The 57,671-nt window shown below is 32.8% G+C and carries 46 protein-coding genes (2 of these 46 cut by a window edge); 26 read left to right on the top strand and 20 right to left on the bottom strand.

Going from position 1 to position 57,671, the window contains the following annotated elements; all coding sequences use genetic code 11:
• Positions 1 to 414, top strand: the 3' end of a protein-coding gene (locus AABL81_RS05490; RefSeq protein ID WP_341340525.1) for an iron-containing alcohol dehydrogenase. Its footprint begins 744 nt before the window's first position; only the last 414 of its 1,158 coding nucleotides appear in the window; the start codon falls outside the window, past its left edge; it ends in the stop codon at positions 412 to 414.
• A gap of 89 nt (positions 415 to 503) precedes the next feature.
• On the opposite strand, the gene AABL81_RS05485 is transcribed toward AABL81_RS05490, so the two are convergent.
• The 7 genes from AABL81_RS05485 to AABL81_RS05455 are packed head-to-tail and all read right to left on the bottom strand — an operon-like array spanning position 504 to position 7,570.
• A complete protein-coding gene (locus tag AABL81_RS05485) occupies positions 504 to 1,298 on the bottom strand; it encodes a TrmH family RNA methyltransferase (protein WP_158211384.1) in 795 nt (264 codons plus the stop codon).
• A 4-nt stretch (positions 1,299 to 1,302) separates the two neighbouring features.
• Positions 1,303 to 2,637 carry a DUF58 domain-containing protein gene (locus AABL81_RS05480; protein ID WP_158211239.1) on the bottom strand — a complete coding sequence of 445 codons (1,335 nt, stop codon included), beginning with the start codon at positions 2,635 to 2,637 and terminating at the stop codon, positions 1,303 to 1,305.
• A gap of 12 nt (positions 2,638 to 2,649) precedes the next feature.
• The gene (locus tag AABL81_RS05475) at positions 2,650 to 3,648 is read right to left on the bottom strand and encodes an AAA family ATPase (RefSeq protein WP_341340524.1); all 999 of its coding nucleotides are present in this window, start codon (positions 3,646 to 3,648) and stop codon (positions 2,650 to 2,652) included.
• Between the two features lie 9 nt (positions 3,649 to 3,657).
• Positions 3,658 to 4,866, bottom strand: a complete 1,209-nt coding sequence (locus AABL81_RS05470) for a hypothetical protein (protein ID WP_341340523.1) — start codon at positions 4,864 to 4,866, stop codon at positions 3,658 to 3,660.
• Complete coding sequence (locus AABL81_RS05465) at positions 4,863 to 5,669, bottom strand: DUF4129 domain-containing protein (RefSeq protein WP_341340522.1); 807 nt, start codon at positions 5,667 to 5,669, stop codon at positions 4,863 to 4,865. Before AABL81_RS05465 ends, AABL81_RS05470 begins: the two co-directional genes overlap by 4 nt.
• Positions 5,669 to 6,589 carry a hypothetical protein gene (locus AABL81_RS05460; RefSeq protein WP_341340521.1) on the bottom strand — a complete coding sequence of 307 codons (921 nt, stop codon included), beginning with the start codon at positions 6,587 to 6,589 and terminating at the stop codon, positions 5,669 to 5,671. The genes AABL81_RS05465 and AABL81_RS05460 overlap by 1 nt, the downstream gene beginning before the upstream one ends.
• 12 nt (positions 6,590 to 6,601) lie before the next feature.
• Positions 6,602 to 7,570: a stage II sporulation protein M gene (locus AABL81_RS05455; RefSeq protein ID WP_341340520.1), complete on the bottom strand. Its 969-nt coding sequence runs from the start codon at positions 7,568 to 7,570 to the stop codon at positions 6,602 to 6,604.
• Positions 7,571 to 7,592: 22 nt separating this feature from the next.
• On the opposite strand from AABL81_RS05455, the gene AABL81_RS05450 reads away from it, so the two are divergent.
• On the top strand, positions 7,593 to 8,333 hold the full coding sequence (locus tag AABL81_RS05450) for an RDD family protein (protein WP_158211233.1): 741 nt from the start codon (positions 7,593 to 7,595) through the stop codon (positions 8,331 to 8,333).
• A gap of 21 nt (positions 8,334 to 8,354) precedes the next feature.
• Positions 8,355 to 8,963 carry a trimeric intracellular cation channel family protein gene (locus tag AABL81_RS05445; RefSeq protein ID WP_158211232.1) on the top strand — a complete coding sequence of 203 codons (609 nt, stop codon included), beginning with the start codon at positions 8,355 to 8,357 and terminating at the stop codon, positions 8,961 to 8,963.
• Here AABL81_RS05445 and AABL81_RS05440 read toward each other — a convergent pair.
• The 5 genes from AABL81_RS05440 to AABL81_RS05420 all read right to left on the bottom strand — a co-directional run bounded on the left by AABL81_RS05440 (position 8,960) and on the right by AABL81_RS05420 (position 13,252).
• Positions 8,960 to 10,636 carry a hypothetical protein gene (locus tag AABL81_RS05440; protein ID WP_341340519.1) on the bottom strand — a complete coding sequence of 559 codons (1,677 nt, stop codon included), beginning with the start codon at positions 10,634 to 10,636 and terminating at the stop codon, positions 8,960 to 8,962. The two genes, AABL81_RS05445 and AABL81_RS05440, sit on opposite strands and share 4 nt — an antisense overlap.
• A gap of 212 nt (positions 10,637 to 10,848) precedes the next feature.
• On the bottom strand, positions 10,849 to 11,373 hold the full coding sequence (locus tag AABL81_RS05435; RefSeq protein ID WP_341340518.1) for a mechanosensitive ion channel domain-containing protein: 525 nt from the start codon (positions 11,371 to 11,373) through the stop codon (positions 10,849 to 10,851).
• Positions 11,374 to 11,375: 2 nt separating this feature from the next.
• Positions 11,376 to 11,963 carry a Maf family nucleotide pyrophosphatase gene (locus AABL81_RS05430; RefSeq protein WP_158211229.1) on the bottom strand — a complete coding sequence of 196 codons (588 nt, stop codon included), beginning with the start codon at positions 11,961 to 11,963 and terminating at the stop codon, positions 11,376 to 11,378.
• A gap of 12 nt (positions 11,964 to 11,975) precedes the next feature.
• Positions 11,976 to 12,503 (bottom strand): KdsC family phosphatase, encoded by a 528-nt coding sequence (locus AABL81_RS05425; RefSeq protein ID WP_158211228.1) that lies wholly within the window; start codon positions 12,501 to 12,503, stop codon positions 11,976 to 11,978.
• Entirely contained in the window at positions 12,503 to 13,252 is a 750-nt protein-coding gene (locus AABL81_RS05420; protein ID WP_158211227.1) for a Rossmann-like and DUF2520 domain-containing protein, read from the bottom strand. The genes AABL81_RS05425 and AABL81_RS05420 overlap by 1 nt, the downstream gene beginning before the upstream one ends.
• Positions 13,253 to 13,310: 58 nt before the next feature.
• On the opposite strand from AABL81_RS05420, the gene AABL81_RS05415 reads away from it, so the two are divergent.
• The gene (locus AABL81_RS05415; RefSeq protein ID WP_341340517.1) at positions 13,311 to 13,700 is read left to right on the top strand and encodes a group III truncated hemoglobin; all 390 of its coding nucleotides are present in this window, start codon (positions 13,311 to 13,313) and stop codon (positions 13,698 to 13,700) included.
• A gap of 50 nt (positions 13,701 to 13,750) precedes the next feature.
• On the opposite strand, the gene AABL81_RS05410 is transcribed toward AABL81_RS05415, so the two are convergent.
• Entirely contained in the window at positions 13,751 to 15,160 is a 1,410-nt protein-coding gene (locus AABL81_RS05410; RefSeq protein WP_158211225.1) for a hypothetical protein, read from the bottom strand.
• 178 nt (positions 15,161 to 15,338) lie between these two features.
• Here AABL81_RS05410 and AABL81_RS05405 point away from each other — a divergent pair, with 178 nt between their 5' ends.
• Both AABL81_RS05405 and AABL81_RS05400 read left to right on the top strand, forming a co-directional pair.
• A complete protein-coding gene (locus tag AABL81_RS05405) occupies positions 15,339 to 16,952 on the top strand; it encodes an ABC-F family ATP-binding cassette domain-containing protein (RefSeq protein ID WP_158211224.1) in 1,614 nt (537 codons plus the stop codon).
• A 377-nt stretch (positions 16,953 to 17,329) separates the two neighbouring features.
• The gene (locus tag AABL81_RS05400) at positions 17,330 to 17,785 is read left to right on the top strand and encodes an META domain-containing protein (protein WP_341340516.1); all 456 of its coding nucleotides are present in this window, start codon (positions 17,330 to 17,332) and stop codon (positions 17,783 to 17,785) included.
• A gap of 467 nt (positions 17,786 to 18,252) precedes the next feature.
• Here AABL81_RS05400 and AABL81_RS05395 read toward each other — a convergent pair whose 3' ends face one another.
• Positions 18,253 to 18,810 carry a GNAT family N-acetyltransferase gene (locus AABL81_RS05395; RefSeq protein ID WP_341340515.1) on the bottom strand — a complete coding sequence of 186 codons (558 nt, stop codon included), beginning with the start codon at positions 18,808 to 18,810 and terminating at the stop codon, positions 18,253 to 18,255.
• Between the two features lie 139 nt (positions 18,811 to 18,949).
• On the opposite strand from AABL81_RS05395, the gene AABL81_RS05390 reads away from it, so the two are divergent.
• The 4 genes from AABL81_RS05390 to AABL81_RS05375 all read left to right on the top strand — a co-directional run bounded on the left by AABL81_RS05390 (position 18,950) and on the right by AABL81_RS05375 (position 22,315).
• A complete protein-coding gene (locus tag AABL81_RS05390; RefSeq protein WP_158211222.1) occupies positions 18,950 to 19,627 on the top strand; it encodes a response regulator transcription factor in 678 nt (225 codons plus the stop codon).
• A gap of 1 nt (position 19,628) precedes the next feature.
• Positions 19,629 to 20,906, top strand: coding sequence for a PorY family sensor histidine kinase (locus AABL81_RS05385; RefSeq protein WP_158211382.1), 1,278 nt, complete (start codon positions 19,629 to 19,631; stop codon positions 20,904 to 20,906).
• A gap of 66 nt (positions 20,907 to 20,972) precedes the next feature.
• A complete protein-coding gene (locus AABL81_RS05380; RefSeq protein ID WP_158211221.1) occupies positions 20,973 to 21,422 on the top strand; it encodes a PepSY-like domain-containing protein in 450 nt (149 codons plus the stop codon).
• 11 nt (positions 21,423 to 21,433) lie between these two features.
• Positions 21,434 to 22,315, top strand: a complete 882-nt coding sequence (locus tag AABL81_RS05375; protein WP_341340514.1) for a PepSY-like domain-containing protein — start codon at positions 21,434 to 21,436, stop codon at positions 22,313 to 22,315.
• Positions 22,316 to 22,373: 58 nt separating this feature from the next.
• Here AABL81_RS05375 and AABL81_RS05370 read toward each other — a convergent pair whose 3' ends face one another.
• A complete protein-coding gene (locus AABL81_RS05370) occupies positions 22,374 to 23,849 on the bottom strand; it encodes a LuxR C-terminal-related transcriptional regulator (protein WP_341340513.1) in 1,476 nt (491 codons plus the stop codon).
• A gap of 870 nt (positions 23,850 to 24,719) precedes the next feature.
• On the opposite strand from AABL81_RS05370, the gene AABL81_RS05365 reads away from it, so the two are divergent.
• The 6 genes from AABL81_RS05365 (at position 24,720) to rfbA (ending at position 31,217) form a co-directional block, all read left to right on the top strand.
• Positions 24,720 to 25,154, top strand: a complete 435-nt coding sequence (locus AABL81_RS05365; RefSeq protein WP_158211218.1) for an adenylyltransferase/cytidyltransferase family protein — start codon at positions 24,720 to 24,722, stop codon at positions 25,152 to 25,154.
• A 226-nt stretch (positions 25,155 to 25,380) separates the two neighbouring features.
• Positions 25,381 to 26,778, top strand: a complete 1,398-nt coding sequence (locus AABL81_RS05360) for a UDP-glucose 6-dehydrogenase (RefSeq protein WP_341340512.1) — start codon at positions 25,381 to 25,383, stop codon at positions 26,776 to 26,778.
• A 20-nt stretch (positions 26,779 to 26,798) separates the two neighbouring features.
• Positions 26,799 to 27,917, top strand: a complete 1,119-nt coding sequence (gene wecB / locus AABL81_RS05355) for a non-hydrolyzing UDP-N-acetylglucosamine 2-epimerase (protein WP_341340511.1) — start codon at positions 26,799 to 26,801, stop codon at positions 27,915 to 27,917.
• A 58-nt stretch (positions 27,918 to 27,975) separates the two neighbouring features.
• Positions 27,976 to 29,187 (top strand): UDP-N-acetyl-D-mannosamine dehydrogenase, encoded by a 1,212-nt coding sequence (wecC, locus tag AABL81_RS05350; RefSeq protein WP_341340510.1) that lies wholly within the window; start codon positions 27,976 to 27,978, stop codon positions 29,185 to 29,187.
• A 3-nt stretch (positions 29,188 to 29,190) separates the two neighbouring features.
• Entirely contained in the window at positions 29,191 to 30,237 is a 1,047-nt protein-coding gene (gene rfbB / locus AABL81_RS05345) for a dTDP-glucose 4,6-dehydratase (RefSeq protein WP_341340509.1), read from the top strand.
• Between the two features lie 101 nt (positions 30,238 to 30,338).
• Positions 30,339 to 31,217, top strand: a complete 879-nt coding sequence (gene rfbA, locus AABL81_RS05340; RefSeq protein ID WP_158211213.1) for a glucose-1-phosphate thymidylyltransferase RfbA — start codon at positions 30,339 to 30,341, stop codon at positions 31,215 to 31,217.
• Positions 31,218 to 31,344: 127 nt separating this feature from the next.
• Here rfbA and AABL81_RS05335 read toward each other — a convergent pair whose 3' ends face one another.
• Positions 31,345 to 31,599: a hypothetical protein gene (locus tag AABL81_RS05335; protein WP_158211212.1), complete on the bottom strand. Its 255-nt coding sequence runs from the start codon at positions 31,597 to 31,599 to the stop codon at positions 31,345 to 31,347.
• 911 nt (positions 31,600 to 32,510) lie between these two features.
• Between AABL81_RS05335 and AABL81_RS05330 the strand changes: the two genes are divergently transcribed.
• The 10 genes from AABL81_RS05330 (at position 32,511) to AABL81_RS05285 (ending at position 53,361) form a co-directional block, all read left to right on the top strand.
• On the top strand, positions 32,511 to 34,064 hold the full coding sequence (locus AABL81_RS05330) for a hypothetical protein (RefSeq protein WP_341340508.1): 1,554 nt from the start codon (positions 32,511 to 32,513) through the stop codon (positions 34,062 to 34,064).
• A 126-nt stretch (positions 34,065 to 34,190) separates the two neighbouring features.
• Positions 34,191 to 42,554 (top strand): beta strand repeat-containing protein, encoded by an 8,364-nt coding sequence (locus AABL81_RS05325; RefSeq protein WP_341340507.1) that lies wholly within the window; start codon positions 34,191 to 34,193, stop codon positions 42,552 to 42,554.
• Between the two features lie 412 nt (positions 42,555 to 42,966).
• Positions 42,967 to 44,520, top strand: coding sequence for a hypothetical protein (locus AABL81_RS05320; protein ID WP_341340506.1), 1,554 nt, complete (start codon positions 42,967 to 42,969; stop codon positions 44,518 to 44,520).
• A 134-nt stretch (positions 44,521 to 44,654) separates the two neighbouring features.
• Positions 44,655 to 44,945, top strand: coding sequence for a hypothetical protein (locus AABL81_RS05315; protein ID WP_341340505.1), 291 nt, complete (start codon positions 44,655 to 44,657; stop codon positions 44,943 to 44,945).
• Positions 44,946 to 45,066: 121 nt separating this feature from the next.
• Positions 45,067 to 47,052 carry an alpha-ketoacid dehydrogenase subunit alpha/beta gene (locus tag AABL81_RS05310; protein ID WP_341340504.1) on the top strand — a complete coding sequence of 662 codons (1,986 nt, stop codon included), beginning with the start codon at positions 45,067 to 45,069 and terminating at the stop codon, positions 47,050 to 47,052.
• Positions 47,053 to 47,083: 31 nt separating this feature from the next.
• Positions 47,084 to 48,034 (top strand): phosphoribosylaminoimidazolesuccinocarboxamide synthase, encoded by a 951-nt coding sequence (locus AABL81_RS05305; protein WP_158211207.1) that lies wholly within the window; start codon positions 47,084 to 47,086, stop codon positions 48,032 to 48,034.
• Positions 48,035 to 48,047: 13 nt separating this feature from the next.
• Positions 48,048 to 48,683, top strand: coding sequence for a nitroreductase family protein (locus tag AABL81_RS05300; protein WP_341340503.1), 636 nt, complete (start codon positions 48,048 to 48,050; stop codon positions 48,681 to 48,683).
• A 250-nt stretch (positions 48,684 to 48,933) separates the two neighbouring features.
• Positions 48,934 to 51,339: an alpha-ketoacid dehydrogenase subunit alpha/beta gene (locus AABL81_RS05295; protein WP_341340502.1), complete on the top strand. Its 2,406-nt coding sequence runs from the start codon at positions 48,934 to 48,936 to the stop codon at positions 51,337 to 51,339.
• 240 nt (positions 51,340 to 51,579) lie between these two features.
• Positions 51,580 to 52,845, top strand: a complete 1,266-nt coding sequence (locus tag AABL81_RS05290; RefSeq protein ID WP_158211204.1) for an aminotransferase class I/II-fold pyridoxal phosphate-dependent enzyme — start codon at positions 51,580 to 51,582, stop codon at positions 52,843 to 52,845.
• A gap of 147 nt (positions 52,846 to 52,992) precedes the next feature.
• Positions 52,993 to 53,361 (top strand): hypothetical protein, encoded by a 369-nt coding sequence (locus AABL81_RS05285; protein WP_158211203.1) that lies wholly within the window; start codon positions 52,993 to 52,995, stop codon positions 53,359 to 53,361.
• 52 nt (positions 53,362 to 53,413) lie between these two features.
• On the opposite strand, the gene punC is transcribed toward AABL81_RS05285, so the two are convergent.
• From punC to AABL81_RS05265, 4 genes are all read right to left on the bottom strand, one after another.
• Positions 53,414 to 54,583, bottom strand: a complete 1,170-nt coding sequence (punC, locus tag AABL81_RS05280; RefSeq protein ID WP_341340501.1) for a purine nucleoside transporter PunC — start codon at positions 54,581 to 54,583, stop codon at positions 53,414 to 53,416.
• Positions 54,584 to 54,846: 263 nt separating this feature from the next.
• A complete protein-coding gene (locus AABL81_RS05275) occupies positions 54,847 to 56,370 on the bottom strand; it encodes an AbgT family transporter (RefSeq protein ID WP_158211202.1) in 1,524 nt (507 codons plus the stop codon).
• A gap of 180 nt (positions 56,371 to 56,550) precedes the next feature.
• A complete protein-coding gene (locus tag AABL81_RS05270) occupies positions 56,551 to 57,213 on the bottom strand; it encodes a CatA-like O-acetyltransferase (RefSeq protein WP_341340500.1) in 663 nt (220 codons plus the stop codon).
• Between the two features lie 3 nt (positions 57,214 to 57,216).
• Positions 57,217 to 57,671 carry the 3' portion of an enhanced serine sensitivity protein SseB gene (locus AABL81_RS05265; RefSeq protein ID WP_341340499.1) on the bottom strand. It continues 328 nt past the right edge of the window, so only the last 455 of its 783 coding nucleotides appear in the window; its start codon lies beyond the right edge, outside the window; it ends in the stop codon at positions 57,217 to 57,219.

Below are 57,671 nucleotides of genomic sequence, written 5' to 3'. Positions count from 1 at the left end.
GGTCTTGCTTTTAACAATGCTTGGTTGGGAATTGTTCACTCTTTATCTCATCAAGTAGGTGCGTTATATGGCATTCCCCACGGTGCTTCTAACGCAATCTTCTTACCAAACGTAATTCGTTATAACGCAAAAGTTACTAATCGTTTTAAAGACCTTGCTAAGGTTCTTGAAAAGGAAACAGCAGAAGACTTAGCTCAAGCGGTTGAAACGTTAAGAGCTGAGGTTAATAACCAAGCGGCGATTAAAGACTTCGGAATTTCACGTGAGGATTGGGATAAAAACTTAGACTTCATTGCTAACAATGCTTTCTTAGACCCTTGTACTGGTTTCAACCCAAGAAAACCAACTGTTCAAGAGTTAAAAGATATCTACAATGCTTGTTATGATGGTCTTGTTTTTGTAGAAAACAACTAATCAAAGTATTTAAAAGTTTAGAGAACAATAGTTCTTAAATCACGAAAGCCTGTCGATTGACAGGCTTTTTTGTTATAGGATGATTTCGCTTATTTAAAATCGCGTTGTCTTTTTGCTTCAAAAAGTAGGATAGAGGCAGCAACGGATACGTTCATAGAATCAATAACACCACTCATTGGAATGATGATGTTTTTTGTACTGGCATCTCTCCATTGTTGCGTAAGTCCTGTCGCTTCTGTACCTACTACAAAAGCTGTCGCTTCTGTGTAATTTCTTGTGTGGTAAGAAGTAGAATCTTGTAAAGTAGCACAATAGATATTGATATTGCGCTCTTTTAAAAAGGCAATTGCTTCTTCTGTTGTAGCCATTGCAATCTGATTGGTAAATACACAACCAACACTTGAACGGATGATGTTCGGGTTGTATAAATCACTACGTGGGTTAGCAATGATAACAGCATCAATATTAGCAGCATCTGCTGTTCGTAGTATAGCTCCAATATTCCCTGGCTTTTCAGGTGCTTCTGCAATTAGTATAATCGGATTTTCAGAAAGCTTCAAGTCTGCTAAAGAAAGTGTTTTCGTTTGCGCTATTGCAATCACTCCCTCTGTTGTATCTCTATAGGCTAACTTCTGGTAGACGTCTTTTGATATTTCTATCAACTCAGTTTCTGCTGTAATAAAAGGTTTTAAGCTTTGCTCACTAATGATGTCAGCATAGAAAAGTAACGTCTTCATTACATAGCCACCTTTAGTTGCTAATTCGATTTCTCTAACCCCCTCGATGATGAAAGAGTTGCTTTGTTTTCTATTTCTTGCTTTTTCTTGTAGTTGAACAATACTTTTAATAAAAGGATTTTGAGGACTGTCTATTTTTTTTATCATCATTTTATAAGGTACCTTTTGCTTTGATTTGCAGGTATTTATTTATGGTATTTATGGATAATTCTTCTGGTGCGGTTAGTATGGATTGTATTCCATATTTTGTCAATTCATTGACGATTAATCGCTTTTCAAAGTTAAATTTTTCTGCAATTACTTTGTCAAAAATATCATCAATGTTTTTTGCCTTTTTATTTGTCAGTTTTGTCAACTCTGTATTTTCAAAAAACACAACTAATAAGACGTGGTTTTTGGCAATAGCTCTTAGGTAAGGCAGTTGTCTTTTTAAACTATTCATCGACTCAAAGTTGGTGTATAATATAATCAGACTTCGATGGGTAATTTTGTGCTTTATTTGTGCGTATAACTTTCCGAAATCACTTTCAACAAAGTTTGTTGTTACGCGATACAGTTGCTCCATTATTTTGTGCAACTGCGTTTTTTTACTATCCGCAGGGAGTTGGTTTTTAATGTCCTCCGAAAAAGTCATTAAACCTACTTTATCGTTCTTTTTTAGAATTACGTTAGACAGGGCTAAAGTTGAATTAATAGCATAGTCTAAGAGCGATAGCCCGTTAAAAGGCATTTGCATAACGCGCCCTCTATCAATGATACAGTAAACTGTTTCTGTGTTTTCATCTTGGTATTGGTTTACCATCAACTCGTTTTTCTTAGCGGTTGCTTTCCAGTTGATAGTGCGTATATCGTCTCCTAAAACATATTCTTTAATTTGCTCGAACTCTGTAGTGTTGCCAATTTTCCTGATTTTCTTCATTCCAAAGGCGTATTTGTTTTTCGAAAACGCCATCAAGTCGTATTTTTTCATTTGGATAAATGAAGGGTAACTTGGCAATGTAGCTTGGTCGCAAAAAACATAGCGTTTAGCTACTAATCCCAAAGCAGAAGAAACATAGATATTTAGTTTTCCAAATAGGTACTCTCCGCGTTCTTTAGGTGAAAGAGTATAGGAAATAGTCTTGTGTTCTTTAGCCAGTAAGGTTCTCTTGATTTCAAAGTCCCTTTTTTGAAATTGAAAAGGTATCTCGTCTATTATTTCACAGTGAAAAGTAATAGGAGATTGATTTTCAATCGAAATATAGATAGGGTTATCATCTCCATTAGACAGTTTTTCTGGCAAAATACGCACAGCATTGACTTTGTTTTTCTTAGAAAACAATAAGGTTATATCTACTAATATCGCAGCAAAAAACAATAGGAATAGTCCCCAAACAACTAAGTATAGCACAGGAAAAATAAACGCAAGTGCAAATAAGACCATAATACTACCAAGGCCTATATACACGCGTTTCTGAAGATAAAGTTGTTTGAAAAATTTAAACATAATGTCTTACAATTATCTTGGGATATCTATTGATTCTACGATTTGATTTATAATGTCATTTGCCGTAACACCTTCCATTTCTCTTTCCGGAGAAACAATAATACGGTGTTGCAACACAGGGATAGCTGCTTCTTTGATGTCTTCAGGTGTAACAAAATCTCTGTTGTTGATAGCAGCAAAACCTTTAGCCGCATTTAAAATAGCAATTGAGGCACGAGGAGATGCTCCTAAGTATAACAAGGAGTTTGTTCTGGTATTAGCAACAATCTTAGCAATGTATTCTATGATGTTTTTCTCTACAATAATCTCTTTAATCAACTTTTGAAAAGCAATGATTTCAGTAGGAGTTAGTACTTTTTGTATTTGGTCTAACTTCTTCTTGTCTTGTAATTCGTGTTCTTTTTGAATAATAGCAATTTCCTCTTCTAAAGAAGGGTAGTCAATGCTAATTTTAAACAAGAAACGGTCTAATTGTGCTTCTGGTAAGCGGTATGTTCCCTCTTGCTCAATTGGGTTTTGTGTTGCAATTACTAAAAACGGAGCATCCATTGTATATGTTTTGCTGTCGATAGTAATTTGGCGTTCCTCCATTACCTCAAACAAGGCAGCTTGTGTTTTAGCCGGAGCACGGTTAATCTCATCAATCAATACTAAGTTAGAAAAGATAGGTCCTTTTTTAAACTCAAATGCCGATTGTTGCATATTGAAAATAGACGTACCTAAAATATCTGAAGGCATTAAATCAGGCGTAAACTGAATACGGCTAAAGTCCATATCAATAGCTTGTGCCAGTAGTTTAGCAGAAAGTGTTTTTGCAACTCCAGGCACCCCTTCTAATAAGATGTGGCCATTGGCAAGGAGAGCCACTATGATTTGGTCTATCGTCTTTTCTTGTCCGATAATTACTTTGTGTATTTCACTTCTAATAGCCTTTACTTTTTCTTGTAATAAGCTCAAGTCTAAACGTGATTCAAAGTGTAAGTTTTCTGATGAAATTGGCGTGTTTTCCATAGTATATTTTTAATCAATGATTTTCTCTATTATTTTATTTAACGCAACTAATTGTGCTTCTGAAGCGCTGTTAGGAGTTGCTTTGAACTGTTCTACAAAAGAAACAAACTGTTTGATGTCTTGTTTGTCCTTACCTGTTTTAGCGTGTAAATCAAGGATAAACTGTTCGTTTAACTTAGTTGTATCAATCCAATATTTACGTCTTATTTTTTCTAAAGTGTAAATAATTGACTTATTGATGAGGTCTTCATAATCTTTGTTTTGCAAGTATAGATTAGAAACTGTTTTTGTAAAGTCAACTGTTGTATTTGACAAAGGTTTGATAATCGGGATGACACGTTGTTTTCGCTTTGCTGTAAATAAGATAAAAACAACAAGTGAAATCAAGAAGAAATACCACATCCACTTCAAAGCAGGATTGTTTAGAATAAAACGCAACATTGAATTGGATATATACTTTTCGTCGCCAGCAATTTTAGTTACTGAGAAAAATAAATCTCCCCTTGGTATATACGATAAAACACCAGCGATGTAAATATGATTATTACTTTTTAGCATATTGTAATTCGTAAACATAGCAGGTTCAGTTCCTAAAATAAGAGACCCTTTGCCTATAGGTATGCGAATTAAGTTAGGAAATTTGTCTCCTTTTATTTTAGAATACCCAAGTACTTCAGCAGTTTCTTTTAGTTCTTCAGACAGGTCAAAGTATCTAAAAGTAGGGTTGTCAAGTATAAAAGAGTAAGAAGTAAGGTTCTTATTTGTCAGTGAAACCGAAAGGTTTATGTCTTCTGTTAAGGTATAGTTTTCATATCTTTTTTTCATAGACATTGTTTCAAGACCTCTTATTCCATCAATATACTTTTGAAAGATTAAGACTGTATTACCGTAAGCAACATAATCCGCTATATCACTCATCGAATGCTCGCTGATGTACTCATAGCCTTTAATAGATATAACAGACGCTGAAGTTATTGAATCCGTTGCCTTTTCAGCAAAGAAGTTATACATATTATCAGTAATGCGGGTAACAGCTGTACGATTGTCTAAGAGCTTGTCTATTTCGTTGTCCAATACATATAGACCATAAGGAATCTTATCAACATTGCTGTAAGATTCAGTCCAATTGATAGGTGGTTTTCTGCTGGATTCTATGAAGTAAATAAAACCAAGAATCACGAAGAAAAAGAATATAAATCTATTTATAGAGTTTTTCACGATACATTGGTTTTTAAGATTGTTTCATAAGAACGCTTGGCTTGGAAGAACTCAGCTTCTGTAATTTCGTGTTCTCCGTACCAGATATTATTATAGATATAAGAAAGGTATTGGAAATTCTCTCTTGTTTTTTCATCTTTTATTTCTGCAACATAATCAGAGTTTGTCTTTTCTATATGCCATTCAATTTGTTTACTCTCCTGTAATGACTGTAACAGCCATAGGTAGTAATAGCGAATTGCTAATCTGTATTGCGATTCGTTTATTGTTTTAGAAAGTAAGGTAGGGAAGTGTACCGTTGTTAAGTTCTTCTCTACATCATCTACAGGTATTGCAACTTTCTTAGAACGCTTTTTAAAGAGCCAATAAGCATCTTTTTGTACAAAGGCTCTAATGATGTAAAACACCAGTATACCCACAGTAAAAATGGAAAGGATTCTGTAGAAGATAGTAAGCCTACTTTGTGTTTCATAATCGACATCAAATGCACTAAAGAAATCAGAAATAAGATCTCTTAACCAATTTTTAAAGCGTTGCCATATTGAATCGTCAGCTTTGGTTTCCTCATAGTCGAAGTTTTGGTCTTTTTTATACTTCTCTTTAAAGTTTTTGTCAAACTGAAGTACAGCAATATCACTCTCCTTATCTTCTAAAAGGGGAGTAGTCTTTTTGTTTTTTTTGTGTGTGTGGCGTTCTACGACAGGCGGAAGCTGGGTTCGAATAGAATCAATAGCTTTCGGTTGAGCGTTAAGTGAGCCAACTACAAGTGTTAGGGATAATATTGTAAAAAGAGTTTTCTTCATTAGTTGTTACCTATCATATCAATATCAATGTGAGATTGCGTGTTTTCTTTGTGTTCACGAGCACTATAGTAAATCATACCTTGGTTGATAATCAATAGGCTGTTAGCAAAGAATGACAATATTGTAGATAAAATAACAACAGCAATCATCATAATCTTGTATCCCGATGTCATAGTAATATCTTCAATATTTCTATCTGATGTGAATATACCTACGTAAAAAATTACTTGAGGAATAGCAGATAGAATTGACGCTACGATATTAATCACAAGATACACAATAGCCGTGTTACCAACGATAGGCCAGAAATTTGATTTAACGATATAAAAAGCCGTTTGGAATGCTGTGAAGAACCCTACTTTTTTAGTTACATATTCATAGTATGCAATGGTTGTCCATGAGGTAAACGTTGGTAATAAGATTAAAAGTAAAGGTAGTCCGATGATTAGGAATATTAATAATGCCGAGATGAAGAAAACAATCATCATCAAAGGAAAAATTAGAAACATAGTACCTAAAACAAAAACAAGAAGGCGACCGAAGTCTTTTTTAAATTCACTCTTAATAGGAGCAATTTCTTTGTATTGATTAGGAATTGTTGTGATGTTTTTTAAGTAATAAATAGGGAATGTATAAGCAAGAATTGAAATTGCTATTCCAACTAAAAAAGTAAGAAAGGCGATTAGTATAGCCCATCCGAAATTAGTGTTTAGAAACTCATCAACAGAATCCATTGAATCATTCATCACGGTTTTAAAGAACATATCAAACAAGAAATAAACACAAACAAACAACACTAACAGCAGTGGTCCACAAAGCGTAAATAAATTGGTGAAGAATGTTTTTCCTTCCATTTTAAAGAAAGAAATGGTATCGTTGATATAATCACTAAAGTTTCTTTTTTTGAATACTTGGAACATAGTGTATGCGTTTTATAAGTTGATTAAATGTTTTTTGTAAACCTTCTTTGGATAGATAAAAAAGTAAAATAGTATCAAGTAGAAGGTTCCAAATATAATTATATAGTTCAGAATGTCTGGCATTTCTTTGGCATAACGGGTTATAAAACCTTCAATAAAAGCGGCTACTATAATGAAAGGGACCATTGCAATGAATATTTTAAAACCGTTGCTAAAGCCAAGTTTAAAAGAGTTCATACGTGAGTATGTTTTTGGGAAGAGAAGGCTTGCTCCAAAAACAAAACCAGCAAACGCTTCAATGATAATACCTGTTATTTCAATAGCTCCGTGTAACCATATTCCTCTAAAGCTATCCATAAAAGCATTCTCTTTGACAAACAAATATTGGAATGATCCGACCATAATAGCATTATAAAATAGGAAAAGGAGGGTGCCTAAACCAGCAAATATTCCAAATACGAAAAACTTTAACCCAACAAATAAGTTGTTAAAGGCAATTCCGATAAAACTCCCCCAGTTACTTCCTGATTTATAAATACCCATTGCATCGTCTTTTTTGATGTTTTCTAAGGTTAAATTGACGTAGCTATCACCCAAAACAAGACGTATGAAATCTAAATCGTAATGTGCTGAAAGTGCGCCAATACCAGCAAGAAGAAAGAAGGTAAAGACAGTGAAGTATAAAAGACTTTTGTGTTCGTAGACAATAAGAGGTACTTCCGTTTTAAAAAAATGTACAACTCTATTTTCTTCGATGCGTTTAGTTTTATAAATTTTTTGATAAGTTTGCGCTGCTAAAGTGTTGAGATATTGTGTAACTTTACTCTTGGGATAATAAGTTTGCGCGAAGGATAAGTCATTCATTATCTGAATGTACATATCAGCAAGGTAATCGGGTTTGTGTGTAGTATTTGAATAGATTATATTTTCAAATTCTATCCATTGATTCTTATTGTTTTTTATAAAAGCGACTTCCCTCATTTAACACGGCAAAATAATGTTTATGGCTAAATTAACAATAAATACAACACAAAATATTAAAATAGAATTTAAAAGTGCGTCGCTTGGTGAGCGAATTATCGCATTTGTTCTTGATAATATATTCAAGTTGCTATACATTATTTTAGTTAGTTATATCATTAATAAGTTTAGGTTAGCAAAAGGTTTTGATGATAATTGGTCGGAGATGGCATTTTGGATTATATCATTTAGTCCGGTTTTTTTCTACACACTATTCTTTGAGTCGATTATGCAGGGTGCTACACCCGGGAAGAAAATAATGCGTATTCGCGTGATTAAAATAGATGGTTATGAAGCGTCAATTGTTGATTATGCTACCCGTTGGGTTATGGGGCTAATTGATTTTTGGATGATGTCTGGAGCGATTGGCGTAATTTCGATTGCAAGTTCTCCAAAGAGTCAGCGATTGGGAGATATTTTAGCCGGAACATCTGTTATTTCAATTAAAGAACGCGTACCCTTAAGTGCTACTATTTTTCAGGAAGTAGCCTCATCATATATCCCTTTATTTCCTCAGGTGCTTAACCTAAGTGATAAAGACGTTTATATTATTAAAGAAGCGTTGCTTAGCTATAAGCAAACGAAAGATCATTCGCTTTTACAAAAGCTGGTAAGCAAAGTGGAAAGTGTGATAGGAGTAGGGGGAAGAAGATCAACACTAACAGATTTAGAATTTATAGAGGCTGTATTGAAAGATTACAATCAGATGACAGCTAAGATTTAATAGAATTACTTTAAAAAATACATGTACAGCTTTTTCGAGATTTTAGATTTATTAGGAACATTAGCGTTTGCTATATCTGGTGCCTTAGCCGGTCGTGAGCGTAGGTTAGATTTGTTTGGAATGAGTATTTTAGCGTTTGCTACTGCAATTGGTGGAGGAACAGTGAGAGATGTGATGATTGGATATACTCCAGTAATGTGGCTAACAAACTTGAACTACTTTTTTATTACGCTATTTGGTGTGTTCTTAGCGATTATTTTTTATAAAAAATTCAACTTTTTGAGATATTCTCTTTTCTTATTTGATACAATTGGTATAGCTGTGTTTACACTAATTGGAATTGAGAAAGGAATGAACGTAGGTTTACACCCAATAATCTGCGTTACATTAGGAACGATTACTGCTTGTTTTGGAGGAGTAATACGTGATATTTTAGCGAATAAAATTCCTATTATTTTCAAGCAAGAGATCTACGCTACAGCTTGTATATTAGGAGGTTTAATGTACTATGTGTTGAATTACTTTGAATTGAGTAAAGACATTTTATATATTGGAACAGCTGGAATTATTATAGTAATTCGCTTATTAGCTGTTAAGTATAAATGGAGTCTTCCTTTTGCTACGGTTTAAAAGTTGTTTTTAATTATTTGACAAGCTTCTATTGTATTGTGAAATAGGTAAGTGAAAAGGAATACTAAAAGTACACCGATAGAGTTAAACCAAATGTAATGTATGTCTATAGTGAAGAATAAAATCATAATACTTATTTGTGCAGTTATTCCACTGTAGAGTACGGCTAATTTGTGAACATTAGGAGTGAGTACCGCTATTAGTAAAAGGCCTAAAATAGTTCCGAAAAATAGTGAAGAATAACACCAAAGCATTTGAATTAGGTTACTAAATACTGGGATTGTGTAACACAATGCAAGGGCTAATAGTAGACACACGGAAGCTATAATGGGCTGAATGACACTTGGTTTTATCTCAGTTTTAGTATTTGGACCAAAGTAGTGTAAAGATCTTTGTGAGAGGTATTTGACTTCGTTATGCACCATTGCTATCATACTGATTAAAAATAATGCAATTACAAAACCTGTTATTCCAGCAGGAATCTCATTGATTATAAAATCTAATAGAATAAAATCAGAATCGTTGATTTCGAGTTTACCATTAGCTTTTCTAATGGTTTGCTGAGCAGCTTTGTGTAGTTCATGTTCATTTTCGTTTAAACAGACTAATTGATATTGCAGTACTGGGTTGCTGTAATTTTGGTATATCTGTCCGGTGTACAATTGGCTAACTTCTTGTTTGTGGACTTGTAATACATTGTATTTCTGCTGTATACTGTCATATTCTTGAGCATACGGAGAGTTCATTACAATATATTCGTTATGAGGATTGTAATGAAGCTTAGGTGTATTGAATTGATAAAAAGTAAACAGCATACAACCTGTAAATAAAATAAGAGCTTGTAAAGGAATATTGAATAAACCATTCATAATTAAGCTGTCTTTTGTTCTACTGCTATATTTTGTTTTATTGTAGATTGCTAAAACTCTTGTTTCGAGACTAAGTAAGGCAATGAATAATAGGGTACCATTTACCATTCCATTGATATACGTTAATCCTTTTTTAAGAGAAAGAGAAGGCACAATTATTTTTAGTTTATCAAAAGAATCTGCAAATTTCAAAACATCATTAAACCCCATACCATCAGGTAATTTGTAAAGAATATCAAGAATGATAGCAATCATTAATGTAATAAAACACAATAATTGCATCTTTTTAGGGAATATTTTTGTTTTGTGTTTATAGATGACTGTCAGTGTGATACAAATGAAAGTTACAATAAGAAGTAGTGATTTAAAGCTTACTCTAACCAATAGTGAAAGGATAATAGAAATGGCGTAAAGGCATACACTTAATAGTAATATCTTTTGAATAATAAATAGGGATATGGCGAGTCTACTAACTTTAGTTCCAAGTTTCTCTTCAATGAATTCAAAAGCATTAGTGGTTGTACTCGCTTTGAATTTAGGGAGTATATAGGCGCAAATAATATATATGGCAAGTGGAATACCAAGGAAGAATTGTAGGAAGGTCATCCCGTAATAATAAGCTATTCCAGGAAGGGATATAAATGTAAATGACAGGGTTTGTATTCCTAAAATTTTGAAGCCATAATACAAAGTTGATGGTTCGTAAATTGAGGTGGGGGTGGCACGTCTTCTTTGTCTAATTTGATTAAAAGTGATTAACAAGAATAGTACTATAATAAATATGCTCCAATCTAATAGGTTCATGGGAATGTGAATTGTATTTGTAGCCTATGTTTGGTAGAATAGTTTGGTAGAGTGTTAATAGCGTAGGAGAGAAGCTTAAAAAAAAAGCCAGTTACACTAAATAGCGTAACTGGCTTTAGTACTACTACCATTTTTACTATTAAAACCGCAATAGTAAATACAATTTTTGTGCCATTGTATATATTTGAATACTGTTAAAAGTAATATTTAACTTATATACTTGGACTATCTTGATCTTTATGTTTATCAATAATGACAATTCCTTTTTGCAATAGTAAACTGTTAGGATAAGATATTTTTTCTTTATCAACAGTTAATAAAATAGTGCAGAAAGCTTTGATATCGATTATTTCAGCTTCAATAGGGAAGTCTTTATCTTGAATTCTAATTGTATTTCCAATTCTAAAAGGGAATGAGAAAAACAATAAAATACCTGCTGTAATATTACTAAGCAATGACCACTGAGCAAACATCGCAACTCCAATTACAGTAAATACAGAGGTAATTGTCAGCATAAAGTTTTCTGGTTTTACTCCCCAAATAGTTAATATTAATATGAGGTAAAGAAACAAGATAAGCGTATTGAATAGTCTAATAACTAAGTTAACTCTGCTATCTTTTCTATCCTCTTTGGAAGAGAAAGAACGAATAATATAAGCAGCTATTTTTTTAGTTGGAATATATAATACGATAACAATTGCTGTTGTTATTATTTCACGAAAATATTCTTGTAACATTGTTATTCTTTAATAAATTGAATTAACTCTTGTACTAATTCGGTTGTTGGTAAGCCTACAATATTAGTGTAAGAACCATCAATCTTTTCAATACCAACTAAACCAATCCACTCTTGAATTCCGTACGCACCAGCTTTATCAAATGGTTTATAATTGTCAATATAATAATAGATAACTTCATCTGACAATTCAGCAAAAGTAACTTTTGTGATACAGTTAAATATTCTTGTTTTACTCTTATTTCTAAGGCAAACAGAGCTAATAACTTCGTGTTCTTTTCCGCTGATGCTTTTAATCATTTCATAAGCTTCTTGTCTGTTTGCTGGCTTTCCTAAAGATTGGTTGTTGTTCCAAACAGTAGTATCACTTGTAATTAATATTTCATTATCGCTTTCAAGTGAAATGGCTTCTGATTTTGCTTTTGCTATAAAATCTGTTATTTCTCCAGCTTGTAATTCTTCAGGGTAGCTTTCATCTATATCAGATGCTCTGACTACAAAGGGAATGCCAAGTTCTTGTAAAAATTGCTTTCTACGAGGAGAATTAGAGCCTAAGACAATTGCATATTCTTTAAATAATATATCTAACATATAAGGAGAACATTAATCGTATTTAGCGTCAAAATGTTGAAACCACTTTTGTTGTGTTTTCATTACTTGTTCAATAACATCTCTTGCAGCACCTTTTCCTCCATTAACATGAGAGATATATTTAGCTACGCGTTTTATTTCTGGAACAGCATCTTGTGGACAAGTAGGTAATGCTACTTCATGCATAATATGATAGTCAGGAATATCGTCACCCATATAAAGAATATTCTCTGGGTTTAGATTGTATTTTGCAATGATTTCTTTGAATACAGTTACCTTGTTGGGAACAGCCATATAGATTTCTTTCACCCCTAAGTTTTGTAATCTAATGCGTACTCCATCATTACTACCTCCAGAAATAATACATACTTGGTAACCATTTTCAATAGCAGCTTTGATAGCGTATCCGTCACGGATACTCATATCTCTTAATAGGCTACCATCTTGAGCTACGTGTACATTTCCATCTGTAAGTACACCATCTACATCAAAAATAAATGTAGTGATGTCATTCATTATTTCTTTAAAGTGTTTAGACATTATTTGCTTTGTATTGATTTTGTTATTAATTGGTATATTTCTTTTTTAATTGGGTCGTTTAAGGCATTAAGGTGTCTGTCTATAATACTTTGATCACCTCTAATGGCTGGACCAGTTTGTGCGTCTTTAGGAGCTAAAACCTCAATTTTATGTGCTGTTTCTAAGATTAGCGGTTTTAGGATGTCAAAAGGCACATTATTTTCTTTACAGATTTCCTCACCTAACGTACATAAGTGATTTGTAAAATTGTTTACAAATACTGCTGCTAAGTGAATGGCTTGACGTTGTGTACTGCTAATTTTATAAACGCGTTCAGAGAATTTTATTGCTATTTTTTCTAAAAGAAGAAAGTCATCTATATTACTTGCCTCTAAACAAAAAGGGATTGCCGAAAAGTCAACTTCTTTGTCAAGAGAAAACGTTTGTAACATATAAAAGACACCTTTTCTATTTGTGTTTTGGATACTATCCATTGGTTTAGTACCCGAAGTATGAACAACAAAAGAATTAGGAAAAGGTATTGCATTTGAAACTTCTTCGATAGCATCATCGCTTACAGCAATGATAAATAAATCAGCAGGTTTTAATAAGTTAAGGTCTGTTATTATTTGATTGTGCGAAACTAAGTTACTAACTTTGTTAGGAGTTCGAGCATAAACTTGTTGTAGTGTAATGTTATCTTGTTCTAAGATATTTAGGATCAAGTGATGCGCTACTTTTCCCGAACCTAATATTGAAATAGTTATCATAGCAATGTGATTGAGGGTTTGTGGGGTATTTATTAATAGGTAAAAATAAGCATTTGTAATGAAAAAAGATATAGAAAGTATAGAAGATATTAAGGTTTTGGTAGATACCTTTTACGGACGAGTGCAAAAAAATGATTTAATAGGGCCAATATTTGAAAGTAAATTGGTTGGTCGTTGGCCAGAGCATTTAGAAAAAATGTACAAATTTTGGCAGACAATTCTATTAGAAGAGTACTCTTATAGTGGACGTCCTTTTCCACCACACGCACAACTACCTGTGAGCCAGGAGCACTTTGATACGTGGAAACATTTATTTAATAGTACTGTAGATGAGTTATATGAAGGGAAATTAGCAGAAGAAGCTAAATGGAGGGCAGAACGTATGGCAGCAATGTTTTTAAGTAAAATAGAGTACTTTAGAGATATGGGAAGTAAACCTCTTACGTAGTTATAAGCAATAAAAAACGCCTCATTATATAATGAGGCGTTTTTTATTCTTTATTTCTTTAGTAAATCTTCAATGTTCTTGTCAAATATATTGACAAAAGGGTCTTTTAGCGAACCATCTTTTTCTAAAATCATACAACGTTGAATTTTAGTGATAATCCATTTATCTTTCATTTGGTTAAAATCACTTGATCTTAATTCTTTTATATTGTAATCTCGGTATCTTGGTAATAAACTTAGCCACTCTCCGTGATCTCCGTCAATGCAAATACCTAAAACATCAATATTAGGGTTTTCTTGCATTAAGCTATGTGCTCGTCTGTGAGCAGCATCAGCGTGAGATATACCATTTTTAGTCCAAAAGAAAACTAAAGTAGGTTTCTTAATTACTTTATTTATTTGAATATTGGTATTGCTTGCATCTACAAGAGGTACTTCAGGTAATTTATTTTCGTATTTCAAGTTTTGAATTGCTTGTTGAATCAAAATAATTTCATTGTGTTGATCCTCATCAGTTGAAAGTTCGAAATAACGTTCTAAAAACAAGTCGTTATTGTTGAGGTTTTGATCTTGTAACAAATAAATAAAAGCGATATTGTCAAATATAGCGTTTCTTACTTTTGTGTTTTGAATCAATGTATCTACAATATTTAATTTGTCGATATATTTATCATATCTGTTTTCAGAAATAAACTCTTCTTCAGATTCTTCTACAATCGAATTAAGCATAATAGCTAAATACTTAGTAAAAGAAGAGTATTTTAGAAGGCGCTCATCATTAAAATTTACTTTTTTTCTAAACCCAAGATAATCTGCAGGTAATTTATCTCTAACGTCATCGTTAGTACGTATGAAATGCAGGATAGGGTATAGTTCTTTTAAGGAATAGAAATGCAGGTCAAGTTTGGTTTTAGCGTATAAATCAAAACCGTCAGACCAGTCAATAATTGCTTTATTTCTTAAATAATAAGTAGTTCTTGCAGCGTGAACAGAATCAATGCGTTTAATAAATTGTTCAGGCGGTGTGTCAAAAGTACTGAATCGCTCACTTTCATCTAATATGTTTTTAACTGTTAGATTCATTAAGAAGTTATTCTTCTCCGCTCCTCTACCTGAAAATATAATAGAATGGTCAAAATCCTTTGAATTTAAGCGTAATGTTAGACTGTCGTTTTTATCAAAGTATACATATTGAAATTCTGGATTGTGTTTGTAGATATACATTCCAGGGGGTAGAGAATCAAACTTTTTATAAAATTTATTTTCTTTATCTAAAAATAAAGTGTCAATTACTTCGTTATCCTTACAGAAAAGAACAAAATTAGAAGTAGGGTTAATTATTTCGCCTTGGAAATGAGCAACAAAGTCGTCTTTTGCAAATTTCTCTTTACAAGAAGAGAATAAAGCAACAATGGGAATGACGAGATAAAGAAGTTTGTAGTTTAAAAAATTTGTACGCATTAGCTTAGTTGGTATGTATTACCATATTTAACAGTCTTACAGCAAATGTAAGTTTTACCTGTCTTTTTATTTGTTAATAGATGGTTAAAGTGTATCTGTTCAGTGATAAGTTATAATAAAAGATGTTTCTAAATATAAATTTATTAATTTTGCGGACAATATAAATCAAAATACTACGATGTTAACAGTTTCAAATCTGTCAGTTCAATTCGGAAAGCGAATTTTATTTGATGAAGTTAATGTAACCTTTACGCAAGGGAACTGCTATGGAATTATTGGTGCTAATGGTGCTGGTAAATCTACTTTTTTAAAAATACTGTCAGGAGAGTTTGATCCTACTTCTGGACACGTATCTTTAGAACCAGGAAAGCGTATGTCTGTTCTAAACCAAAATCACAATATGTTCGATGAATATACAGTATTAGAAACTGTAATGATGGGGAACAAAGATTTGTATTCGGTTAAGAAAGAAATGGACGAGCTTTACTTAAACTATACAGATGAGAATGCTGATAGAATAGGTGAGTTACAAATTAAGTTTGATGAAATGGATGGTTGGAATGCAGAATCTGCTGCTGCAACGTTACTTTCGAACTTAGGAATTACTGAAGACTTCCACTATACGTTAATGGCAGAAATGGATGCTAAATTAAAAGTACGTGTGTTATTAGCACAGGCTTTATTTGGTAATCCTGATGTGTTAATTATGGATGAGCCTACCAACGACTTGGATTTCGAAACAATTGGTTGGTTAGAGAATTTCTTAGCGCACTACGAAAACACTGTATTAGTGGTGTCTCACGACCGTCACTTCTTGGATGCTGTTTGTACGCATGTATCTGATATTGACTTTGGAAAGATTAACCATTATTCTGGTAACTATACTTTCTGGTATGAATCAAGTCAGTTAGCGGCTAAACAAAGAGCACAACAAAATAAGAAAGCTGAAGAGAAAAAAGCAGAATTAGAAGAGTTTATCCGTCGTTTTAGTGCGAACGTTGCTAAGTCAAAACAGGCAACTTCACGTAAGAAAATGATTGATAAATTGAATTTAGGAGATATTAAACCTTCTTCAAGAAGATACCCTGCGATTATTTTTGATCAAGATCGTGAAGCAGGAGATCAAATCTTGAACATTGAAGGACTTGCTGCATCTATTGATGGAGAAGTTCTTTTCAAAGATGTTGATTTGAATGTTGCAAAAGGTGATAAAATTGTTGTTATCTCTAAAGATTCTCGTGCTACTACAGCATTCTACGAAATCTTAAACGGAAAAAAACAAGCTGATGCAGGGAAGTTTGATTGGGGTGTTACAACAAGTCAATCTTATTTGCCAGTTGAAAACCACGAATATTTTGAAAATGATTTAACTCTTGTTGATTGGTTACGCCAATGGTCTAAAACAGAAGAAGAGAGAGATGAGGTTTTCGTACGTGGATTCTTAGGGAAAATGATTTTCTCTGGAGAAGAAGCATTAAAAACAGGTAGAGTATTATCAGGAGGAGAAAAAGTACGTTGTATGCTTTCTCGTATGATGATGGTAAGAGCAAATGTTTTAATGTTAGATGAGCCAACTAACCACTTAGACTTAGAGTCTATTACGGCTTTTAATAACTCATTGAAAAACTTTAAAGGAACTATTTTGTTGACTACACATGACCACGAGTTTGCTCAAACAGTTGGTACACGTATTTTAGAGTTGACTCCAAATGGTGCAATTGATAGATATATGACATTTGATGATTATTTAGATGATCCAAAAGTTAAAGAGCTTAGAGCTAAAATGTATTAAATTATAAGAATAAAAAGTGTTACTTCGGTAGCACTTTTTTTTTGCTTATCTGTGAGTGATGGTGTAGTGGAATTTATTGTTTAAATAAGAGGGAACGTTTAAAGATACAGAGTGTTTTAAAGGATACGAGTTTGTTTTATAGCCTATCAGTCTGACAAGTTTGACGGGTATTCTGAAGAATAACTTCTTTATAAGTATCATTTTTTGGTAATGTGAAGGTGTTTAATTTTTTCGAATTATTAAAATGAGATTCTGTTTGATTAGGATAAATTGTGACTTTAGGAAGAATAAATCTGTTATTTTATGATTATTTTTAGATTATCTAAATAGATAAAGTCTATTTTTGTTTAGAACAATAATCAAAAAAAAGAGAAGAAATGAAAAAGATAGCTTTAATGTTAGCAGTAGTTGCTGGAATGACAGTTGTAAGTTGTAAAACAGCAGGAGAAGTAAATAAAACTGTAAAAGAACAAAAAGTAACTATGGACCAAGCAAAAGAATTAGGGGGAGAATGGACATTGATTTCTATGAAATCAGAAGGAAAAGAATTAAAAGATTTGTTTCCAAGTAAGACTCCGAAGTTAAACTTTGAGATTGCGACAAAACGTGTGAATGGAAATGATGGTTGTAATAACATCATGGGAGAATATAGTGTAAAAGCAGGAAATGAAATCGTGTTAGGAGAGAAAATGGCATCAACAATGATGTTTTGTTCAGGTGTAGCAGATAGAGAATATATGCAAACTTTACAGTCAGTAACTAACTATGAAATCGTAGACGGTAAGCTTCTTTTGAAGTCAGGAAAAGAGATTGTACTTACATTTTCGAAATAAAACAGATAAATTTCAGAAAAAAAAATAAAAAGCCGTACTTAATGTATGGCTTTTTTTGTGTCATTTTATTTGAATATGTTAATTTACTTGAGTATTATATGTAAATAGTGTGATTGTTTTAGCAAAGTAAAAATTTACTACTAATGTCGATAATTATTGGTGGTTGATTGGTTTTAGGTAGTAAAAAATTATAATTTTGTCAACGCATAGGGGAATTGTGGGGACTTAGTACCTTATGCGATTTTATATCCCTTTCATGAAGTAAACATTTTCACTTTTGGCTAAGTATTTAGTGATGTTATTTATAATTAATAACGTTAATTGTTTATGAATGGGAAGGGATTTTTTATTTCTTCTTGAATAGAATAAGGCTTTAAAAGTGCATTGTGATATATTTTTTTCTTATTGATGTAATTTGTTGTGCCATTATTTAAAATATATTTTGTGTTACTCACATATTAATTACTTTAATTTTTATTTAAAATATATAGGTTCATCTTTTCATTCTTTACTTCAATTTGCTGTAGGTTTAAAAAACCTAATTTTTTCAAAAGTTTTATAGAATGATGATTAGTTGGGAGGGTAGTAGCTAATAGAGTATCGTATTTTTGCTGTATTTGTGCTTGTTTTACAATTATATTCGTCGCCTCGAATGCATAACCTAAATGCGTGTATTCTGGTAAAAAAGCAAAACCTAAATCGGGATAGTGTAAATATTCCCTTTTGATAATACTTATAAGTCCTATGCTTTTATTGGAGTTTTTTAGTTTTACAGTCCAGAATTTAAAATTACGATTATCTAATATACTTTGAATGTAGATTGCTGCTTCAAAGAGAGTATAAATATTTCTATTGCCAATATATTTTAACCACCCTTCAGTATTGACTAAATTAAGGATGAATGAAGCATCAGCATACGCCAATTCTTCAATATGAAGTCGGTGTGTGTGTAATTGTAGTGGAAACATTTCGATATTATGAATTACTAAGATATTAAAATTATGAGCTTGTAAAGAAGTAATCATTTCTGTTTGTACAGTATGGTATTTGGTGAAGTTTTGATATTTAAAGATATGAGTGTGTTTTATAATTTTCGTAAATTTTATTGTGTTAGACTTTTTTCTTTTCTGTAACTTGAATTAATTAAAATAAATAGGCGTAATAATGAAAATACTTGTGATTGAAGATGAACGTGAGCTACAAAATGTGATCGTTGAGTCTTTAGAGAAAGAAAGGTATGTGGTTGAAACAGCTTCAACTTACATAGAAGGTGAAGATAAGGTAGTTGGGTTTGATTATGATTGTGTGTTGTTAGATATTATGTTGCCAGATGGTAGTGGTATTGACTTGTTGCGTAGTATTAAAAATCAGGGAAAAGGAGATGCTGTTATTATTATATCAGCAAAGGATTCTATAGATGATAAAGTATTAGGCTTAGAGTTAGGGGCGGATGATTATTTGACAAAACCTTTTCACTTGTCTGAATTACACGCGCGTATTAAGTCTGTTTTAAGAAGGCGAAATCAAAATGGTCAGCAAAGTACAAAGTGGAATAATGTTGAAATATTTTATGATGATCGCTTAGTTTTAGTGGATGGGAAATCAGTTGTATTTAATAATAAAGAATTTGCTATGCTATATTATTTTGTGGTAAATGCTAATCGTTTGGTGACTAAAAGTTCATTAGCAGAACACGTTTGGGGAGATTATGTAGATGATGTGGATAGCCTTGATTTTGTTTATTCACAAGTGAAAAATCTTAGAAAAAAACTAAAAACAAGTAAAGCAGATTTGAACATACAATCTGTTTATGGTATGGGGTATAAATTGGTAAATGAATAAAATGAGATTACAAAACTATACATTAAAGTATTTGTCAATTGGGTTATTTGTAGTACTTACATTATGGGTATTTGTATTTTATGCATTTATGACAGATGAGGTGTACGACAACATTGATGATGGATTAAAAAATACCAAGATTGAAATAATTAAAAAAGCATATAATGATCCACAATTAAAAAGCGTTCAGTCTTTTGGAGCAAATGGCTTTAGAATTACTCCTTTGCCTGCAGGTGATTATTCGGTTAAGAATGTTTTTGAAACAAAGAATATTTATATGGAGTCAGATGATAATGAAGAACCTGTACGTATTTTGACCACAGTCTTTACGGATAAAAAGGGAGATAATTATAAATTAGAAATAAGTACTTCCACAATTGAAGCAGATGATTTACTTAGAGATTTTGGAATTTCTGTTTTAGCATTATATGTAATGTTGTTGGGGAGCATATTTATTATAAACTATTTTATTTTGCGTAAGGTATGGAAATCATTTTATCGCTTATTGAGCAATTTACAAGGGTATAGTTTTGGACAAAAAGTTGTAACCCAAGAAACAGCTACTCCGATTCGAGAATTTAATGATTTACAAGTTGAAATTAATAAATTGATTCAGCGTATTGAAAATACGTTTGATCAGCAAAAGATATTCGTGTCAAATGCTGCTCACGAAACACAAACACCTCTTGCTATTATTAGTAATAAGTTAGAGCTAATGATAGAAGAGGAGGGAGTAACAGAAAAGCAAATTGCGCAAATTGAATCAATTCACGATAGTGTGAGAAGGTTAGTTAAGTTAAATAAGTCCTTATTGATGTTGACTAAAATAGAAAATAATCAATATCAAGACATTCAGAAGGTTAATTTTAATGAATTAGTTTATGCTGTAGTTGGTGAATATGACGAATTATTAGAATACAAAGCAATTGCTGTAAAGATTATTGCCGATACAGAGCCTTTTGTTGTTTCAATGGATAGAGGCTTGGCTATTATGTTATTCCAAAACTTGTTGAAAAATGCTTTATTTCACAATGTAAAAGGTGGTGATATTGTAATCAAATTAGAGTCATCGAAAATGATTATTAGTAACAGTAGTATGTTAGAGGGGGCTTTAGATGAACAGTTGATTTACAATCGTTTTTTTAGAAGTTCTACAAATGAGCAATCAACTGGATTAGGTTTGGCATTAGTGGAAACAATTGTCAAAGTAACACCTGCTTTATCATTGCGTTATTACTACGATGGAAAACATCACTTCGAAATATTTTCTACAAATTAAATTATTCCCAATTCTTTCCAGATTGTGACTATACATTTGTCCTATAAAAAATAAGAAACAACAAGTATGAAAAAGTTTAAAAATTTATTGACAGTAGTGATGGTGGTAGTAGCAAGTTTATTTACTCAATCATCAATGGCGAGTGATACAATCATTTCAAAGCAACAATTACCTCAAAAAGCCCTTAGTTTTATTACTAATTACTTTAAAGGAAAGGAAATTAGTTACGTAAAACAAGATAAAGAATTGTTTTCTACATCGTATGAAGTACAATTTGTAGATCGAATGAAGGTTGAATTTGATGGAAAAGGAGAATGGGAAGAAGTAGACGGACGTAAGATGGCGATTCCAACTGGGTTTATCAATACGAATATTGTAAACTATGTGAAGAAGAATTTTGCAGGTGTTGATATTACAAAAGTTGAAAAAGGCTTTAGAAAAATTGAAGTTAAACTGAGTAACGGATTGGAATTAGAGTTTACAAAAGAAGGGAAATTTAGTAGAATTGACGATTAATAAGAAGTGATATGAAAAGAAATAATATTGTTTTAGCAGGTATATTAGCTTTGACGTTAAGTGTTACGGCATGTAAAAAAGAAAGTAGTGATAATGTAGCAGGAGTTGAAGTAAATGAAGGAGTAACGTTGCCAGATAGTATGTATAGTTTTATTATGTCCGTTTTTCCAAAAGTAGCAGTGAAAGAAACGAAAGAGTTGGGACAACCAAATTATTACGGATCTACGCATTCTGCAAACTTGGATAACAATATGAAGATTGACTTTGATAGGGAAGGAAATTGGACAGAAGTAGAAATGCTTGATAATTCAGCAATTCCTATGGAATTTTTACAAAAAGAAATACCAACCATATTAGCTTATGTACAATCTAATTATCCAAATGTTTCAATAATTGAAGTGGATAAAGATAGTAGAAGAGGATTTGAGGTGTCATTAAGTGATAATTTAGAATTAGTATTTAATCAGCAGCAAGAGTTTATAGGACTTGATCTTGATTTAGACCACGATGAACAAGTGGTAGAAGAAACAGAGATTCCGAAAGTAGCAAAAGAGTTTATAACTAAGAATTTTGGAGAAACGACAGTTGTATTAGTTAAGAAGGAATTAAATAGTAAAGAAGACGAATACAAAGTATATTTATCAAATGGTTATAAGATTGAGTTTGATAATATGGGAGAATGGAAAGAAATAAAAGGAAATCAAATGAATGATTTGCCAAATACGGTATTATTAGAGCGTATTGCTTCTTACATTAAGGCTAATTACAGTAGATATAAAACAGTGAGTATTGAGCGAGAAAAAGATCATTTTCAAGTAGAAGTTGAGAAAGGAGGAGAGAATTTAGAATTACTTTTTGACAACGCTGGAGTGTTTTTAGGTATTGATGACTAATACTTTTTGAAATATACAAATAAGGGCATACACGATGAGTATGCCCTTATTTGTATATTTAGACGTCTACTAAAGTCTCTTGTTGATTTAAAAGACTTTCTTTTAATAAAATAGTTTGACTTCTATTTTTGACATTAAGTTTAGCATATAAATTACTGACATGATGTTTTGTAGTACTCAGTGAAATTGATAAGTTTTCTGCTATTTCTTGATTAGCTAATCCTTCCCAAATACCAACAAGTACATCTGTTTCTCTATCTGTTAAAGCAAACTCTTCTTTTAATTGCATAATTATTTTTTCAATATTGGTCAATAGATTGTCTGCTTGTACTGGTGACTGTATAAAAAAAGAAGGGTTGTTTTTATGAGATATTGCCGCTTCTAATTTTTGTTGCTTTAACTCAAAAATATAATTCTTTATCTGATTACGGTACATTTGATTTTGCCTATTTAATTTTTCAATTCTCATTAGAATAAGTATGTTAATAGCTACAATACTTATTGACATAGTAATTCTAAGTGCATTTAAATGAAAAAAACTAAAATTAAAAATATCGTATGTTATTGACCAAGAATAACCTAAAACTTGAAAAACAAGAATAACAAATATACCGGTTAATATTTTCATATATATGTCTTTTTTAATTGCAGACAAAGAAATTAGAAAACCTATGATTGGTATTATTAAACAAGCGTGCTTTAGTATATGTAGATATAAATATTGGTCAGTAATAGTATATGAAATAGCTAATAAAATAGAAGTTAATGCTAATGTGGTTAAAATAAGTTTGATGATTTTTCCACTTTCTTTTAAACTTAGAAAATTATAAGTAAAGTAAGAAAGTAAAAAACTAATAATTGGAAAACTTAAAGTAATTATGTGTTTTAATGTATATTTTCCATCCGATAGAAAGTAAAACATTCCGTCTTCATGAAAAAATATTAATCCAATAGAGGCAAGTAGAAGACTAAAAATAATAAATGTTTGATCTTTTGAAATATAATAGAAACCCAAGTCAAGGAGTATTGATAAAATTATGAATCCGTAGTATACTCCAATTAAAATAAGCATACTGACTCCTGCACCTTTATAGGCACCTCTCTCTTTTAGTACAAATTGTTCTGCATTATTGAAATTGTGAGGAATCTTTAGGTATATATAAGGGGTGTGTGATTTAAAATGATGTTCAGGAAAACGCGTACTAATTCGGCTTCCATCAAGGTCATAGTTTGGTATTATTTTATTCCAATTCACTCCATCATTAACATAAAAATCGTAGTCTAAGATATGAGCACTTGGAAATTTAAAAATACAAGGTTTATTAATTTCGTTATTTTCTAATGTTATTCTTAACCATTTATAATTATTAATTTTTGTACTAATTTCAGTATTATTTTTTCCTGCTAAAGGACTGTATTGTAGGTTTTCAAAAAAAGTTATATCACTATTACTTTTTTGTGAATATGAAAATAAAGGAAATAACAAGAGTAACAAGATATAACTTGCTACTTTCTTTTGTAGTGGGGACTTCATAATTTATATTATACTGTTATTAATAAACAATTTATGCAAATAATGCGAGATTATTTCATATTTGCAAGAGGATTTCCGTAAAAGCTTATTTTTAATTAGTGAAAAAATAAAAAATATGATATATAATTTGTTGTTTTTTCAAAAAAAAGGTGAGTTTCTTAAGTGTTAAAAAACATAGTACTTTAGTATTAGTTTTTGCTTAACGAGTTGAATTTCAAATATGTGCGTAATTGTTGTTCATTTTAGAAGTAACTTTTTTAGTACTTTGGTCTTAGTGGTTAACATCGCAAACTGTATATATTTGTGATAGTTAAAAATGACAAATTTTTATACTGAGAGTTAAAATAGTTTTACCAAATTCAATTTAACTTTCACAGTTCTTTTCAAAAAAGAAACAGAATCCCCACTCTGTTTTACACCACAAGATATACCTAATATCTTGTGGTGTTGTTTTTCTTACATTTCTTATAATTCTATTTCCCTAAGAAAAATAGCTATTTCACAGAATTACTACTGTTTATAATTTTTATTTGATGTATTTTTGTCTTCCCAAATAAAAAAGGAGTTAAGTATAATAAATATATATATTAGATTGTAGAGGTTTTACACATTTTATGTATGTTTTTATCACTTTACAATAAGCCAGTTTGCAATACTATTTTTTATTGTTATAAAAACATATATTGTATAAAATAGTATTTTAAGAGAAGTTTTCAAGTGATGTCGTGTAAATTGGTCAATTATTACAGTTTTATTGTTTTTTGTCTAAAAATAACAAACTGTTTTAGTTTTTAAAATAAAATAATATTTAGTATTGGTTGATTTTTTGTAATAGAATATCATAAAAGGTCAAACAAAAATAAAAGGAATATGAAAATAGGAATAACATTTAGTGCTTTTGATTTATTGCACGCAGGACATATAAAAATGTTAGAAGAGGCTAAACGTGAGTGTGATTATTTAATTGTGGGTTTACAAACTGATCCAACATTAGATAGACCTGAAAAAAATAAGCCAACACAAACTGTTGTAGAAAGATATATTCAATTAAAGGGGTGTAGATTTGTTGATGAGATTGTGCCTTACGCAACAGAGCAAGATTTAGAAGATATTTTAAGATCTTTTAAAATAGATGTGCGTATTTTAGGTGATGAGTATAAAGATAAAAACTTTACTGGTCGTGCTTATTGTGAAGAGACAGGTATTGAATTACATTATAATAGAAGAGATCACCGTTTTTCAAGTAGTTCGTTAAGAAAAGAAGTAGCGGAGAAAGAAAATAGTAAAATTAGAAAAATAGGATAATCGAAAATACGATTAGATTTAAGAATTAATTTGTTTTAAAAAGAGTTTTACATCTGTAAGGCTCTTTTTTTGTTTAGACAAACAAGCTTTAAAAGTATGCGTTGTGCATTTCCTTTTGTATTTTTGATAACTCTTGTTTGTTGGAATTATATTGTTATATAATTTTATTATAGTGAAATTATATTTAAATAACGTTCATTCAAGTGTTTATAATTTAGATTATTTTATGAAAGAAATCAAAAAGATCTGTTGTATTGGAGCTGGATATGTAGGTGGACCTACAATGTCTGTTATAGCACAGAAAAATCCCCTTATCCAAATTACTGTTGTTGACCTTAACGAAGCGCGTATTGCAGATTGGAATGGGGAAGACTTGAGTAAATTACCTATTTATGAGCCAGGATTAGATGTAATCGTTGGTGAAGCAAGAGGTCGTAACTTATTTTTCTCTACTGAAGTTGATAAAGCAATTGACGAAGCAGATATGATTTTTATTTCTGTAAATACACCTACAAAAACTTACGGAAAAGGTAAGGGGATGGCAGCAGACTTAAAATACATTGAATTATGTGCGCGTCAAATTGCTCGTGTTGCAAAAACAGATAAGATTGTGGTTGAAAAATCTACATTACCTGTTAGAACAGCACAAGCTATTAAACGTATTTTAGATCAAACAGGAAACGGAGTAGAGTTTCAAATACTTTCAAATCCAGAGTTCTTAGCAGAAGGTACAGCAGTAACGGATTTATTAAATCCAGACCGTGTATTAATTGGAGGAGCAGAGACTATAGAAGGAAGAGAAGCAATGCAAGCTTTAGTAGATATTTACAGTGCTTGGGTTCCTACAGAAAGAATTTTAACTACAAACGTATGGTCTTCAGAGCTTTCTAAATTAACAGCTAATGCTTTCTTAGCACAACGAGTTTCTTCTATCAATGCAATTTCTGAGTTATGTGAAGTTTCTGGTGCAGATGTAAATGAAGTAGCAAGAGCAATCGGTACAGATAGCCGTATAGGAAGTAAATTCTTGAAAGCATCCGTAGGATTTGGAGGTTCTTGTTTTCAAAAAGATATTTTAAACTTAGTATATATTGCCCAAACGTACGGTTTAACAGGGGTTGCAAATTATTGGGAACAGGTAATCATTATGAATGACCACCAAAAAAGACGTTTTGCAGAGCGTATTGTTTCTACGTTATTCAACACTGTAAACGGTAAAAAGATTGCTTTCTTAGGATGGGCATTTAAAAAAGATACCAATGATACCAGAGAATCAGCGGCTATTTATGTGGCTAATGATTTAATGGAAGAAGAAGCAAATATTCACGTTTACGATCCAAAAGTAACAGAACAACAAATGTTGGCTGACTTAGATTATCTAAATACACGCAGTGCAGAAGCAAACGAAAAACACTTAACTGTTCACGCAAACCCTTACGAAGCTTTAAACGGAGCACACGGAGTAGCTGTATTAACAGAGTGGGATGAGTTTAAGGGTTATGATTGGCAAAAGATATATGACAATATGCAAAAGCCAGCCTTTGTATTTGATGGGCGTAGTCTTTTAGATCGTCAAGAATTAGAGAAAATAGGTTTTGAAGTTTATACTATCGGAAGAGGGTAGTTTAAAAGTATAAAAAAGAAATGAAAAAGAATTTAATTGTATTTGGTACAAGACCAGAAGCTATAAAAATGGCTCCATTGGTAAAAGAGTTTAAAAAGCATAGCGATAAATTTGATACACGAGTTTGTGTTACCGCACAACACCGCGAAATGCTTGATCAAGTTTTAGAGTTTTTTGATATCGTACCTGAATATGATATGAATTTAATGAAACCAAATCAGAATTTATATTCTCTAACAGGGGATATAATTAATGGTTTGAAAGATGTATTAGAAGATTTTAAACCTGATTATGTTTATGTACACGGAGATACAACTACTACAATGGCATCGAGTATTGCTGCTTTTTATAGTGGATCAGAAGTATGTCACGTAGAAGCTGGATTGCGTACGCATAATAAACGTGCTCCTTTTCCAGAGGAAATCAACAGACAGATTACGGGTAGAGTAACAGATTATCACTTTGCACCAACTGAAGCTTCTCGTGCTAATTTGCTACGTGAAAATATTGCTGAAAAAGATATTTTAGTTACAGGAAATACTGTAATTGATGCACTATTAGAAAGTGTAGAGCGCGTTGAAGATTTACAAAATGAAGAAATCGACAATTTAAAAACAATTGTTGATCCAAATAAGAAGTTAATTTTAGTAACAGGACACAGAAGAGAGAATCATGGAGATGGTTTTATTCGCATTTGTGAGGCCTTAAAAGAAATAGCTTTAACACATAAAGATGCACAAATTATCTATCCTGTACATTTGAATCCAAATGTAAAAGGACCTGTATATGAGATTTTATCAGGAATTGATAATATTCAATTAATCTCACCTTTGGCTTACCCATCATTTGTATGGTTAATGAACCAAAGTTTTATGATTATTACCGATAGTGGAGGGGTACAAGAAGAAGCGCCAAGTTTAGGGAAACCTGTATTGGTTATGCGTGATACTACTGAACGTCCAGAAGCTGTAGAAGCTGGAACAGTTATTTTAGTAGGAACGGATAAAGCTAAGATTGTAAACGAAGCGAATAGCTTGTTAACAGATGAAAAGCGCTATCAAGCAATGTCAGCTTTGCACAATCCTTATGGAGATGGAAAAGCGTGTGAGCGCATTGTGGAATTTATAGCTGAATTATAATACACGCAATTCATTGCGTTTTTGAAAAAAAATACAACAAACAAGATTTTATATACAAATGAAAAATACACAAGTAGTAACAATTGGTTTAGGGTACATCGGATTGCCAACTTCTGCTTTGATTGCACAAAATAAAATAGGAGTTCACGGAGTTGATATTTCACAACACGTTGTGGATACAATTAACGCAGGTAAAATTCACATTGTAGAACCAGATTTAGATAAGGCAGTGGCTCAGGCAGTAGCAGAAGGTTATTTAAAAGCGGCAACTACACCAATTGAAGCTAATACATATTTAGTCGTAGTTCCAACTCCTTTTAAAGGAAATCACGAGCCAGATATTTCTTATGTAAAAGCTGCTACTACAGCTATTATGCCTTTGTTAAAAGAAGGTGATTTGTATATAATTGAATCTACTTCTCCTGTTGGAACAACTGAAAAAATGATGGAATACATTTTTACAGAAAGACCAGAATTAGAAGGAAAAATATATTTAGCATATTGTCCTGAGCGTGTATTGCCAGGAAATGTAATGTATGAATTAGTTCACAACGACCGTGTAATTGGTGGGGTGAATGAAGAATCAACTCAAAAAGCAATTGCTTTTTACAGTCAATTTGTACAAGGAACATTACACCCAACAAATGCACGTACAGCTGAGATGTGTAAATTAACAGAAAACTCTTCTCGTGATGTTCAGATTGCCTTTGCAAATGAGTTGTCATTAATTTGTGATAGAGCGGGTATTAATGTTTGGGAATTAATAGAATTAGCCAATAAACATCCACGTGTAAATATTTTACAACCAGGATGTGGGGTAGGAGGACATTGTATTGCAGTAGATCCATATTTTATTGTTTCTGAATTCCCTATGGAATCTCGTATTATCGCACAAGCAAGAGAGATAAATAATTATAAATCATTTTGGTGTGCTGAAAAAGTAAAAACTACTCGTTTAGAGTTTGAATTGACAAAAGGACGTCAACCAGTGATTGCAATTATGGGCTTAGCATTTAAACCGAATATCGACGATTTACGCGAGTCTCCTGCTATTCATATTGCTGAGCGTGTATTGCAAGATTCAGGAGATGCGGATATGTATATTGTAGAACCAAATGTACAAGAACACAAAGTGTTTAAATTAACAGACTATAAAGTAGCTGTTGAGAAAGCGGATATCATTGTGTTTTTAGTTGCTCATAATGAGTTTAAAGAATTAAAATTAACTGATGATAAAGTAGTTTTAGATTTTTGTGGTATTAAGAAGTAACTAATGAAAAAGATTGTAATCACAGGAGGAGCTGGATTTATCGGTTCACACGTAGTAAGACAGTTCGTATTGAACTATCCTAATTACCAAATATATAATTTAGATGCCTTGACGTATGCAGGTAATTTAGAGAACCTGAGAGATATTGAAAATGCACCAAACTATACGTTTGTAAAAGGAGATATTACAGATGAGCAATTTATCAATGAATTGTTTCAAAAAGAACAATTTGATGGGGTTATTCACCTGGCAGCAGAATCTCACGTGGATAGATCAATTACAGATCCTTTGGCATTTGTGAAAACAAATGTAATTGGTACAGTTAATTTATTGCAAGCATTTAAAGGGCTATGGCAAGGTAATTTTGAAGGAAAGCGTTTTTACCACGTTAGTACAGATGAAGTATATGGCTCGTTAGGAGAAACAGGTTTCTTTTATGAAACGACAGCTTATGATCCAAATTCGCCTTATTCAGCCTCTAAAGCAAGTTCAGATCACTTTGTACGTGCGTATGGAGAAACGTATGGTATGCCGTATGTAATTAGTAATTGCTCTAATAACTACGGACCAAACCACTTTCCAGAAAAGTTGATTCCCCTGTGTATTCACAATATCATCAATAAAAAACCATTGCCTATTTACGGAAATGGAAAATATACTCGTGATTGGTTGTATGTAATAGACCACGCAAGAGCGATAGACGATGTATTTCACAAAGGAGGAAATGCGGAAACATATAATATTGGTGGATTCAACGAATGGCAAAACATCGACTTAGTTCGTGAGTTATGTAAACAAATGGACACAGTATTAGGTCGTGAAGTAGGAGAGAGTGAGCAGTTGATTACGTATGTAAAAGACAGACCAGGGCACGACTTACGTTATGCAATTGACGCAACTAAAATCAATAAGGAATTAGGATGGAAACCATCTGTTACGTTCCCAGAAGGATTAGCAAAAACAATAGAGTGGTATATGAATAATCAACAGTGGTTAGAGAATGTAACCAGTGGTGCTTATGCAGATTACTATAAAGAACAGTATAAATAAAGGGTTACTGTTAACGGTTTACAGAAATGTGAAAGTTAATTGTTTTCGTTTGACACAATATAAAGATACAATACTTTGCGTCTAAAAAAATAAAATCACGAATGAAAGGAATAATATTAGCAGGTGGAGCAGGAACGCGATTACACCCCTTAACATTGGCGGTGTCTAAGCAATTATTGCCTATCTATGATAAGCCGATGATTTACTATCCATTGTCAGTATTAATGTTGGCAGGGATAAGGGAAATTTTAATTATATCTACACCAAGAGATTTACCAAACTTTAAAAACTTATTTGGAGATGGTAGTCAATTGGGAATTTCACTAAGTTATGCAGAGCAACCAAATCCTGACGGATTAGCACAAGCTTTTATAATTGGTAAGGAGTTTATAGGAAACGATGATGTCTGTTTGATATTAGGAGATAATATTTTTTATGGTGCAGGTTTACAAGTAATGTTAAAGGAATCAATTCGTATAGTTACAGAAGATCAGAAAGCTGTTGTTTTTGGTTATTATGTTGACGATCCAGAACGATATGGGGTAGTTGATTTTGATAAAGAAGGGAATGTGATATCAATTGAAGAAAAGCCCGCTTTACCTAAATCAAACTATGCAGTCGTTGGGTTATATTTCTATCCTAATTCTGTCGTTCAAAAAGCTAAAGATATAAAGCCTTCAAAAAGAGGTGAAATAGAAATAACTGACTTGAATCTTAAATATCTTAAGCAAGAGCAATTAAAGTTGATTCCGATGGGACGTGGTTTTGCTTGGTTAGATACTGGTACTCACGAATCATTGACAGAGGCTACGGAATTTGTAAAAACTTTAGAAAAGCGAACAAGTTTAAAAATCGCTTGTTTAGAAGAAATTGCCTTGCTAAATAAGTGGGTTTTAAAAAGGCAAGTGGAAGATTCAATAAAAAATCTCAAAGGAGATTATTACGCATATATCCAAAAAGTACTCAATCGAATTGAGTAGAATAAAAAAAGCCTGAGTGGAAATTCAGGCTTTTCGCGTTAGTAAGGAATATATACTATTCTTGAAAATAGTTTTAGTTTAAACTAAATACTATTGTTATTATCAACATAAATATTTGGCTAAAATATTAATTGGTAGTTTGTTGATAAATATAATAATACTTGATTGTTTTCTTCAAAAACAGAAAGGAATACACACGTTGTTTCATTTTTTGAATTACGTAGTTGTGTTCGATTAGTTTCATATAAAGCTCATATGGTAAATATTCTACTTTTATGAAGTTTTCCCCTCTTTTTTTTGCATCAGCAAGCATCAGCAAGATTTCATCATAACGCTGGTTAACGTCTATCTGAGACGATTTTCTAAGACTTACAGTTTCCATTTTTAAAGAATTGGTGTTAATAAGGATTTGTTAGGTGTTTTGTGTTACTTACAAATATATGCTAAATAAATCTTCTTAAATCAAATGATTACTCAATAAAACATATAGTTCGCTGTTTTTAACAAAAAAGAAAATAGAAGTGTTTTAGTTGTGTATTAAGTGCTTTTTTAAAGTATAAATGTGTAAATATTGGTAATTGTTTACATAGTGTGTTATTTGATTTAATTATATCCTTTTTGTTAAGGATGTGAAAATTGAGTTATCACAGTCTTTTTTAAAGACTTTTAAAATATAATTCGCTTCTATTACAAAATTCTCGAATATCTTTTGCGGTTCTATGAGTAGAATTATATAGATGTATTGTTTTTTTCAAGCCAATGGTTAAACTTAAAAAAAGTGAATTATTGTAATTTTTTTGAAAATTTAAAAAGTTGTATAAATCAATAGTAAATGGAACTTTTTAAAGGTTTTTTGATCATTTAATTATGTACACTTTATTTGAGTAATTATTTGATTTTTATTTTTTTTTACATTTTAAATAAAGATTTCTTTTTATTTAGTCGGTTATAAAATGGGAATATTTAGATGTTGTACTTCTTTTTTTTGGTGTTTTTACACTTTTTTAAAAGGAGTTGGCTATAGTTGTATTTTATATTTTTTTTATTAAAAAACTGTTAAGAATAAAATATTTTGTTTTTTGGTATGATGATTGTTTTCAGGGGGAATAGTTCTGTTAATTGTAAAATTTACAATCTGGTTGTTAATTTATATTTTGTATATTTTAATTAAAATATAATATATTGTATATAATATTGGTTTGTTTGCTTTATTAATGTTAATTTTAATTAATCTGTATTAGTGGTAATTGTTGTGAGATTTCGCTTGTATAGTGTTAATATTTACCTTAGATCATGAATAAAATAAAAACAATAATTATAGTTTTTTTAGTGTCTTTATCAAATGTATGGGCACAAAATACGAATGTTAGTTTTCCTTTTTTCTTAACCCTTCAAGATGGTACTGATGTGCCTCAGGGGCTTTATTTACCACAAGGGGCAAATAATGCAACTTTTACAACTGAAGGATTGTTTTTAACCCCAAATAAATCAAGACAATTTGGTGCTATTTTAATGAAGGATATGTCTTTTACTTCAAGTAATGGTATAGAAATTAGTTTTGAATTTAATGTATATGGAGGTAGTGATCCTAATGGTACAGATGGTTTCATTGTTTTTTTATACGATGGTTCTATTCCGGATGAAGATATGTTTATGGGAGCAGGGGCTCGTTCTATGGGGTATGTATTTAATAGATCATCAGAGACTGCTCAAAAACAGTATAGACGAAAGGGTTTACCTGGAGCATATTTAGGTGTTGGATTAAATATGTCAGGGAATTATAAAAATCAAGTTTTTGGTAATGAGCTAAGAATAAATGGAATTAAGGGACATAAATGGAAATCACCCAAATCAGATATACCTGGTCCAAGTCATATTACTTTAAGAGGAGCTGAATATAAATTACCTGGGAGTGATGCTATGTTGGGATATCGTGGATATCCGGTACTAAAAACAGTAAGTACTTTAAAAACTGATACACAAACAGATGGTAGTGGAGAATTAAATGATGATGGTACTTATAATTTTGGTCCGAGTTTTTCAAAAGATACTTCTTTTAGCTTGCGAAATGGAGGTGTTGGGGATAATGAAAGTGATGATAAGTTTAGGAAAGCTTTTATTAGTTTAATTCCTCATAAAGAAGGAGGATTTAATATAAGTGTAAAAATTCAACACGGAAATCAGTTGTCAACTGTTATTGATAACTATCACTATAAAACGAAGATTACTTATTATGAAAATGCAGAAGGAAAATATAGTGATTTTGAAACAGATCCAAAATTGCAGAATGTAGCCGGTCCAGATGTGAAGTTTGAATTAGATTCATCAGTGCCAGAGCGATTGAAAGTTGGTTTCGCAGGTATTACAGGAGGGAGAACGGATGTTCATATGATTCGTAACTTATTGATTTCTGTTCCTTATGCAGCAGTTGCTACAGATAAAGATTTTGATGTTTGTACAACAACTATGTCTCAGTTTTATCCTTTCGAAAGAGATTATGCTTATGGTGGACATATTTCAGATCCAAAAGCAGGAAGTGACCTTATAGATCCTAATTCATTTGTTTTTTATCCAATAGAAGGTGGTGAATCGAGTGATGGACATCATTATTCTGATGAAAATGGATTGTGGAGTTATAATCCGAGAACAATGCTTATTAGTTTTCAACCTAAAGATAATTTTAGTAAAAATGGAGCAAAAGTTAGATACTCTATGAAGGGGATAACCGGAGGGCAAGGTGAGCCGTACGGAGAGGAAATGTATAGGTCAAATCCTGCAATTATTACGTTAACTCCTACAGAATGTTCAGTTTATGTAAATCCAAATTTACGTACTAAAAATTATTAGTACATAAACACAAAACAAGTTGTATTGTTTTGTAATAATTATTCAAATCAAAATCACAAATATTTTTTCAAAAACATTACTTCAAAACGGTATTGGGAAATGAAAAAAACCTCTAAATAAAATATTATGAACAGAAAAATTACATTATTATCTGCATTACTTTTATCAGGCTATACATTTGGGCAGGTAGGTATCGGAATAGAAAGACCGGCTGCTTCTTCAATGTTAGATATTGCTGCAACTTCAGATGCAGATAGAGGTTTGTTAATCCCAAGGATTAATTTAACTGATCTAAAAAGTAGTGCCTCATTTGCTGGTGGAAAAGCAGCAGAAAGCTTGTTAGTCTATAACCTTGGTACTAAAGGTACTTTACCAGCAGGTTACTACTATTGGATGGGTGGTCAATGGGTACGTCTAATCAATTCAGAAGACGTGAAAAACCTGGAAGGCTTTGACACACACAACAAGGAAATGGCAGTCAATCTTGTTAAGAAAACATTATTTGTAAAAGATTCTAAGGATCAAACTGTTGAGGTTCCCTTAAAAGATATAAACATTGTATCTACGTTGGAAGATGGCGAAAAAGGTATTTTTACCTATACAGATGAAACAAATAGAGTTACAAAAATTGATATCCCTTTTGAAGTAATAGATAATATTCACACAATTGTTAATGACCCAAAAGTTATTGCAGAAATCCTTCTTCAAATAAAAGCAAACGCAAGACATTTGGAAGGCGATAGTATTATTAATGTTGAAAAAGGAGAAAGAGCTGTACTTAACGATGTGAAGTTAAGTGTAAAGGATAAATCAATTACACCTTCTAAATTAAAAGCTGATAAAGCTGATGTAGGTAAAGTGTTGATGGTTGATAAGGATGGAGATGTTTACTATGCAGTAATTTTACAAGAGAATGCTAAAAATGAGAGTATTGCTGTTGAAAGTAAAGATGGAAAATTAGATGCCTCAAGTGTTTTATTTATAACAGATTCGGATGGTGATAGAATCGATATCGCTTTATCTGAATTAAATATTGTTTCAACATTAAAGGATATTGGTGAAGGCAAATTTGAATATGTTGATGAAAAAGGGGCTGTTGTTATTATTGATATTCCAAACTCAGTTATAAAAAATATTGATACTATTTTAAAGGTAACGGAAGTACAAGATAGTATATATAATACTATTGCTACTAAAGGTCAGAAGATTAATACAGATAGTATTATAGCAGTTACAAATGGAGATAAAGCTGTATTATCAGAAATAACTTTATCTGTAACAGATCACAGCATTACCAAAGACAAGTTAATTGCTACTGTAGCTGATGCTGGAAAAGCATTAGTTGTTAATGAAGATGGGAAATTACACTATGCCATTTTAGATGGTAAAAATACAGTAATCAGCACTTTTGTTGTTGACGGTGATAATTTAACGATAACGGACTCGGAAGATGATTCGTTCCCAGTGCCTTTAAGTGATATTAATATAGATACATATATTATTAATGATAGCAAAGGGAATTATACTTATTATAATGAAGCAAAGGCTTCATATAAGATTCAAGTTGTAACAGATGTTGTTAATAATATCCAAACAATCTTAGGTGATAAAACGGTACAAGAAAATATTTATACTACTGTTGCTTCTCAAGGTAGAAAACTATCGAGTAATAGTAATATTATTGAGGTGTCTGGAGGGGATAATGCTGTACTAAATAATGTGATTTTATCTGTAAAAGATAAGAGTATTACAAAAGATAAATTGATTGCAACAACTGCTGATGCAGGAAAAGTATTAATGGTTGATGATAAGGGAGAGTTTTACTATGCTAAAATAGCAGATGAGAATACTAAAAACAAGGCATTTGCTGTAACTAAAATAGGAGGCGAATTAAATAAGAATAGCGAATTTTCATTAGAAGATACAGATAAACACAAAGTAAACATTAAGTTATCTGAATTAAATATTGTTACTACGCTTGTTAAAGGTGTTGATGGAAAATATACGTATACAGACGAACAAGGAGTTGTTTCAACTATTGATATTCCTACTGATGTTATTGATAATATAACAACTATTTTAGGTAATGAAACAGTTCAGAATAGTATTTACGCGACTGTTGCTAATCAAGGAAAAGGGCTTAAAACAGATGCTTCTTTAAAAGTAGAAGGTGTAGCAAGTAAGGCTTTGTTGTCAGAACTTTCTATTAAAGTTGATACAGGAGGAATAAAGAACGAACATATCGCAAGTAGAGCTGTTACTCAGGACAAAATTAGTGCTATAGGAGCAGTAAATGGAGCAATATTAGTTTCTGAAGGAGGAATAGATAACCCAATGGCTAAGTTTGAAAGTGCAGAAACGGTTGTTAGTAGAGTAGCTAAAGGTGATATTGTAGAGAGTGAAAGTATTGCTGTTGAAGGAGGTAAAGATGTTCTTTTTGGTCAGGCATCCAAAGATGCTAAGTTGAGCTTGAAAACAGGGGGAGTTAAGAATGAACACCTTGCTGTGAAGAGTGTAACGAAAGATAAAATAGATTCTAAAGAAGCAGAAAGAAACACTGTTCTTACCGCAGATGGTAATGGAAATGTTACTTATCAAGCTCTTACCAGTGATATGATTTCTACTGCTGAAAAACTTTCAACAACGGGACCTATAAAGGTTAGTAATGAAGATAATAAAGCAACTTTACAACCAATTACTGTTTCCTTAGAAAAAGGAGGAATAACAAATGAATATATTGGTAACAAATCAGTTACTACAGACAAAATTAGTTCTACAGTAGTTACAGGAAATGCTAAAAGAGGAGAGGTCCTTACAGCAGATGGAAATGGAAATGTAACTTATTCTCCAATTGAAAATATAATTGCACCGAAAGCTGGTAATTTACAATCAGACGGAATTATTAGCGTATCTGGAAAGACGGAGGCTACAGGTGAAACTAATGGAGATAGAGCTGTTTTAAAAGATATCTATTTAGCAATTACAGATAAAGGAATTAGCACAGAAAAATTGGCAGATAAAGCGGTTACAACAAAACAGCTAAATGCTGAAGGGGCTAATAAAAATACTGTTCTAACAGTTGTTGATGGTGATAAAGTAGCATATCAAGCAATTACGGGAGATATGATTACTACAGCTGGAGAAATCAAAACAGATGGTATTGTTAGTGTTAGTGAAGGTGCTAACAAAGTACTTGCTGATGTTACATTAGGTATTACTGATAAAACTGTTACAGCTACTAAATTAGTTGGCCCAACTGGAACTGCTAATCTTGTAGCAACGACTGATGCGGCAGGTACTGTAACTTATAAAGCAGTAACAAGTGATATGGTTACTGGAGCAGGAAATATTACAACAGATAATGTTGTTACTGTTGTAAATGGTACAGGGAAAGTACTTTCTGATGTAGAGTTAGGTTTAGCTGATACATCTATTACCACTGCAAAATTGGTTGATAAGGCTGTTACTACTGATAAAATTAGTTCTGTAGTTGCTGGAAAAACGGCTGCTGAAAATCAAGTGTTAACTGCTGATGGACAAGGAGGAACGTATTACAAAGGAGTTGACACAATCTTTAACGAAAAGTCAGCAAAACTTTCTACTACAGGTCCTATTGTTATAGATCAGGTAGATAATAAGGCAACTTTACAACCGGTGAATATTTCTTTAGCTGATAAAGGTGTCACTAACGAGTTTATTGGTGATAATGCCGTTACTACAGATAAGATTGGCTCTGGTACTGCTGCCGATAAGACAGTTCTTACAGCAGATGGGCAAGGTAATGTAGCGTATAAATCATTTGGGGAACTTCAAGAAACAGGTTCTTTAAAGGCAGATAATTCAATATCGGTAAGTAGTGAAACTCAAAAAGCAATCTTAGGAAAAGATATTACTCTTAAAGTAAATGATAGAGGAATTCAAACAAAGCATATTGATTTTAAAGCAGTAACTACTGATTTAATTAGCTCTAAGGATATAGATGCAACAACTAATAGCAATTTTGCAGGAGGTGATATTTTAACTGCAGATGGTAGTGGTGGTGTTGCTTTTCAGCCTGTTTCAAATGCTGTGAAATCTTCGATGAAAGGGGATATAGTAGGAAATGAAAGTATAGAAGTTGATGGAGGAGAAAATGTTTTGTTTGGAGCTGACGATAAGAAAACAGCGTTAAGTTTAAAAACAGGTGGGGTTAAAAATACTCATTTAGCTGCAGGAAGTGTTGAAGAATCAAAAATTGCAACTAGTGCAGTTACAGCTGATAAAGTATCTGATAAGGCTATTACTAATGCAAAACTGTTTGGAGGAATAGTAGAAGGTGCTGATAATCGCGTGGCAATTAGTAATGCGGAAGGAAATGTTACTTACAAGCAGATTACAACAGATGTTATTGCTTCAAAAGGGAACTTGTCAGGAGATGCGATTATAGCAGTTGATAATGGAAAAAATAAAACATTAGGCGATGTTAATTTAAGTGTAAAGGATAACTCAATTGAAGCATCTAAATTTAAATCTACAGGCGCTACAGTAGGAACTGTTGCTACAGCAGATGGAGCAGGTAAAGTTAATTATCTGCCTATTACTTCTGCAAGTATCACAGATAAAGGAAATATTACGACAGATGGTATCGTCACAGTAGATGATGGAGTTAATAAATTACTTGCTAATGTAAAGTTAGGAATAGCTGATGCGAAAATTACAGAGACTCAATTAGCTAATAATGCAGTTACCACTGATAAAATAGCTGATGGTGCAGTTACCACTGATAAAATAGGAGGTAAAAATGTTACTATTGAAAAATTAGGGTCAGAAGAAGGAGAAGGTAAAATCTTAGTAACAGATGGAAATGGTGGCTTTGTTTATTCTACAGTAGCAGCAGAGCAAACGGAAGCTCACGATATAACGACAGACGGAATCATCGGTTTTGGAGATGGACAAGATGGAAAAGGTGTAGTTCTTCAAGATATAGAACTTAAAATCAATGAAAATTCAATTACTAAAAGTAAATTGACATCTGAAAACCAACCTGTTGATAGATTACTTGTAACTGATGGTAACGGAGGTTTTGATTATGTTGTAAAAGAAGCAGTCCAAGCTGGAGGAGTTGATATGTCAGTTGGTTCGTCATTAGAATTTATTAATGGAACAGAAGGTAAAAATGCGGTTCTTGCTTTAACTTCAATTGATGTCAAAGATCAAGGAATCACTACTACTAAATTAGCTGATAAAGCTGTTACAACTGCTAAAATTAACTCAGAAGGAGCTGCTGAAAATACAGTGCTAACTGCAGATGGTAGCGGAAATGTTGCTTATAAAGGAGTAGGTGAATTAGTATTCGATCAAGGTGAAAACTTAACAGCTGATGGTTCTATTTCGGTTACAGCGAATAATAAAGCTTTATTAAAAGCAACCGAAATTAAGATTGCAAATCAAGGTGTAGACAATGAACACATCAAAGTAGGTGCGGTACAAACAGCTCAATTAGCTGATAATGCGGTTACAACTGCTAAGATTAATCCAGAAGGAGCTGCTGAAAATACAGTGCTAACTGTGACAGCTGGAGATAAAGTTGCTTACAAGGGAATGGATGAATTAGTTTTCAGCCAAGGAGAAGCATTATCTGGAAATGGAGCAATTGAAGTTAAAACCGGTGCTAAAGCTTTATTGAAAGCCGCTTCTATAGATATTAAAACAGAAGGAGTTCAAACAGAACACTTAAAAAATAAGGCAGTAACAGCAAGTAAAATTTCTTCTGAAAGTGAGACTATCAATCACGTATTGATAGCTGATGGAAATGGAGGAGCGAAGTTTACAGCAATAAACAACCTGATAGATGTAGATGGAAAGAACTTGTCTGAAACAGCAAATGGTGCTATTGAAATTACAGGTGGTGAAAATGCTGTTTTAAAAGACGTGAGTATTGGTGTTAGAAATGGAGGTATTACAAATGCTAAAATAGCTAATAAGAATATTACTGCTACGAAGATGAATAGTGAAAAATCTTCGAAGGGTACGGTACTAACCTCTTTAGGAGATGGAGAAGCACAATATTTACCATTAAATACAAATGCAAAAACGTTAGATTCTGATACTTCAATTAAAGTCACAAACGCTGGTCAATCGGTATTAAATGATGTAAGTATTCAAGTTGCAGATGGTGGAATTGAGAATAAGCATATTGCAGCAAGTGCAGTAAAAACGACTCAATTAGCTGATAAGGCAGTTACTGCAGCTAAGATTAGCTCTAAGAAAGGTGCAACTACAAATGAAGCTGCTAATACTGTATTAACTGCAGATGGTAGTGGAAATGTAGCGTACAAAGCTGTAAGTGAAGTAATCACTAAAGGTGATTTGGGAAGTAAAGACACTACTATTAAAGTTACAAGTGGCAACGGGGCTGTATTGACAAATGTTGATTTAGCAATTAATGAGAGTTCTATTTTAGGAAAACACATTGTTGGTCAACAAGTAGATGCAACTAAATTAGGAGCACCTAAAACAGCAAATTTGGTTCCTGTTTCTAATGCAGACGGAACAGTTGAATACAAGGCAATTAAAGCAGTTGTAGATAACAATGCTGAAGATTTAGTATTAGGAAATGCTTTAGAGTTTGTTGGAGATGCAACGGGTAAAAAAGCTGTTAATAGCGCAGTAAATATCCAAGTTAAAAAAGAAGGAATAACAACAGACTTATTGGCAGGAAATGCGGTTACAAATGGAAAATTAGCTGATAATGCTGTTTCAACGAGTAAGGTTGTAACAAATGCAATTACTACAGATAAACTTGGAAATGCAGCTGTTACAAGTGCAAAAATTGGTGAAAGTGCTGTATTAGAATCTAAGTTAGCGAATGGAGCAGTTACAAATACAAAACTTGCTGCAGGAGCAGTAACAGTAGATAAGGTAAGTACTGTTTTACCAACTGGTAACGCGGCTACAGATGCTGTGTTAAGTGCAGATGGAAATGGTGGTGCAGTTTATAAAAGTTTGGGTACTCTTGTTGTAAATCACGGTCAAGATTTGAAAGCAGATGGTTCTATTGAAGTTGCTCCTGGTAATAAAGCTTTAATAAAAGAAACGGAAATTAAGATTGCTACAGAAGGAGTGGCAACAAACCATTTGCAAAACCATTCTGTTACAAAAGAGAAAATTAGTTCTAAAGTAGGAGATAGTAATGCTGTTGCAAATACGGTACTTACTGCCAAAGGTGATGGAACTGTAAGCTATAAGGGAATGGATGAGTTGTTGTTTGATAACGGAAAAGCAGTTACAAGTACGGAAAACTCTATTAAAATTGAGAATGGTGATAAGGCGGTATTGAAGCTAATGAAACTTGATATTGCAGATGGCGGAGTACAAACAAAACACTTAGTTGGAAAATCAGTTACACCAGATAAAATTAATTCTGTAGGTAAGCCAGAAAATCATTTTTTAGTGTCTGATGGTAAAGGGGCTACTGCTTTTAAAGATATTAATTCGATGTTAGAGTTGGGGGGAGCCGAATTGTCTGGACCAGGTGCTATTGAAGTAACAGACGGAGATCACGCTTTGTTAAACGCCGCTTCTATTGATGTTAGAGATGGGGGAATTACAACAGATAAGATTGCTGATGGTGCTATAGTAAATGATAAGATTGCATATAGAACAATAAATCCTGAAAAGATTCGTAGTGCTTCTAATGATACTTTGGGGGTACTAAGAGCTGATGGAAAAGGAGCTGCGGCTTTTACAAGAGGAAAAAAATTAACCCTTGGACATCCTTTACAGTATGGAGAAATGGAAAGTAATCAATTTGTTTTACTTTCTCCTTTGTCAATACAACTAGCACCGCTGGGAATTACTTCTGGTTTTATTGGTGAAAAAGCTGTTACATACGATAAGATTTCTTCTGGTAAATTCAAAAAAGGTTCTTTCTTAATAGCCGACGGAAAAGGAGGTGCAGAATATGGGATACCAAAAGATTATGGTAAAGCATTAACATCATCTGATAATTCTATAGAAGTTGATCATGGAATTTATGCATTAGTCGATCCAGCGTCAATTAAAATAGCAGACGGAGGGGTAAAAGAAAAACATATCGGAAACAGAGAGGTACATGAAACTAAAATTAGTTCAGTAAATAAAAATCAAGGTACTGTATTAGTAGCAGATGGAAATGGTGGTGCATCATTTCAGGAATTAAAAGCTGCAATGCCTAAATTTTTCTATATGCCATCAATTGCATTAGAAGTAAAAGCAAATGAGACAATAACTAAAGATATCTATGCTGATTATTTTAGACAATTCTCAGCACCAATGTATTCAAGTGTTGGAATAGATGGGAAATTACCTGTATTGCCTGCTAATGAATTAAATTACCATATTACTTATTATGATACTACTGTATTCGAAATAGTATCATTAAGTGAAGAAGGAGTATTGGTTTATAAAGTAAAAGGTGATGGAGTTGTAACAGGAAAAACTTTTATGAATATTGTATTAGAAGTGAAATAAGAACTTATTAATAATTTGAATTTTAAAAGGACAAGCAGAAATGCTTGTCCTTTTTTTATGGAACAATGAGCAGTTTGCCTTTTTTGTAAAGCAAAGTGTCTTGAGAAAATTTGAATTAAGTGTTTTTTGTTGCTTGTTTCGGGAAAGTAGTATAGTTGTTCGGGACTTGTTCGGAAAAAGGCCCCTTTTTCCGAACAAGTCTCAAATAGTCCTCGAATAATCTACGATTGATTACTTTGTTGAGCATTTATGATTCTTGCCGTTGTTAAGAATTGTAAAGTTAACCAAATAATTTTTTTAATAGTTTTATATAGTGTGATTTTGAAAGTTGTTTTTTTGTGTATTTTATGTTAAATTTAGGTAATAATGTTTGTGTTTATTAGAATTAGTATAAAAATCTAAATTTTTAATTATGAATATATTTAAAATAACAGTTGTGTTTTTAGTGTTTTCATTCATAAATATTTTTGCACAGAGTGGAAAAGTACACTATCCTTTTTTCTTGACACTTCAAGAGGGAACTGATGTTCCAAAAGGACTTTATTTACCAGAACGTGAGAAGAATAGTGCAAGATTTACTAAGTATGGTTTAAAGCTTACTCCTTTAGAACAACAGCGATTTGGTGCTGTTTTAATGGATGATATGGCTTTTATGTCGAGTAATGGTATTGATATTAGTTTTGAATTTAATGTTTATGATGGTCCTGAAGTAGAAGGAACAGATGGTTTTATTGTTTTCTTGTATGATGGAGCTACTTCTTCAGAAGAAATGCAAATGGGGGCAACAGGTCGTTCTATGGGCTATATGTATAATAGAGCTTCAGAGGATGAGAAATTAAAAAGAAGAAAGGGGTTGCCTAATGCTTATTTGGGAGTAAGTTTGAATATTACAGGAAATTTTAAAAACAGAGCATTTCAAAGTGATATAAGAATATCAGGAATAAAAGGTCATAATTGGCCAGCTTTGAATTCGTGGACTGTAGGGCAAAGTCACGTTACCTTAAGAGGGGCTGAATATAAGTTACCTGATGGTGATCCAATGCAAGGGTACAGAGGGTATCCTGTGTTGAAAACAGTGAGTACTTTGAAAACAGATTCTCAAACTAATGGTAGTGCTGAATTAAATGATGATGGTACTTATAGTTTTGGGCCAAGTTTTTCACAGAAAACTTCGTTTAGCTTGCGAAATGGAAAGGTTGCGGATAATGAAGATGATGAGAATTTTAGAAAAGCATTTATTAGTTTATTACCGCATAGAGAAGGTGGACTTGTTGTAACAGTAAAAATTCAACACGGTAAGGTGATTTCTACGATTATAGATAAATATCACTATAAAACAAAAGTGACTTATTTTGAAAATGCAGAGGCAAAGTTTGGTGATTTTACAACAAAGAAAAAAGAGAAGAATGTAGCAGGGGAAGATGTTAAGTTTGTTTTGGATGCACCGATTCCAAAAATTTTCAAGGTTGGATTTGCTGGGATTACAGGAGGACGTACAGATATACATATGATTCGAAATTTGTTGATTTCGGTACCTTATTCAGCAGTTGCGACAGATAAAAATATGACTGTATGTGATAAAACAGCGTCTAAGTTTTATGCATTTACAGATGATTATGCATATACTAATCATATATCAAATCCTATAGCAGGAAATGAAAATATAGATCCTGCGTCTTTTGTTTTTTATTCGAGTGATGGAACAACTGCTATTGAAGGGTATCGATATGCTGATACTAATGGTACGTGGATTTATGATCCTAATATAAGTTATATCACTTTTATACCTAATGATAACTTTGTAGGGAATAAAGCAACTGTGAGATATTCAATGAAAGCAAAAGAAGGTGGTACTTGGGAACCTTATGGAGATGAGATGTATAGGTCAAATCCGGCAAGTATTACTTTAACTGCAGAGGAATGCCCAATTTATGTCAACCCCAATATAAGAATGAAACCTAATTAAGGATAATCCCTAATCTTTTTCTGTGCTTTAAAGAAGATTTATTTTAGCTGTAAAATTATAATTCTATTTTTGTTTGTGAAATGTGATAGAAAAATGTCACTATAGTAATTAGAACAAAGAAATACAAAGTGCCGATGAATATTGTCTTGTGGATTATAGTTAGTATAGCGTTTTTAGGGAGTGTATTAATGTTTATTCCTTCCGTTATGAGCTTAGGAGCTCCTGTATTTAAAGCAGCAAATAATAAACAGAAGATACAATTTTTTGTATCCAGAACTTTTCTGTATTTAGTTTTGGCTTATCCGGTTGTTTTCTTTTTTAGTATTATCGGTTACCGTTTTTTTGACGTAAGTGTATTGCCTTTTTTACTTGTTTATTTATCTATTGTATTACTCTTGTTTTTAGCTTGGCGTAAGTCCTCTTAGATTATAAAGGGATGGTTAAAAATAAAATAGGGATTCTTTTATCTCAAAATGAGAGTAAAAAGAAGGTGGTAATGTTTTTTGATTCGCAAATATTCTTATTTTAGTTTCTTTAAAACCAACCATGAAACAAATAAACTATAACCGAAAAAAATTATCAGATCAAGTATTACTTGATCTTTACCAGAGGCTACTTAAACCTCGTATGGTAGAAGAAAAAATGCTTATTCTTATTAGGCAAGGCAAGGTAACCAAATGGTTCTCAGGTATTGGGCAAGAGGCAATTTCTGTTGGAATTGTAGCTGCTTTAGAGTCAGACGAATATGTTTTACCTATGCATAGAAACTTAGGAGTTTTTACTTCTCGAGATATTCCACTACACCGATTATTCTCCCAATGGCAAGGAAAAGCGAATGGTTTTACAAAAGGAAGAGAACGCTCTTTTCACTTTGGAACTCAGGAGTACCACATCGTTGGAATGATATCGCACCTTGGGCCACAGTTGGGAGTTGCTGATGGAATAGCCTTGGCACACAAATTGCGTAAACAAAAGAAGATAACGGCGGTGTTTACTGGTGAAGGAGGAACGTCGGAAGGAGATTTTCACGAAGCGTTGAATATTGCATCTGTGTGGGATTTACCAGTACTGTTTGTTATTGAAAACAATGGTTACGGATTGTCAACACCTACTAATGAGCAATATCGATGTAAACATTTGGCTGATAGAGCGCAAGGATATGGAATGGAAAGTCATATTATAGACGGAAATAATATCTTAGAAGTCTATACGCAAATTAGTGAGATTGCAGCGTCAATGCGAGAGAATCCACGCCCTGTATTGATTGAGTTTTTAACGTTTAGACGTAGAGGACATGAAGAAGCAAGTGGTACAAAGTATGTACCGCAAGAGTTAATGGATGAATGGGAACGCAAAGACCCGTTGGAAAATTATCGTTCCTATCTATTAGCAGAAGGTGTGTTAACAGCAGAAGTAGATGAGGTAATGCGTCAAGCATTTAAAGAAGAGATAGATAGAGATTGGAAAGCAGTGCAAGAAGAAGCGCCAATTGTAGCTAATCTGCAAGAGGAGTTATCAGATATGTACGCGCCTTTTGTTTACGAAGAAGTTAAACCATCAATAGAAAAGGAAAATATCCGTTTTATAGACGCTATTTCACAAGCGTTGAAAGAGTCATTTGAAAGACATCCCGAGTTAGTTATAATGGGGCAAGATATTGCTGAGTACGGAGGAGCATTTAAAGTAACAGATGGTTTTGTAGATCTGTTTGGCAAAGAGCGCATCAGAAATACACCAATTTGTGAAAGTGCTGTTGTCTCTGCAGCTATGGGGTACTCAATTAATGGAGGAAAAGCAATTATGGAAATGCAGTTTGGTGATTTTGTGTCAACAGGCTTTAATCCGATTGTCAACTACTTGGCTAAGATACATTACAGATGGAATGAAAAAGCGGATGTAGTAGTGCGTATGCCTTGTGGTGGAGGTACCCAAGCAGGGCCATTTCACTCTCAAACAAATGAAGCGTGGTTTACCAAAACACCAGGGTTGAAAGTTGTTTATCCTGCATTTCCAGTAGATGCAAAAGGATTGATGAATACGGCGATTAACGATCCAAACCCTGTTATATTCTTTGAACATAAACAATTGTATCGCAGTGTGTACCAGGATGTACCAAAAGATTATTACACGATTCCGTTTGGCAAAGCAGCAATGTTGAGAGAAGGAGGGGATGTTACCATTATATCTTTTGGAGCAGGAGTACATTGGGCGTTAGAAACTTTAGATAAAAACCCAAAAATAAAAGCAGATTTAATAGATTTGCGTACCTTACAACCATTGGATGCTGAAACTATATTTAATTCCGTTAAGAAAACAAATAAAGTTATAATTTTGCAAGAGGATTCAATGTTTGGAGGAGTTGCAAGTGATATATCAGCAATGATTATGGAAAACTGTTTTGAACATTTAGACGCACCGGTAAAACGTGTGGCAAGTTTGGAAACAGCTATCCCATTTGTGAAAGCTTTGGAAGATCAATATCTACCTAAAAATAGATTTGAACAAGCGTTAATAGAACTATTAGCGTATTAAGTAAGAAAGAACTACACAACTAAATAAAAATATGAATAACACAATCACAAAAACGAGTTTTGAGTTTCCAAATCAAAAGTCAGTTTATCACGGAAAAGTAAGAGAGGTTTACAATATCAACGACAACCTATTGGTTATGGTTGCTACGGATAGATTATCTGCATTTGACGTGATTATGCCAAAAGGGATTCCTTTTAAAGGACAAATCTTGAACCAGATTGCAACGAAGTTTATGGAGATGACCAGTGATATTGTACCAAATTGGTTAGTCGCTACACCTGATCCTAATGTTGCAGTGGGACACGTTTGTGAGCCTTTCAAAGTAGAAATGGTAATTAGAGGATATCTTGCAGGGCATGCTGCTCGCGAATATGCTGCCGGAAAAAGAGTTTTATGTGGTGTTACACTTGCAGAAGGTCTTAAAGAAAATGATAAACTTACATCACCAATTATTACGCCTTCTACTAAAGAGGAAATTGGGTTACACGATGTAGATATTTCAAGAGAGGATATCTTGGCAAGGGGAATTGTTTCTGAAGAAGATTATTTGGTTTTAGAACAATATACACAGGCGCTTTATAAAAGAGGGAGCGAAATTGCTGCGGCAAGAGGACTTATCTTAGTAGATACAAAGTATGAGTTTGGAAAGACAAAAGAAGGAAAGATTGTGTTAATAGACGAAATTCATACACCAGATTCATCGCGTTATTTTTATGCGGATGGTTATGAAGAACGTCAAGCAAAAGGGGAGGCTCAAAAGCAATTGTCTAAAGAGTTTGTTAGACAATGGTTAATTGGCAACGGTTTTCAAGGGCAAGAAGGACAACAAGTACCTGAAATGACAGATGAATATATTGCATCAGTTTCAGAGCGCTACATTGAATTGTACGAGAAAATTATAGGTGAACCTTTTGTAAAAGCAGATGTATCAAATATTAATGAGAGAATAGAAAAGAATGTTTTGGCTTTTTTAGCTAAATAATTAATATTGAAAAATGGAATTATTAAATAGTTTACAGTGGCGATATGCTACTAAACGTTACAATAGTGAGGTTAAATTAAGTGATGAGGTAGTGATGCAGATTGTAGAAACAGCACGCATGGCGCCAACATCATCAGGATTACAACCTTTTGAAATGATTTTAATTAAAAATCAAGAGTTAAAAGAGAAGTTGGTTCCTGTAGCAATGAATCAGGTACAAGTAAAAGAGTGTTCACATTTATTGGTATTTGCTGCTTGGGATACGTATACTGAAGCGCGTATAGATAGTGTTTTTGACAATATGGAAACTATTCGCGAGATGGCAAAAGGAGAAATGAACGATTATAAAAACTCGCTTAAAGCTCATTTTGGTTCATTAACAGAGGAACAACAATTTCAACACGCGGCAAGACAAGCATATATTGCATTTGGTTTAGCTATTGGAGCAGCGGCAGAGTTAAAAGTTGACGCTTCGCCAATGGAAGGGTTTCACAATGATCAAATGGATGAGATGTTAGGACTTACTGCAAAGGGATTAAAAAGCGTAACTATTTTAGCATTGGGAGAAAGAGATCATGAAAATGATTGGTTAGCTCCGATGAAAAAAGTGCGATTCTCATTAGAGTCAATTTTAACTGTTATAGAGTAAAAATAACAGTATCTAATAAAAACTTAAAACCCGTCTGATGACGGGTTTTTTTGTTGAAATACGATTATCATATTAATAATCTATAAATAGTGAATTAACAAAATATTTTGTTTTTGATAATTAAATGTGGGGTTGGTTATTAAAACAATAATTGAGATGTGCATTAATTGGTAATAATGTAGTGTTATAAATTAGCTTTTTTATCGATATTATTCTATATTCGTAACCGGTAAATTAGTACATTTTTACGATGAGTCAAAAAGAAACAAATATGGCTCTTTCTTACGAAGATTTTAAGAAAGAGGTAATTCAAGATTATAAAATTGCTAAGTTAAGTAGAGAATGTAGTTTACTTGGTAGACGTGAAGTTCTTACTGGAAAAGCGAAGTTTGGAATTTTTGGTGATGGAAAAGAAGTGCCACAATTGGCATTAGCTAAAGCTTTTCAAAACGGTGATTTTAGATCAGGTTACTATCGCGATCAAACATTTATGATGGCGATTGGAGAATTGACAGTTGAGCAGTTTTTTGCAGGACTTTTTGGACATGCTGATTTAGCGTATGATCCAATGTCTGGAGGACGTCAAATGGGAGGACATTTTGCTACGCATAGTGTTGATGAAAATGGAAACTGGAATAAATTAGTAAATCAAAAGAACTCAAGTGCGGATATTTCTCCTACAGCTGGGCAAATGCCAAGATTGTTAGGTTTAGCACAAGCTTCAAAATACTATAGAGAATTTGCTGAGGCAGATGCAGAAGGTAATTTTTCTGTGAATGGTAATGAAGTAGCTTGGGGTACAATTGGTAATGCTTCTACGTCAGAAGGATTGTTTTTTGAAACAATTAATGCAGCTGGTGTATTACAAGTGCCAATGGTTATGAGTGTTTGGGATGACAATTATGGAATCTCTGTTCACGCAAAATATCAAACTACAAAAGAAAATATCTCTGAAATCTTAAAAGGATTTCAACGTGATGATAAAGGAAACGGTTACGAAATCTTAAGAGTAAACGGATGGGATTATGTTTCTTTAATTGAAACGTATGCAAAAGCTTCAAAAATTGCAAGAGAAGAACATACGCCAGTTTTAATTCACGTACAAGAGCTTACACAACCACAAGGACACTCAACTTCAGGGTCTCACGAGAGATACAAAAGTAAAGAGCGTTTAGAGTGGGAAGCAGAGAAAGATTGTATCGTTCAGTTTAGAAATTGGATTATTAGTTCAGACATCGCTACAACAGAAGAGTTAGATGAATTAGATAAACAATTGAAAAAAGAGGTTCTTGATGGAAAAAAAGCTGCTTGGAAAGCATATTTAGATCCAATTGTAGCAGAAAGAGATCAATTAGTAGCTGTGTTAAATACAGTTGCTGCATCAAGTCCAAACCGCGTTTTCTTAGAGAAATTTGCAAATGATTTAGCAGGAATAAAAGAGCCAATCCGCAAAGATGTAATTACTGTAGCACGTAAAGCGTTGCGTATGGTAGTGAAAGAAGCAGGGAAAGGAACTTTAGTTCAGTTTATTGAAAACTACTTTGAACAAAATCAAGGTAGATATAGTTCTCATTTAATGTCTGAAACAGCTCACAAAGCTGCATTAGTTAATGAGGTGTTGCCTGCTTACGATGAAACATCAGAGGAAGTAGATGCACGTGTAATTTTGAAAGATAATTTTGATTTTATCTTAGAAAAACACAAAAACGTGATGATTTTTGGGGAAGACGCTGGTAATATCGGTGACGTAAACCAAGGATTAGAAGGGTTACAAGAAAAACACGGATTAAATAGAGTATCAGATACAGGTATACGTGAGGCTACAATTTTAGGTCAAGGAATTGGTCTGGCAATGAGAGGATTACGTCCTATTGCAGAAATTCAGTACTTAGATTATTTATTGTACGCTATTCAAATTATGAGTGATGACTTGGCTACATTACAATATAGAACTGTAGGTCGTCAAAAAGCACCATTGATTGTAAGAACACGAGGACACCGTTTAGAGGGAATTTGGCATTCAGGTTCTCCTATGGGTATGATTATTAATGCAATTAGAGGAATGCACGTTTTAGTACCACGTAATATGACTAAAGCAGCAGGTTTCTATAATACATTAATGGAAAGCGATGAGCCAGCGTTGTTAATCGAATGTTTGAACGGATACCGTTTGAAAGAAACGATGCCAACGAATTTAGGTGAGTTCAAAACACCTATTGGAGTAGTAGAAACAATCAAAGAAGGTAAAGATATTACTGTGGTTTCTTACGGATCTACTTTGAGAATTGTAGAGCAAGCAGCTCAAGAATTGTTGGAGTTGGGTATTGAAGTGGAAATTATTGATGCACAGTCTTTATTGCCATTTGATGTTAATCATGATATCGTTAAGAGTTTAGCTAAAACAAACCGTTTATTAGTAATTGACGAAGACGTACCAGGAGGAGCATCAGCATACATCTTACAAAAAGTTTTAGAAGAACAAAAAGGTTACCGTCATTTAGACAGCGAACCACAAACTTTGACTGCTAAAGCACACAGACCAGCTTATGGAACAGATGGAGATTACTTCTCAAAACCATCAGTTGAAGATGTATTTGAAAAAATTTATGCGATTATGAATGAGGTAAATCCAAGTTTATATCCAGCATTATATTAGTATAGTTACACGAGAAAACCTTTCATATTGAAAGGTTTTCTTTTTTTAATTCACTTTTTATCAAATAAAATACACCATAAAGTAGGTAATATTCTCAATTTATGATTGTATTTTTATATTAAAATCATTTTTATTGTTAGTAAAGTTAAAGGTGTTTGGTATTAAATAGTTTTGTATTTATTATGAAAGCATACAAAATATCATTAATTTTGCATTTGTTTTTTTAAACATAGTTATATTATGGTAAACGATTTATTTGACAGAATACAGAAAAATAAAGGGCCTTTAGGAAAATGGGCATCTCAAGCAGAAGGATATTATGTTTTCCCTAAGTTAGAGGGGCCTTTGTCAAATCGTATGATGTTTCATGGAAAAGAAGTTATTAACTGGAGTATCAATGATTATTTAGGTTTATCTAATCACCCAGAAGTAAGAAAAGTAGATGCAGAAGCAGCAGCAGAATACGGAGCGGCATACCCAATGGGAGCTCGTATGATGTCAGGACATACTTCTATGCACGAACAATTACAAGATGAGTTAGCTGCATTCGTACAGAAAGAAGCTGCTTATTTATTAAATTTTGGTTACCAAGGAATGGTGTCTATTATTGATGCATTGGTTACTAAAAATGATGTTATTGTATATGACGTAGATTCTCACGCATGTATTATCGACGGTGTTCGTTTACATATGGGAAAACGTTTTACGTATAAACATAACGACATTGAAAGTTTAGAAAAAAACTTAGATAGAGCTACTAAAATGGCTGAAACAACTGGAGGTGGTATTTTAGTTATCACTGAGGGTGTATTCGGAATGAGAGGTCAGCAAGGTAAATTGAAAGAGATTGTTGCTTTAAAAGAGAAATACAATTTCCGTTTATTAGTTGATGACGCTCACGGATTTGGTACTTTAGGTGCAACAGGAGCTGGAGCAGGTGAAGAGCAAGGATGTCAAGATGGTATTGATGTTTATTTCTCTACTTTTGCTAAGTCAATGGCATCAATTGGAGCTTTTGTAGCTGCAGATAAAGATATTATTGATTACTTAAAATACAATTTACGTTCTCAAATGTTTGCTAAGTCATTACCAATGATTTTTACATTAGGAGCATTGAAACGTTTAGATTTATTGCGTTCTAACCCTGAGTTGAAAAACAAATTATGGGAGAATGTAAACTTACTTCAAAATGGATTAAAAGAAAGAGGATTCAATATTGGTGATACTAACACTTGTGTTACTCCTGTTTACTTAGAAGGAAGTATTCCTGAGGCAATGGTTATGGTAAATGACTTACGTGAAAACTACAGCATTTTCTTATCTATTGTTGTGTATCCAGTAATTCCAAAAGGAATCATTTTATTGAGAATGATCCCAACTGCTACTCACACTAAAGAAGATATTGCTGAGACTTTATCTGCTTATGAAGCAATTCGTGAGAAGTTAGAAAACGGTACTTATAAGCAAATTGCTGAACAAACTACTGTTGACGTATCTAATGAATAGTTAGAATATTACACTATATATGAAAGGGAATCCATTACTATGGGTTCCCTTTTTTGTTATTAAATAGGTGTATTTATTCTCCTGTTTACGAGGACATAGTGCTTTTAATAAATTTAGGTTACCTTGCGGTAATGATTGACTTGTAATATGAAGTATTTAGTTGTTTTACTTAGTGTTGGTTTTATGTTTAGCTCTTGTAATAATTTGCGACCAGATTGTGAGGCATTGACTAAAAGTGAATTACAAATGGAGTGTATTGTTATAGCAAGTGAATTGCCTACACAAAAATCAAGTAACTATTTTGTTTTAAAAGGGACAAATATTTACACGAATAGTAAAAAAACAATTATAGATCCTGGAAGAAGGTGGAGTCAGTATAAAAAGCATATTGAAATAGGAGATACGCTTATTAAAAGAAGGGGTGAGTTGACAGCGTATATTCACAAAAGAGGTGAGGTACTTGTGTTTCCGTGGAAATGTGGAGGAGAAGTTTATAATGATTCGATAAAGAAATAGGTTTGAAGATATAAAAAAAAAGGAGGCTCTAAAGCCTCCTTTTTAATTTGTATTATTTTCTACTTAATCTAAAACCTAAATACATAAAGGGAACAGTACATCCCATTACGATTGTGGTTGTAAGTAAAGCATCTTGTGTAAATATCGATACGATAGCACTTGTTATAAAACATACACCAAGTTGAATAGTGTTTTGTAGTGCGGCAGCCTTTCCTGTATTGTTAGGGAAAGATTTTAAAGCCTCTGCTACTACTATTGGATAGTTTGCACCATTTGTTAATGCCATTAAACAGAACGGTATTAAAAGCGTTGTTAATGATGGTTCTGTAAACACAGACAACAAGTATAATGTAGTTGCACCAATGGAATACAAAGCAATTGTAAACGGCATAATTTTATAGCTTTCTACTTTATGAGAGATAAAGCGATAACCGTAACCACCAATTAGGAAAGAAATTGTTTGCGGAACAAAGCTCAGTCCGATTTGACTTTCTGTATATCCCATTTCTTTTAAGAAGAAAGGTGATCCTGTAAGCCAAGCGAAGAATGCACCAGAGCAAATAGCGTAAATAAGTACATTACCCACATATTTTTTTGACTTTAAAAGAGAGAAGTAACTTTTGTTTTCAGTTGCTTCAACTTCTTTGTGTTCGTCTTTTTTCTCTTCTGTTATTGTAAATGTATAAGCTATTAATAAGATAGCAATCACAGCAAGGCTTATGAAGATAGATCTCCATCCGAATTGGTTAAGTAAATAAACACCTAAAAGAGGCGCAAGAGCAGGTGATAAAGCTACTAATGGCATAATAGAGGCAAATACTTTGTTAGTTTCTTCTGCTGGGTATTTTTCAATAACTAATGTTTGCCAAGTAACTGCAGCGGCACAAACACCAATAGCTTGTATTAAACGCAAAGCTAAAAGTAAGGCAACACTATCTGTGAAATATATGATAAGAGAAGAAATAGTAAATATTCCCAAGCCTGTTAGAATTGTTTTTGGTTTGCCAAACTTTTCAGAGATTGGTCCCCATATTAATTGGGCGATTGCGTATCCTCCTAAGAATAAACTAAGGCTTAAACTGATATTGCTTTTTGTAGTACCTAAGTCTATACGCATTTTATCAAATGCAGGTAAGTACATATCTGTGGCTAAAAAGCCGATTATACTTAGTCCTGCTAAGTAAACAAGGAATAGAAAGCTATTCGGTTTGTTGTTTGACATACTTTATTTTTAAAAACGAATTTGCGAAAGTAGTCTAAAATTATAGGGTGGTGATTTTAAGTAATAGTTATTCTTTATAGTGCTAATGTTTTTGATTATATGTTAACTTTTGTTGTTTGTAAATAAGTGTAATTTAGTTATTTGTGTTTTATTGTTGTGATAAATAGGTTGGTGTATTTAACTTTTAGTTAGCTAAAAAGACTGTGTTTTTAGGAGAAATAAGAGCAAAAAAAAGATGCTTGAATAAGCATCTTTTATATTTTTTAGACTGTAACGTGTAATTGCGCTCCAGGACCTATAGGTAAACCGATTAGAATCCATATTATTAAGAGGATAGACCAACCGATAAAGAATATTATTGTATAAGGTAACATTGTAGATACAATTGTACCGATTCCTGCTTTTTTATCATAGCGTTGCATAAAGGCAACAATTAATGCGAAGTAACTCATCATTGGAGAAATAATGTTGGTAACACTATCCCCAATTCTGTAAGCAACCTGAACAAATTCAGGAGAGTAGCCTAATAACATAAACATAGGGATAAAGACAGGTGCCATAATTGCCCATTTAGCAGATGCACTACCCATAATTAAGTTAATTAAAGCAGATACGATTACGAATGATAACATCAGTGGAATAGGACCTAATCCTGATTTTTGTAATGTACCCGCACCTTCAATAGCGAAAATAATACCAAGATTAGTCCAGTTGAAATAAGCAACGAACTGAGCTGCAAAGAACACTAATACAATATAAGACCCCAAGGTTTCCATTGCTTTAGACATTCCCTTCATTACATCACTATCATTTTTTATTGTTTTAGCTCCAATACCATAAGCGATACCAGCAACTGCAGAACCAATGAATAACAAAGCTACAATACCAGACATAAAAGGCGATTTAAGAATAGCTCCGCCTTCTCCTCGTAAATATCCTTGTTCAGGAATAAGTCCTCCTAAAACAAAAGCAGTGAAAGCTAATGCAGCTAATCCTGCATATAATAATCCTTTTTTCTCTTCTTTCGTTAAAGCATCGATAGAGATTGCTTTTTCTTCCCCTTCATACGTTCCCAATCTTGGAACAACGATTCTTTCCGTTACCCAAGTACCTAAACCGGCGATAACAAAAGTAGATACAAACATAAAATAGTAGTTTGCAGCTGGATTGACAACATAGTCAGGAATCATAATACGAGCTGCTTCTTCTGATAAACCAGCTAATAAAGGGTCGATTGTTCCTAATAGTAAGTTGGCACTATACCCTCCAGAAACCCCAGCAAAGGCAGCTGCAAGTCCGGCTATAGGATGACGCCCTGCTGCTAAGAATATAACTGCAGCTAAAGGAACTAATAAAACATAACCAACCTCGCTTGCTGTATTTGATAAAATACCAGCAAAAACAATAACAAAGGTCAATAGTTTTTTAGGAGATGATAAGACAATTTTTTTAAGTACAGTTCCAATTAAACCTGAACCTTCAGCGATACCTATTCCCAATAAAGATACAAGTACAGTTCCCAAAGGAGCAAAACCTGTAAAGTTGGTTACCATTTTGGTAAGTATCATTTGTAGCCCTTCAGCACTTACAAGATTAAAAGATTTAATCTCTTCTTGTGTACCAGGGTGAATAACGGATAAATCAAAAAAACTTGCTATCCAAGAAGCTATAATAACTAATAATGCAAAACTTGCAAATAGGGTAGCTGGATGTGGTAACATATTACCAATTCGTTCAACCGAAGATAGGAACTTATCTACAAAGCTCTTTTTTGTTTTTGTACTCATTGCTATTTCTAAAAGTGAAATCGCAAGATAGTCTTTTTTTGTTGTGTTAAAAACAGCTTATATAAACTTAATTATTTTATAAAATAAGGTTGTTAGTTGGCTTGTTTTCAGTTTGTTGTATGTGTTTGGGAGTGTTAATTTGTTAAGGGAGTAAAAAAATAAAAGTGCTCGAAAGCACTTTTATTTCATCCATTCTGCTACGTTGGTAGCTATATTTTGTATGTCGTTTAATAACATTGAAGTGTGATATCCATCTGCAATTGCGTGATTTACGAAGATTGACAAGGGGATTTTAACCCTGTTGTTTTCCGTGTAAAACTTTCCAAATCGGATAATAGGTTGTAGAAAGTCAGAATCAACTGTTGTATCTTGACTAATACTTTCAAAACTAATCCATGGTACACAAGAGATAGGTACAAAGTTAGGCGGAGTGTTTGGTCTTGCCTTAATTTGTTTGACATCTTTATAAGTGTCAATATCTTTTATTATTACCTGGTGGAAAATTGCAAAATCACTATGGTATTCACTCCATAAATCAGAGAAGGTTTTATCGTCTTCATGAAATATGGTAAATGCAGGTTGTAAGAAGTTCCATTGCCCTAATTGTCCGTTATGAATGACGGTTCGGAAAGCCTCACTATTGTTTAATGCTTTCATAATTACATACATAAAAGTAGGGTAAAACTTATAACCTTTTACTTTATAACAAGCGTGAAGTTCTGTAATATCAATTTTAATACTAACCGTATATTTTGTTTTCAACTTATTGCGATAGTAATCGTAGTAAGGTTTACGGCTCCAAGTATCCAAATCGATAGGAGTAAACTTAGCTTGTTGTGTCATAGTTTATTGTTTCTTATAAAACGGCTCAGCATGCTTGTAGAAGTAATCACTAAAGTTGCCATTCTGTTCTAATTTAATAATGTCTATAAACTCTTCTTTTTTCAAGTGAGGTACACAGGTATTTGAAATCATATCAGCTATTTCTTTAAACTGTCCTTTTTCAGCGATAGTTTCAATAGCAAAGATATAATGAGGCTTCTTGTCGATCATAGGATTGAATGTCCACCCAATATATGCGTTATCAATCACTTCATTCGTTGAGAAAAGTTGTGTTAGTTCCTCTAAAAGAGCAGTAGGTTTAACCTCCGGTTTACCAATTTTTACTTGCATTTGAGCTTTCAGAACAGGGTTTGACAAAGTGTTGAAAATACTACCATTAAGCATTTGAGAAATTTCTTCAGGAACTAAGTTCTTATATATTTTAGAAAAAGGGTTTACAATAATAGTAGAACCAAACG

This window comes from Myroides sp. C1519 (assembly GCF_038039755.1).
Taxonomy (GTDB): domain Bacteria; phylum Bacteroidota; class Bacteroidia; order Flavobacteriales; family Flavobacteriaceae; genus Flavobacterium; species Flavobacterium phaeum_A.
This window is presented reverse-complemented; position numbering and strand designations above follow the sequence as displayed.

Excerpts from the sequence above, each read along its gene's own strand:
- AABL81_RS05485 (WP_158211384.1), bottom strand. The coding sequence starts at position 1,298 with ATGATAAAAAAAATAGACAGTCCTCAAAATCCTTTTATTAAAAGTATT.
- AABL81_RS05480 (WP_158211239.1), bottom strand. The coding sequence starts at position 2,637 with ATGTTTAAATTTTTCAAACAACTTTATCTTCAGAAACGCGTGTATATA.
- AABL81_RS05475 (WP_341340524.1), bottom strand. The coding sequence starts at position 3,648 with ATGGAAAACACGCCAATTTCATCAGAAAACTTACACTTTGAATCACGT.
- AABL81_RS05465 (WP_341340522.1), bottom strand. The coding sequence starts at position 5,669 with ATGAAGAAAACTCTTTTTACAATATTATCCCTAACACTTGTAGTTGGC.
- AABL81_RS05460 (WP_341340521.1), bottom strand. The coding sequence starts at position 6,589 with ATGTTCCAAGTATTCAAAAAAAGAAACTTTAGTGATTATATCAACGAT.
- AABL81_RS05455 (WP_341340520.1), bottom strand. The coding sequence starts at position 7,570 with ATGAGGGAAGTCGCTTTTATAAAAAACAATAAGAATCAATGGATAGAA.
- AABL81_RS05450 (WP_158211233.1), top strand. The coding sequence starts at position 7,593 with ATGGCTAAATTAACAATAAATACAACACAAAATATTAAAATAGAATTT.
- AABL81_RS05445 (WP_158211232.1), top strand. The coding sequence starts at position 8,355 with ATGTACAGCTTTTTCGAGATTTTAGATTTATTAGGAACATTAGCGTTT.
- AABL81_RS05440 (WP_341340519.1), bottom strand. The coding sequence starts at position 10,636 with ATGAACCTATTAGATTGGAGCATATTTATTATAGTACTATTCTTGTTA.
- AABL81_RS05435 (WP_341340518.1), bottom strand. The coding sequence starts at position 11,373 with ATGTTACAAGAATATTTTCGTGAAATAATAACAACAGCAATTGTTATC.
- AABL81_RS05430 (WP_158211229.1), bottom strand. The coding sequence starts at position 11,963 with ATGTTAGATATATTATTTAAAGAATATGCAATTGTCTTAGGCTCTAAT.
- AABL81_RS05425 (WP_158211228.1), bottom strand. The coding sequence starts at position 12,503 with ATGTCTAAACACTTTAAAGAAATAATGAATGACATCACTACATTTATT.
- AABL81_RS05420 (WP_158211227.1), bottom strand. The coding sequence starts at position 13,252 with ATGATAACTATTTCAATATTAGGTTCGGGAAAAGTAGCGCATCACTTG.
- AABL81_RS05415 (WP_341340517.1), top strand. The coding sequence starts at position 13,311 with ATGAAAAAAGATATAGAAAGTATAGAAGATATTAAGGTTTTGGTAGAT.
- AABL81_RS05410 (WP_158211225.1), bottom strand. The coding sequence starts at position 15,160 with ATGCGTACAAATTTTTTAAACTACAAACTTCTTTATCTCGTCATTCCC.
- AABL81_RS05405 (WP_158211224.1), top strand. The coding sequence starts at position 15,339 with ATGTTAACAGTTTCAAATCTGTCAGTTCAATTCGGAAAGCGAATTTTA.
- AABL81_RS05400 (WP_341340516.1), top strand. The coding sequence starts at position 17,330 with ATGAAAAAGATAGCTTTAATGTTAGCAGTAGTTGCTGGAATGACAGTT.
- AABL81_RS05395 (WP_341340515.1), bottom strand. The coding sequence starts at position 18,810 with ATGATTACTTCTTTACAAGCTCATAATTTTAATATCTTAGTAATTCAT.
- AABL81_RS05390 (WP_158211222.1), top strand. The coding sequence starts at position 18,950 with ATGAAAATACTTGTGATTGAAGATGAACGTGAGCTACAAAATGTGATC.
- AABL81_RS05385 (WP_158211382.1), top strand. The coding sequence starts at position 19,629 with ATGAGATTACAAAACTATACATTAAAGTATTTGTCAATTGGGTTATTT.
- AABL81_RS05380 (WP_158211221.1), top strand. The coding sequence starts at position 20,973 with ATGAAAAAGTTTAAAAATTTATTGACAGTAGTGATGGTGGTAGTAGCA.
- AABL81_RS05375 (WP_341340514.1), top strand. The coding sequence starts at position 21,434 with ATGAAAAGAAATAATATTGTTTTAGCAGGTATATTAGCTTTGACGTTA.
- AABL81_RS05370 (WP_341340513.1), bottom strand. The coding sequence starts at position 23,849 with ATGAAGTCCCCACTACAAAAGAAAGTAGCAAGTTATATCTTGTTACTC.
- AABL81_RS05365 (WP_158211218.1), top strand. The coding sequence starts at position 24,720 with ATGAAAATAGGAATAACATTTAGTGCTTTTGATTTATTGCACGCAGGA.
- AABL81_RS05360 (WP_341340512.1), top strand. The coding sequence starts at position 25,381 with ATGAAAGAAATCAAAAAGATCTGTTGTATTGGAGCTGGATATGTAGGT.
- wecB (WP_341340511.1), top strand. The coding sequence starts at position 26,799 with ATGAAAAAGAATTTAATTGTATTTGGTACAAGACCAGAAGCTATAAAA.
- wecC (WP_341340510.1), top strand. The coding sequence starts at position 27,976 with ATGAAAAATACACAAGTAGTAACAATTGGTTTAGGGTACATCGGATTG.
- rfbB (WP_341340509.1), top strand. The coding sequence starts at position 29,191 with ATGAAAAAGATTGTAATCACAGGAGGAGCTGGATTTATCGGTTCACAC.
- rfbA (WP_158211213.1), top strand. The coding sequence starts at position 30,339 with ATGAAAGGAATAATATTAGCAGGTGGAGCAGGAACGCGATTACACCCC.
- AABL81_RS05335 (WP_158211212.1), bottom strand. The coding sequence starts at position 31,599 with ATGGAAACTGTAAGTCTTAGAAAATCGTCTCAGATAGACGTTAACCAG.
- AABL81_RS05330 (WP_341340508.1), top strand. The coding sequence starts at position 32,511 with ATGAATAAAATAAAAACAATAATTATAGTTTTTTTAGTGTCTTTATCA.
- AABL81_RS05325 (WP_341340507.1), top strand. The coding sequence starts at position 34,191 with ATGAACAGAAAAATTACATTATTATCTGCATTACTTTTATCAGGCTAT.
- AABL81_RS05320 (WP_341340506.1), top strand. The coding sequence starts at position 42,967 with ATGAATATATTTAAAATAACAGTTGTGTTTTTAGTGTTTTCATTCATA.
- AABL81_RS05315 (WP_341340505.1), top strand. The coding sequence starts at position 44,655 with ATGAATATTGTCTTGTGGATTATAGTTAGTATAGCGTTTTTAGGGAGT.
- AABL81_RS05310 (WP_341340504.1), top strand. The coding sequence starts at position 45,067 with ATGAAACAAATAAACTATAACCGAAAAAAATTATCAGATCAAGTATTA.
- AABL81_RS05305 (WP_158211207.1), top strand. The coding sequence starts at position 47,084 with ATGAATAACACAATCACAAAAACGAGTTTTGAGTTTCCAAATCAAAAG.
- AABL81_RS05300 (WP_341340503.1), top strand. The coding sequence starts at position 48,048 with ATGGAATTATTAAATAGTTTACAGTGGCGATATGCTACTAAACGTTAC.
- AABL81_RS05295 (WP_341340502.1), top strand. The coding sequence starts at position 48,934 with ATGAGTCAAAAAGAAACAAATATGGCTCTTTCTTACGAAGATTTTAAG.
- AABL81_RS05290 (WP_158211204.1), top strand. The coding sequence starts at position 51,580 with ATGGTAAACGATTTATTTGACAGAATACAGAAAAATAAAGGGCCTTTA.
- AABL81_RS05285 (WP_158211203.1), top strand. The coding sequence starts at position 52,993 with ATGAAGTATTTAGTTGTTTTACTTAGTGTTGGTTTTATGTTTAGCTCT.
- punC (WP_341340501.1), bottom strand. The coding sequence starts at position 54,583 with ATGTCAAACAACAAACCGAATAGCTTTCTATTCCTTGTTTACTTAGCA.
- AABL81_RS05275 (WP_158211202.1), bottom strand. The coding sequence starts at position 56,370 with ATGAGTACAAAAACAAAAAAGAGCTTTGTAGATAAGTTCCTATCTTCG.
- AABL81_RS05270 (WP_341340500.1), bottom strand. The coding sequence starts at position 57,213 with ATGACACAACAAGCTAAGTTTACTCCTATCGATTTGGATACTTGGAGC.